Annotated in this window: 53 protein-coding genes, 1 pseudogene and 1 riboswitch (1 of these 55 running past the window's edge); of the genes and pseudogenes, 27 read left to right on the plus strand and 27 right to left on the minus strand. The window is 71.0% G+C overall.

The features are described from left to right. Positions 1–132, plus strand: partial view of a hypothetical protein gene (locus tag MCBMB27_RS17505; protein WP_075380942.1) — the 3' portion only. 75 nt of this gene lie to the left of the window's left edge; 132 of the gene's 207 nt are visible here — the last part of the coding sequence; its start codon lies beyond the left edge, outside the window; its stop codon occupies positions 130–132. A gap of 90 nt (positions 133–222) precedes the next feature. On the opposite strand, the gene MCBMB27_RS17510 is transcribed toward MCBMB27_RS17505, so the two are convergent. From MCBMB27_RS17510 to MCBMB27_RS17520, 3 genes are all read right to left on the minus strand, one after another. Beyond that, positions 223–918, minus strand: coding sequence for a VIT1/CCC1 transporter family protein (locus MCBMB27_RS17510; protein ID WP_043759436.1), 696 nt, complete (start codon positions 916–918; stop codon positions 223–225). 311 nt (positions 919–1,229) lie between these two features. After that, a complete protein-coding gene (locus MCBMB27_RS17515) occupies positions 1,230–1,481 on the minus strand; it encodes a hypothetical protein (RefSeq protein ID WP_043353668.1) in 252 nt (83 codons plus the stop codon). A 257-nt stretch (positions 1,482–1,738) separates the two neighbouring features. Then, on the minus strand, positions 1,739–1,999 hold the full coding sequence (locus tag MCBMB27_RS17520) for a hypothetical protein (RefSeq protein WP_043353670.1): 261 nt from the start codon (positions 1,997–1,999) through the stop codon (positions 1,739–1,741). Between the two features lie 293 nt (positions 2,000–2,292). Here MCBMB27_RS17520 and MCBMB27_RS17525 point away from each other — a divergent pair, with 293 nt between their 5' ends. Continuing rightward, entirely contained in the window at positions 2,293–2,544 is a 252-nt protein-coding gene (locus MCBMB27_RS17525; RefSeq protein WP_043353672.1) for a hypothetical protein, read from the plus strand. A 103-nt stretch (positions 2,545–2,647) separates the two neighbouring features. Then, complete coding sequence (locus MCBMB27_RS17530; RefSeq protein ID WP_107059924.1) at positions 2,648–3,223, plus strand: phospholipase A2 family protein; 576 nt, start codon at positions 2,648–2,650, stop codon at positions 3,221–3,223. A gap of 104 nt (positions 3,224–3,327) precedes the next feature. Here MCBMB27_RS17530 and MCBMB27_RS17535 read toward each other — a convergent pair whose 3' ends face one another. Beyond that, positions 3,328–3,783, minus strand: coding sequence for a DsrE family protein (locus MCBMB27_RS17535; RefSeq protein ID WP_043353674.1), 456 nt, complete (start codon positions 3,781–3,783; stop codon positions 3,328–3,330). Positions 3,784–3,911: 128 nt separating this feature from the next. Here MCBMB27_RS17535 and MCBMB27_RS17540 point away from each other — a divergent pair, with 128 nt between their 5' ends. Then, a complete protein-coding gene (locus MCBMB27_RS17540) occupies positions 3,912–4,730 on the plus strand; it encodes a hypothetical protein (protein ID WP_075380943.1) in 819 nt (272 codons plus the stop codon). A gap of 160 nt (positions 4,731–4,890) precedes the next feature. On the opposite strand, the gene MCBMB27_RS17545 is transcribed toward MCBMB27_RS17540, so the two are convergent. The 7 genes from MCBMB27_RS17545 to MCBMB27_RS17575 form a co-directional block, all read right to left on the minus strand. Next, positions 4,891–8,064 carry an efflux RND transporter permease subunit gene (locus MCBMB27_RS17545; protein WP_053609600.1) on the minus strand — a complete coding sequence of 1,058 codons (3,174 nt, stop codon included), beginning with the start codon at positions 8,062–8,064 and terminating at the stop codon, positions 4,891–4,893. Between the two features lie 147 nt (positions 8,065–8,211). Next, positions 8,212–9,390, minus strand: a complete 1,179-nt coding sequence (locus MCBMB27_RS17550; protein WP_075380944.1) for an efflux RND transporter periplasmic adaptor subunit — start codon at positions 9,388–9,390, stop codon at positions 8,212–8,214. 57 nt (positions 9,391–9,447) lie between these two features. After that, positions 9,448–9,765: a hypothetical protein gene (locus MCBMB27_RS17555; RefSeq protein WP_236952735.1), complete on the minus strand. Its 318-nt coding sequence runs from the start codon at positions 9,763–9,765 to the stop codon at positions 9,448–9,450. A 535-nt stretch (positions 9,766–10,300) separates the two neighbouring features. Beyond that, positions 10,301–11,470: an MFS transporter gene (locus tag MCBMB27_RS17560; protein ID WP_075380945.1), complete on the minus strand. Its 1,170-nt coding sequence runs from the start codon at positions 11,468–11,470 to the stop codon at positions 10,301–10,303. A 7-nt stretch (positions 11,471–11,477) separates the two neighbouring features. Continuing rightward, complete coding sequence (locus tag MCBMB27_RS17565; protein ID WP_075380946.1) at positions 11,478–12,773, minus strand: arsenic transporter; 1,296 nt, start codon at positions 12,771–12,773, stop codon at positions 11,478–11,480. Positions 12,774–12,807: 34 nt separating this feature from the next. After that, positions 12,808–13,245: an arsenate reductase (glutaredoxin) gene (gene arsC, locus MCBMB27_RS17570; RefSeq protein ID WP_043353683.1), complete on the minus strand. Its 438-nt coding sequence runs from the start codon at positions 13,243–13,245 to the stop codon at positions 12,808–12,810. Continuing rightward, positions 13,238–13,597, minus strand: coding sequence for an ArsR/SmtB family transcription factor (locus MCBMB27_RS17575; RefSeq protein ID WP_043353685.1), 360 nt, complete (start codon positions 13,595–13,597; stop codon positions 13,238–13,240). Before MCBMB27_RS17575 ends, arsC begins: the two co-directional genes overlap by 8 nt. Before the next feature lie 50 nt (positions 13,598–13,647). On the opposite strand from MCBMB27_RS17575, the gene arsH reads away from it, so the two are divergent. Both arsH and MCBMB27_RS17585 read left to right on the plus strand, forming a co-directional pair. After that, entirely contained in the window at positions 13,648–14,394 is a 747-nt protein-coding gene (gene arsH, locus MCBMB27_RS17580) for an arsenical resistance protein ArsH (RefSeq protein ID WP_075380947.1), read from the plus strand. A gap of 241 nt (positions 14,395–14,635) precedes the next feature. Continuing rightward, positions 14,636–14,708: riboswitch (Fluoride riboswitch) on the plus strand. A gap of 41 nt (positions 14,709–14,749) precedes the next feature. Next, a complete protein-coding gene (locus tag MCBMB27_RS17585) occupies positions 14,750–16,159 on the plus strand; it encodes a voltage-gated chloride channel family protein (protein WP_075380948.1) in 1,410 nt (469 codons plus the stop codon). A 336-nt stretch (positions 16,160–16,495) separates the two neighbouring features. Here MCBMB27_RS17585 and MCBMB27_RS17590 read toward each other — a convergent pair whose 3' ends face one another. From MCBMB27_RS17590 to MCBMB27_RS17605, 4 genes are all read right to left on the minus strand, one after another. Continuing rightward, positions 16,496–18,187 (minus strand): methyl-accepting chemotaxis protein, encoded by a 1,692-nt coding sequence (locus MCBMB27_RS17590; protein WP_075380949.1) that lies wholly within the window; start codon positions 18,185–18,187, stop codon positions 16,496–16,498. A gap of 139 nt (positions 18,188–18,326) precedes the next feature. After that, positions 18,327–19,304, minus strand: coding sequence for a sigma-70 family RNA polymerase sigma factor (locus MCBMB27_RS17595; protein WP_075380950.1), 978 nt, complete (start codon positions 19,302–19,304; stop codon positions 18,327–18,329). A gap of 61 nt (positions 19,305–19,365) precedes the next feature. After that, positions 19,366–19,782 (minus strand): cupin domain-containing protein, encoded by a 417-nt coding sequence (locus MCBMB27_RS17600; protein ID WP_043384020.1) that lies wholly within the window; start codon positions 19,780–19,782, stop codon positions 19,366–19,368. Positions 19,783–19,813: 31 nt separating this feature from the next. Then, positions 19,814–20,563 (minus strand): SDR family oxidoreductase, encoded by a 750-nt coding sequence (locus MCBMB27_RS17605; protein WP_043759449.1) that lies wholly within the window; start codon positions 20,561–20,563, stop codon positions 19,814–19,816. A gap of 639 nt (positions 20,564–21,202) precedes the next feature. On the opposite strand from MCBMB27_RS17605, the gene MCBMB27_RS17610 reads away from it, so the two are divergent. The 4 genes and pseudogenes from MCBMB27_RS17610 to MCBMB27_RS17625 all read left to right on the plus strand — a co-directional run bounded on the left by MCBMB27_RS17610 (position 21,203) and on the right by MCBMB27_RS17625 (position 23,575). After that, positions 21,203–21,532 carry a CsbD family protein gene (locus tag MCBMB27_RS17610; RefSeq protein ID WP_075382010.1) on the plus strand — a complete coding sequence of 110 codons (330 nt, stop codon included), beginning with the start codon at positions 21,203–21,205 and terminating at the stop codon, positions 21,530–21,532. Between the two features lie 377 nt (positions 21,533–21,909). Further along, positions 21,910–22,383: pseudogene (locus tag MCBMB27_RS17615) on the plus strand (VOC family protein). A 28-nt stretch (positions 22,384–22,411) separates the two neighbouring features. Continuing rightward, positions 22,412–23,236: a 2-keto-4-pentenoate hydratase gene (locus MCBMB27_RS17620; RefSeq protein WP_075380951.1), complete on the plus strand. Its 825-nt coding sequence runs from the start codon at positions 22,412–22,414 to the stop codon at positions 23,234–23,236. A gap of 102 nt (positions 23,237–23,338) precedes the next feature. Further along, positions 23,339–23,575, plus strand: a complete 237-nt coding sequence (locus MCBMB27_RS17625) for a hypothetical protein (RefSeq protein WP_043353327.1) — start codon at positions 23,339–23,341, stop codon at positions 23,573–23,575. A gap of 16 nt (positions 23,576–23,591) precedes the next feature. Here the strand turns inward: MCBMB27_RS17625 and MCBMB27_RS17630 are convergent, their stop codons facing one another. Both MCBMB27_RS17630 and MCBMB27_RS17635 read right to left on the minus strand, forming a co-directional pair. Beyond that, positions 23,592–24,299, minus strand: coding sequence for a response regulator (locus MCBMB27_RS17630; RefSeq protein WP_043353334.1), 708 nt, complete (start codon positions 24,297–24,299; stop codon positions 23,592–23,594). After that, complete coding sequence (locus MCBMB27_RS17635) at positions 24,296–24,850, minus strand: MarR family winged helix-turn-helix transcriptional regulator (protein ID WP_043353328.1); 555 nt, start codon at positions 24,848–24,850, stop codon at positions 24,296–24,298. The genes MCBMB27_RS17630 and MCBMB27_RS17635 overlap by 4 nt, the downstream gene beginning before the upstream one ends. A gap of 179 nt (positions 24,851–25,029) precedes the next feature. Here MCBMB27_RS17635 and MCBMB27_RS17640 point away from each other — a divergent pair, with 179 nt between their 5' ends. Then, the gene (locus MCBMB27_RS17640; RefSeq protein WP_043353330.1) at positions 25,030–26,397 is read left to right on the plus strand and encodes an 8-oxoguanine deaminase; all 1,368 of its coding nucleotides are present in this window, start codon (positions 25,030–25,032) and stop codon (positions 26,395–26,397) included. 33 nt (positions 26,398–26,430) lie between these two features. Here MCBMB27_RS17640 and MCBMB27_RS17645 read toward each other — a convergent pair whose 3' ends face one another. The 4 genes from MCBMB27_RS17645 to MCBMB27_RS17660 form a co-directional block, all read right to left on the minus strand. Further along, on the minus strand, positions 26,431–28,104 hold the full coding sequence (locus tag MCBMB27_RS17645) for a formate--tetrahydrofolate ligase (RefSeq protein ID WP_075380952.1): 1,674 nt from the start codon (positions 28,102–28,104) through the stop codon (positions 26,431–26,433). A gap of 258 nt (positions 28,105–28,362) precedes the next feature. Then, complete coding sequence (locus MCBMB27_RS17650) at positions 28,363–29,322, minus strand: OmpA family protein (protein ID WP_075382011.1); 960 nt, start codon at positions 29,320–29,322, stop codon at positions 28,363–28,365. Positions 29,323–29,670: 348 nt separating this feature from the next. Next, entirely contained in the window at positions 29,671–31,539 is a 1,869-nt protein-coding gene (locus MCBMB27_RS17655) for a tetratricopeptide repeat protein (RefSeq protein ID WP_075380953.1), read from the minus strand. 154 nt (positions 31,540–31,693) lie between these two features. After that, complete coding sequence (locus MCBMB27_RS17660; RefSeq protein WP_043353371.1) at positions 31,694–33,367, minus strand: electron transfer flavoprotein-ubiquinone oxidoreductase; 1,674 nt, start codon at positions 33,365–33,367, stop codon at positions 31,694–31,696. A gap of 312 nt (positions 33,368–33,679) precedes the next feature. On the opposite strand from MCBMB27_RS17660, the gene MCBMB27_RS17665 reads away from it, so the two are divergent. Next, positions 33,680–34,570 (plus strand): uracil-DNA glycosylase, encoded by an 891-nt coding sequence (locus tag MCBMB27_RS17665; protein ID WP_075380954.1) that lies wholly within the window; start codon positions 33,680–33,682, stop codon positions 34,568–34,570. 143 nt (positions 34,571–34,713) lie between these two features. Beyond that, complete coding sequence (gene ypfJ / locus MCBMB27_RS17670; protein ID WP_043384038.1) at positions 34,714–35,625, plus strand: KPN_02809 family neutral zinc metallopeptidase; 912 nt, start codon at positions 34,714–34,716, stop codon at positions 35,623–35,625. A gap of 87 nt (positions 35,626–35,712) precedes the next feature. Here the strand turns inward: ypfJ and MCBMB27_RS17675 are convergent, their stop codons facing one another. Further along, complete coding sequence (locus MCBMB27_RS17675; protein ID WP_043384142.1) at positions 35,713–35,973, minus strand: hypothetical protein; 261 nt, start codon at positions 35,971–35,973, stop codon at positions 35,713–35,715. A 237-nt stretch (positions 35,974–36,210) separates the two neighbouring features. Between MCBMB27_RS17675 and MCBMB27_RS17680 the strand changes: the two genes are divergently transcribed. Further along, positions 36,211–37,833, plus strand: a complete 1,623-nt coding sequence (locus tag MCBMB27_RS17680; protein ID WP_075380955.1) for an ABC-F family ATP-binding cassette domain-containing protein — start codon at positions 36,211–36,213, stop codon at positions 37,831–37,833. A gap of 104 nt (positions 37,834–37,937) precedes the next feature. Beyond that, a complete protein-coding gene (locus MCBMB27_RS17685; protein WP_043356918.1) occupies positions 37,938–38,417 on the plus strand; it encodes a hypothetical protein in 480 nt (159 codons plus the stop codon). 101 nt (positions 38,418–38,518) lie between these two features. Here MCBMB27_RS17685 and mnmE read toward each other — a convergent pair whose 3' ends face one another. Next, positions 38,519–39,844 (minus strand): tRNA uridine-5-carboxymethylaminomethyl(34) synthesis GTPase MnmE, encoded by a 1,326-nt coding sequence (gene mnmE, locus MCBMB27_RS17690; RefSeq protein WP_075380956.1) that lies wholly within the window; start codon positions 39,842–39,844, stop codon positions 38,519–38,521. Between the two features lie 123 nt (positions 39,845–39,967). Between mnmE and bla the strand changes: the two genes are divergently transcribed. The 5 genes from bla (at position 39,968) to MCBMB27_RS17715 (ending at position 44,246) form a co-directional block, all read left to right on the plus strand. Next, entirely contained in the window at positions 39,968–40,846 is an 879-nt protein-coding gene (bla, locus tag MCBMB27_RS17695; RefSeq protein ID WP_053609610.1) for a class A beta-lactamase, read from the plus strand. 11 nt (positions 40,847–40,857) lie between these two features. Further along, the gene (locus tag MCBMB27_RS17700) at positions 40,858–41,343 is read left to right on the plus strand and encodes a YbaK/EbsC family protein (RefSeq protein WP_043356908.1); all 486 of its coding nucleotides are present in this window, start codon (positions 40,858–40,860) and stop codon (positions 41,341–41,343) included. A 67-nt stretch (positions 41,344–41,410) separates the two neighbouring features. After that, positions 41,411–41,767, plus strand: coding sequence for a hypothetical protein (locus tag MCBMB27_RS17705; protein WP_043356906.1), 357 nt, complete (start codon positions 41,411–41,413; stop codon positions 41,765–41,767). A gap of 140 nt (positions 41,768–41,907) precedes the next feature. After that, complete coding sequence (gene panC / locus MCBMB27_RS17710; protein WP_043356904.1) at positions 41,908–42,756, plus strand: pantoate--beta-alanine ligase; 849 nt, start codon at positions 41,908–41,910, stop codon at positions 42,754–42,756. Positions 42,757–42,995: 239 nt separating this feature from the next. Beyond that, positions 42,996–44,246: an OprO/OprP family phosphate-selective porin gene (locus MCBMB27_RS17715; protein ID WP_167380419.1), complete on the plus strand. Its 1,251-nt coding sequence runs from the start codon at positions 42,996–42,998 to the stop codon at positions 44,244–44,246. Positions 44,247–44,287: 41 nt separating this feature from the next. Here MCBMB27_RS17715 and MCBMB27_RS17720 read toward each other — a convergent pair whose 3' ends face one another. Further along, complete coding sequence (locus tag MCBMB27_RS17720) at positions 44,288–45,760, minus strand: EAL domain-containing protein (protein WP_075380957.1); 1,473 nt, start codon at positions 45,758–45,760, stop codon at positions 44,288–44,290. A gap of 285 nt (positions 45,761–46,045) precedes the next feature. On the opposite strand from MCBMB27_RS17720, the gene MCBMB27_RS17725 reads away from it, so the two are divergent. Next, positions 46,046–46,918, plus strand: a complete 873-nt coding sequence (locus tag MCBMB27_RS17725; protein WP_051976115.1) for a MipA/OmpV family protein — start codon at positions 46,046–46,048, stop codon at positions 46,916–46,918. 85 nt (positions 46,919–47,003) lie between these two features. Continuing rightward, entirely contained in the window at positions 47,004–47,225 is a 222-nt protein-coding gene (locus MCBMB27_RS17730) for a heavy-metal-associated domain-containing protein (RefSeq protein WP_043353346.1), read from the plus strand. Positions 47,226–47,435: 210 nt separating this feature from the next. Here the strand turns inward: MCBMB27_RS17730 and MCBMB27_RS30260 are convergent, their stop codons facing one another. Beyond that, positions 47,436–47,585 (minus strand): hypothetical protein, encoded by a 150-nt coding sequence (locus MCBMB27_RS30260; RefSeq protein ID WP_164706362.1) that lies wholly within the window; start codon positions 47,583–47,585, stop codon positions 47,436–47,438. A gap of 416 nt (positions 47,586–48,001) precedes the next feature. Between MCBMB27_RS30260 and mnmG the strand changes: the two genes are divergently transcribed. The 5 genes from mnmG to MCBMB27_RS17755 all read left to right on the plus strand — a co-directional run bounded on the left by mnmG (position 48,002) and on the right by MCBMB27_RS17755 (position 53,222). Further along, positions 48,002–49,909: a tRNA uridine-5-carboxymethylaminomethyl(34) synthesis enzyme MnmG gene (mnmG, locus tag MCBMB27_RS17735; protein ID WP_075380958.1), complete on the plus strand. Its 1,908-nt coding sequence runs from the start codon at positions 48,002–48,004 to the stop codon at positions 49,907–49,909. After that, positions 49,906–50,541 (plus strand): 16S rRNA (guanine(527)-N(7))-methyltransferase RsmG, encoded by a 636-nt coding sequence (gene rsmG, locus MCBMB27_RS17740; RefSeq protein WP_075380959.1) that lies wholly within the window; start codon positions 49,906–49,908, stop codon positions 50,539–50,541. Before mnmG ends, rsmG begins: the two co-directional genes overlap by 4 nt. Further along, positions 50,538–51,395, plus strand: coding sequence for a ParA family protein (locus MCBMB27_RS17745; protein ID WP_043354859.1), 858 nt, complete (start codon positions 50,538–50,540; stop codon positions 51,393–51,395). Before rsmG ends, MCBMB27_RS17745 begins: the two co-directional genes overlap by 4 nt. A 61-nt stretch (positions 51,396–51,456) precedes the next feature. After that, a complete protein-coding gene (locus MCBMB27_RS17750) occupies positions 51,457–52,350 on the plus strand; it encodes a ParB/RepB/Spo0J family partition protein (RefSeq protein ID WP_053609629.1) in 894 nt (297 codons plus the stop codon). Between the two features lie 137 nt (positions 52,351–52,487). Then, positions 52,488–53,222, plus strand: a complete 735-nt coding sequence (locus MCBMB27_RS17755; RefSeq protein ID WP_075380960.1) for a class I SAM-dependent methyltransferase — start codon at positions 52,488–52,490, stop codon at positions 53,220–53,222. 7 nt (positions 53,223–53,229) lie between these two features. On the opposite strand, the gene holA is transcribed toward MCBMB27_RS17755, so the two are convergent. Together holA and MCBMB27_RS17765 are read right to left on the minus strand one after the other, a co-directional pair. Next, positions 53,230–54,273 carry a DNA polymerase III subunit delta gene (gene holA / locus MCBMB27_RS17760; protein ID WP_075380961.1) on the minus strand — a complete coding sequence of 348 codons (1,044 nt, stop codon included), beginning with the start codon at positions 54,271–54,273 and terminating at the stop codon, positions 53,230–53,232. A 6-nt stretch (positions 54,274–54,279) separates the two neighbouring features. Further along, positions 54,280–54,825, minus strand: coding sequence for an LPS assembly lipoprotein LptE (locus tag MCBMB27_RS17765; protein WP_043346867.1), 546 nt, complete (start codon positions 54,823–54,825; stop codon positions 54,280–54,282). Positions 54,826–54,978: the final 153 nt, after the last annotated feature.

Raw genomic sequence — 54,978 nt, forward strand, 5'->3', positions numbered from 1 at the left:
GATAACGGTCGTTGGTGGACGACGGACACGCCGGGCCGCCCGGCAGTCGCCGATCTGGACCAGCAGGCGAAACTCCTGGTGAGCGTCATCGATGAGATTGACCGTGTTGTCGGGCAGATCGGCTCGCGCTGAGCCCGACGCTGCGTAACGCGCGCAACAGCAATGCCGCCCAGCGCTCCGTGATCCTTGGCTTGCGCCTCCGCCGTGTCTCCGGCCGAGCGGTCACACAACCTTGCCGACGAGATGCCCGATCCCCGCGGTGACCGCCATCGCCAGGGCCCCCCAGAACGCAACCCGCGCGGTCGCCCGCGGGATCGCTGCGCCGCCCACCTTCGCGCCCAACGCCCCGAGCACAGCGAGGAACGTCAGCGAAGCTGCGGACACCGAGACGACGAGATAGTCGGCCGGAGAGACCGCGGCCACGAGAAGGGGCATGGCCGCGCCTGCGGAGAACGTCGCCGCCGAGGTCAGCGCAGCCTGGATCGGGCGCGCCGTGGTGAACGTGGAGATGCCGAGTTCGTCCCTGGCATGGGCGCCGAGGGCGTCCCGCGCCATCAGCTGCTCCGCGACCTTCAGCGCGAGATCGTGGTCGAGGCCGCGCGAGACGTAGATCCCCGCAAGCTCCTCCCGCTCGGCCGCCGGGTCCTGTTCGAGCTCGCGCCGCTCGCGCGCGAGGTCGGCCCGCTCCGTATCGGATTGGGAGCTCACCGAGACGTACTCACCGGCCGCCATCGACATCGCGCCGGCGACGAGGCCCGCCGTACCGGCGACCAGGATATCGCTGGCGGCGGCGGCGGAGGCCGCCACGCCGACGATCAGACTAGCCGTGGATACGAGCCCATCGTTGGCGCCCAGCACCGCGGCACGCAACCAGCCGATGCGCTCGATCAGGTGGCTTTCCGCATGGCGCGCGCGCATCGGCGTCAGCCTTTCTCGGCGGGTGTGGATCTGCCGCTGCCGGGAAGTATGCGACGCAGGGCGCGCTCGTGCCAGAGGTGGCGATGCGCCGAGGCGGCTGTGGCGCGGGGAGGCCCGCTCGGGCCGGGCGTTTCCGCCGGGCCTGAGCCAGATGGAACGGCCGACCCCGCCGGCGCGAGGAGATCGGCAGGACCCGGGTCACACCCGGCGGGTCATCCCTCCAAAGCCCCCCTCCAAAGCCCCGACGGTTTCGGCTGCGCGCCTGTCCCGGCAGCGCCGGGCGTGCCCGCTCGGGCTGAGCGGCCGACGGCTCAGCCGCGCTTCGCCTGCTTGAAGCTCTGTATGGCCTCCCGACAGCCGGTGGAGAGCTTCGCCATGTTCTTCTCGAAGCAGGCCTGCGTTCCGGGACCATCCTCCGGAGTCAGGTCTCCGCAGAAGGTCGTGAAGTCGCCCATGCATTGCTGCTGGAACGCCGCCTTCTCGTCGGCGGACATCGGCGCGGCCCAGACGGAGGTTGCCGCGGTGGACAGAAACAGAACGGTCGTGACCAAACGTATCGGCATGGCGATGCCCCTTCGGCTCGATGAATCCGGTCGGTAAGTCGAATGGGTCGAAAGCGGTTGCACGCCGGCGGGCCCGTCGGCGTTGGCCAGGACAGCCGGCGCCGGACGGTGCCCCGGCGGGCGTTCCGGACGGGGCCCTCAGCGGATCTGTGGCCCGGCGCGGTGCAAGGGCGACGATGACCGCGCTGGAGATTCCGACCGCCCGCGGAACTGCGCCCCGACCGGCCGACAGGGCCGGAAGGGGCGCAGCAGGTGCGTCAGCGGTGGGTTCCGGTCGAACCGGTGCCGGACGTACCGGTAGCCGTGCCGCCGGTCCGCGTGGTCGAACCGGTCGATTCCATCCCGCCGGACTTCATCTCGTGTCCGGGAGCATAGCCGGATGCGCCGGGGCTCCCCGCCCGGCTTCCGCGGTCCTGCATCTCGTGGCCAGGCGCCTTGGACGAAGCCCCCTGCTCGGCGGCCATGGCGCTGCCGCCGAGAGCGAGAGTGGCGAGAATGATGATCGGGAAGCTTCGCATTGAGCGTCTCCTATGTTGGAGCCCCTAAACGGCAGGGTGGCCGCGACCGTTCCAGAAAAATTCGATGTCTCGAAAGTATCGCCCGATGTTCGAAGACCGGAGATATCGCCGACCTTAATACTGAAGAAATTCTTTGAGGTTGTTCCTGCCGATCTGTCGCACGTCTGGCCGGCTCAAACGGCGCATCTCAGTCGTCGCATGGGCCCATGGTGCTGCGCGGCGCGTGGAACGGATTTGCCCCGAGCGCCGTATCTGAGCCGCACCGGGACCAATCCCGCTGCGAGGGAGGCTCCATGTTTCGCACGCCAACGTTGTTCCTGCTCGGCGCACTGACCTTGGCGGGAGGCGTTCTCGGGACCTCGTCCGCCGCCCTGGCCGATCCGCCCTGGGCCCGTGGGGAACGCGGCTTCCGCCCCGGCGGCCCGCCTGCATGGGCGCCCGCGCACGGGTATCGCCGCCATCGCGACATGGGCGGCTACGGCCGCAGGGATGCGCGCGTCTTCGAGGAGCGTCGCTACCGCGGGTACCGCGACGACCGCTACTAGATCCGTCGCGGGCATATCCTCGCCTCGCCGGCCCGGGCAGACCGCACCCCGCTTGGGCCGAGACACCTTGCGCGCGCCTGCGCCGTAGCCATCGGGACCGGTCATGACCCTCGTCCGTGCGATTGTCCTCGCGGTTGTCGTCCTGACCTCTCAGGGTGCGCTCGCACAGGCGCCTGTGGCGCCTCCATCCGCCGAAGACGGGGAGCCTCGCCCCGGGCCGCCCCCGCCCCTTCCGGATGTCTCCGATCCGAACGGGCGGGCCGGCGGGGCGCTGAACGAGCCCGACGAACGGTCCGATATCCCGAAGACGCTCCGCTCGTCCGGATCCAAGGCCGGCGGCCCGGCCAACGACCTGAACCCGGGCGGCCGCGCCGAGGCGCCGGCCCCGCCCAAGGGCGAGCTTGGCCAAGTCATTGCCGGCAAGGAACTGTTTCACGGCAACTATTGCGGGAAGGGGCAGCGCGGCGAGGGGTTGCCGCCGACCGACGACCTGGACGCCGCATGCATGCGCCACGATGCCTGCTATGACACGGCCGGGTACAGTTCATGCGCCTGCGACGCGACGCTGAAACGGGAGGCCTCCATCGTCTCGGACAGCCCGAAGGTGACGCTGGAAGTCCGGCGCAGGGCCCTCAGCGTGATCGAGGCGACGGCCGCGATGGACTGCCGCGCCCCCTGATCCCGGTCGGTGGACCGGCTCCTCGGCCGGGACTTCGGAAGTCGCGCCCGTCCCGCACCGCCGCGGGACCGGCGGCGGCGCAGGCCGCGCGCCGGCAGATCACCCTACGGCCGCACATAGCTCCACCCCTGCTCCTGCCGCTCCATGATCTGCACGACGCCGGAGGGAACGATCGTCGCCTGCGGCAGCAGCGGGATCGGATGCCCCTCGGCCTTCTCCATGGCGGTCTTGGTGTTGTTGCAGGCCGAGAACTGGATCTTCGACGGGAAGCCGGACTCGGCGAAATGCGCGATCCGGTCGGCCACGGTGGATTTGTCGGCCCGATACATGGCGAGGCCCGGCCCGAAGGCGACGATGTCGATCTCCACCGCCTCGTTCTTGGCGCGGTAATGATCGACCACGTTGGTGGCGTTGTTGAGCGTCAGGTTCATCGTGGCCGGGTCGGCTGTGTCCACCTGGAACACGACGCGGTGCCCCCTGCCCGTCTCGGCGGCGGAGACCGGGGCGGCGGCGAGCCCGGCCAGCAGGAACAGGATCGGGCGTCGGGGGAGCTGTCGCATGGCTGATCTCCGGTCGGGGCCGGCGCCTGCCGGAGCCCGTGACTTTGGCCCAGGCCCGGCGCCCGTGATAGCGAAGCCGCGGCTCCGAAGTCGATCCGGATCGGCGGTGCGATGCCGGGGAAGCGGCCGTGGCAGCGATATGGGTAACAGCCCTGGTCCGGGCGCTGGCCTCGGGAACCGTCGTCGTGCTGGCCTCCGTGCTGGCGGAACTCCTCGGACCGGTCTGGGGCGCCCTCATCGTCAGCCTGCCGGTCTCGGCCGGGCCGGCCTACCTGTTCATGGCCTTGGAACACGATACCGACTTCGTCGCCGGGGCGGCCCTCAACGGCTTCGCCGCCAATGCGGCGACGGGCCTGTTCCTGACCGTCTACGCCCTGCGGGCCAGCGGCCGGGATCTGGGCTCGACCCTCGGTCCGGCGACGCTGGCATGGCTGGCGGTGGCCATCCCCGTATCCGCCGCGTCCTGGACGCCGCTGACGGCCCTCGGGCTCAACGCGCTCGTCTATGGCGCGGGGACCCTCGCGACCCGGCAGGCGGTGCGAACCTCCCTCGTCCGGAGCGCGGTCGTCGCGCGGCCGCGACCGGTGGATCTCCTGGCCCGAGCGACGGCCGTGGCCCTGTTCGTGGCGGTTGTCCTGGCTGTCAGTTCGGCCCTGGGACCGGCGCGGACCGGGGTGGTCGCCGCCTTTCCGGTCACCCTGACGAGCACCTTCGTGATCCTGCATCGCCGGATCGGCGGGTGCTCGATGGCACGCTTGGCCAGCATTGCGATCCGGGGCGTCTTCGGCTTCGGCCTGGCGCTGCTCACGCTTCACCTGACGGTCCAGGCCCTCGGTGCCGCCGCCGCCCTGTGTGCCGCCCTCCTCGTCTCTTTGATCTACTCGGCCGGGCTTCTCATCCTGCAGCGCCGGCCCAGTCCGAAGGAGCCCGGCATCGTCACGCGGTGAAGCGGCGGGGCGTCTGATCCCCGGTGTCGCGGTACGCTCGACCGCCCTGTTGCGGGGGACGCGCCAGGAGCCGAAATCCTCGCGGCGGCGTCAGGCTGGACCCGCCACGCCGCCCCCCGGGACCCGACGCAATCCGGGATGCGCGCCCTCCGTCACGGTGTCAGACCCTCTCGGGCGCCGAGGATGCGGTCCCGGTCGGCACAGGCTGCCGCCCCTGCGCGCGCCGCTCCTCGACGCGCTGCAGGATGACGTAGAAGCACGGCACGAACAGCACCGCCAGGCAGGTCGAGGCCAGCATCCCGCTGAACACCGTGATGCCGATCGACTTGCGCGCGGCAGCGCCGGCCCCGGAGGCGGTGACGAGGGGCAGGACGCCGAGGATGAAGGCGAACGAGGTCATCAGGATCGGGCGGAAGCGCAGCCGCGACGCCTCCACGGCCGCGGCCGCGATGTCGAGACCGGCCTGCCGCTTCTCGCGGGCGACCTCGACGATCAGGATGGCGTTCTTGCTCGCCAGCGCGATCAGCAGGATCAGGCCGATCTGCGTGTAGAGGTTGTTGGCGACGCCGAGCAGCAGCAGCGCCCCGACCGTGCCCAGGAGCGCCAGCGGCACCCCGAGCAGGACCGCCAGCGGCAGGATCCAGCTCTCGTACTGGCCGGCCAGGACCAGGTAGACGAGGAGGATGGCGAGCCCGAACACGAGGTAGATCTGCGCGCCGACGGCCTTCTCCTGGTACGACATCGCCGTCCAGTCATAGCCCGTGCCCGGCGGCAGCACCTTGGCGGCGATCTGCTGCATCAAGTCCAGCGCCTGCCCGGAGCTGAAGCCCGGCGCCGCTCCGCCCACGATCGTGGCCGTCGGGTAGAGGTTGTAGAGGCTGATCAGGGACGGGCCCTGCACGGTCTTGATCTCCACGATGGTGCCGAGCGGCACCATCGCCCCGTTGCCGGCGCGCACCTTCAGGTTCTCGACGTCCTCGGGGCGGAGCCGGTAATCGGGCGCGGCCTGCACGTAGACCTGGAAGGTCCGGCCGAACTTGTTGAACTGCGTGACGTAGGACGACCCCACGTAGCTCGAGAGCGTCGAGAAGACCTGCCCGACCGTGACGCCGAGCGCCTCGGCCTTGATCCGGTCCACCGCGATCGCGATCTGCGGCACGCCGGCCCGGAACGAGGTGTTGAGCTTCCGCAAGCCCGATTGCGCGTTCCCGTCGGCGACGATCGTCCGGGCGAGGCTCTCCAGCAGGGGGTAATCGAAGTCGCCGTTGCGCAGCTCCACCTGCATGGTGAAGCCGCTGGCATTGCCGATGCCCTGGATCGGCGGCGGGATGAGCACGAAGGTCGCGGCGTCCTCGACGCCCTCCAGCATCGTGTTGAAGCGGTCGTAGAGGCTGCGCAGATCCTGGCCCTTCTCCCGGGCCCGGGCGTCCCAGTCCTTGAGGACGACGTAGGCGACACCGGCATTGGGCAGGGTGGCGTTGGAATCGAGGACCGAGATGCCGCTGATGGTGAGCACGTTGTCGACGCCGGCCGTCGCCTTCGCCTGCGCGCTGATGCGCTGCATCACCGCGTCGGTGCGCTCCTTCGAGGCCCCGTCGGGCAGCTGGGCCCCGATCAGCACGTAGCCCTGATCCTCCGTGGGCAGGAAGGCGGTGGGCAGGCGGGTCAATCCCCATCCCGCCAGGCCGATCAGCAGGAGCGCGAGGACGGCCATGAGGCCGCTGCGCCGGACCATGTGGGCGATCAGCCGGGCGTACCAGCCCTCGACGACCCCGTAGACGCGGTTGAAGCCGCGGTAGAACAGGTTCCGCTTCTCCGGCGGCACCGGCTTGCGCAACCACAGGGCGCATTGAGTCGGCTTCAGCGTGGCGGCGTTGATCGCGCTGATCAGCGCGGTGGCGGCGATCACCAGGGCGAACTGCTTGTAGAGCTGCCCGGTCAGGCCGGGGAGGAACGCGGCCGGCACGAAGACCGACATGAGCACCAGGGTGATGCCGATGATCGGGCCGAACAGCTCCTCCATCGCCTTCTCGGCCGCCGCCCGGGGCGAGAGGCCCTCGTCGATATGGTGGGCCACGCCCTCAACGATCACGATGGCGTCGTCCACCACGATGCCGATCGCCAGCACGATGGCGAACAGCGTCGAGAGGTTCACGCTGAAGCCCATCGCCGCCATGGCGGCGAAGGCGCCGATGATGGTCACCGGCACCGTCGTCGCCGGCACCAGCATGGCCCGCCAGTCCTGGACGAAGACCAGGATGACGATCAGGACCAGCACGGCGGCCTCGAACAGCGTCCTGTAGACCTCGTGGATCGAGGCCTGGACGAACGCGGTCGTGTCGAACGGGATGGCGTAGACGAGGCCCGGCGGGAAGGTCTTGGCGAGTTCGGCCATCCGGGTGCCGACGGCGTTCGCCACCGTGAGCGCGTTCGCCTCCGGCAGCTGGTAGATGCCGATGCCGGCGGCGGCCTGACCGTTCAGGGTGAAGGACTGGCTGTAGGTCTGCGCGCCGAGTTCGACCCGGCCGACGTCGCGCAGGCGGGTGATGCGGCCGCCGTCCTGCGCGTCCGCCTTGATGATGATGTTCTCGAAGTCCGGGGCGTCGTTGAGCCGCCCGTTGATGTTGAGGGTGTACTGGAAATCCTGTCCGGTCGGCACCGGCGGCATCCCCAGGGCCCCGGCGGTGACCTCCTGGCTCTGCTGCTGCACGGTGTTGATGATGGCGTCGGGGGTGAGGCCCCGGGCCTGGAGCAGATCGGGGTCCAGCCAGATCCGCATCGCGTACTGGCCGGCGCCGAACACCGTGACGTTGCCGACGCCGGGGAGCCGGGCCAGCTCGTTCTGCACGTTGATCACGCCGTAATTCGACAGGAACAGGCTGTCGAACTTCCCGTCGGTGGCCGACAGCGTCACGAATTGCAGGATTGCGGTGGATTTCTTCTGGGTCGTGACGCCCTGGACCTGGACCGCCTGCGGCAGCGAGGACATCGCGATCGCGACGCGGTTCTGCACCAGAACCTGCGCCTGATCGCCGTCCGTCCCGATCGCGAAGGTGACCGTGAGGGTGTAGGTGCCGTCGCTAGCGCTGGTCGACTGCATGTAGAGCATGCCCTCGACGCCGTTGACCTGCTGCTCGATCGGCAGCGCCACCGTGTCGATCACCGTGCGGGCGCTCGCACCCGGATAGCGCGTGGTGACCTGGACCGTCGGCGGCACGACGTTGGGGTATTGCGACACGGGCAGGTTGAGGAGCGACACCGCGCCGACCAGCACCATGATCAGGGCCAGCACGTTGGCCAGGACCGGCCGCTCGATGAAGAAGCGCGAGATCATGCCGTTGGCCCTCGGTGCCGGCGTCTCAGGGGCGGTCCGCCGCATCGGCGGGCCGCGGATGGGCGGATGCCGGCCTCCGGTGACCGGGCGGATCGGTGCCCTGGACCATCGGTCTCGCGGGCTCGGCCAGGCGCACCGGCCGGTGTCTCACCGCTGAAGCGGCGCCGGGCCTGGGGAGGCCTCGGCCACCGCCGACTTCTGGGGTGCGACCTTGGCCCCGGGGATGGCTCGCTGGATGCCGTCCGTGACGACCCAGTCGCCGGGGGCGAGCCCCGCCTCGATCACCCGGTACCGCCCGTCCCGCGCCCCGAGCGTCACCACCCGCTGCGCGACCGTGTTGTCGGCCCCGACCGTGAGCACGTAGCTGCCCTGCTGGTTCGTCCCGATGGCGTCGTCGCGGACCAGCAGCGCCTTGTCGTCGCGGCCGACCGGGATCCGGACCCGCACGAACAGGCCCGGGAGGAGCGCGTGATCGCCGTTCTCGATGAGCGCCCGGGCCAGCAGGGTGCCGGTGGACGGATCGACCTGCGGCGCGAGGTAGTCGAGCCGGCCGGTATGCGGATAGCCGGTCTCGGTCTGCAGGCCGATCTCCACCGGTATCTTGGCCAGATCGCCCAGCGGCTGCTGCGTCGCGCGCAGGTGCTGCTTGACCAGCAGCACCTGCTGCTCGCTGACGTTGAAGTAGACGTAGAGCGGATCGATGCGGACGAGCTGCGCCAGCTTGGTCGGCCCGCTGATGCCGACGAGCGCCCCGACATCCGCCAGGTGGTTGGTGACCACGCCGTCGAAGGGCGCGGAGACCTGCGTGTAGCCGAGGTTGATGGTGGCGATGTCGAGGTTGGCCTGCGCCTCCATGACGGCGGCGCTGGCTTGGTCCTGCTTGGTCTTCGCGTCCTCGACCCGGGCCTGCGAGGCGAATTCCTGCCGCCCCAGCGTGGATTGGCGCTGATATTCGGACTGGGCGTTTGCCAGGGCGGCCTGCTGCGCCGCCAGGGCGCCCTGCGCCTGCTTGAGCTGCGCCTCGTAGGTGTTGCGCTGGATGGCGAAGAGCGGCGCGCCCGCCTTCACCACGGCGCCGTCCTTATAGGTGATCGCCTCCAGAAAGCCCTGGACCCGCGCCTCGAGATCGACGGCCGCGAACGCCTTGGTGTTGCCGGTGAGTTCGAAGTAGCGCGTCACCGTGCGCACGACCGGCTGCGAGACCGAGACGCCGGGCGGCGGTGGCGGGACGTACTGGTTCGAATCGCGGCAACCGGCGGCGCATCCGGCGATGGCCGCGAGGGCGAGAAGACGGACGGATCCGGGAAGCTGCAGCACGATCGGCACGGCCGGCCCTCAACCTGAGATCGTTACGGATGGTCTTTGGCCTCGGTCCTGCCGCGGCTACTGACCATCCTCGGCCTTGGCTTCCCGGGCGAGGGTCAGGCATTCGAGCAGATCGACATAGCTGGGCAGGCCGTCGAGTTGCGCTTCCGCCGCGCAGCGTGTCCGGTCACCGGCCGGGTAGCTGGACCACTTTTTTTCGACCTCGGCCCGCGCCGACCCCTCATCCTCGAGGCAGAGCTTCTGCCGGCCGGCATCGAGGGTCATCTGCTGCGTCGCCGCCCGGCAGCTGCCGTGAACGTCGAAGACCGGCATCGTGTCCGAGACCGGCGTCGCCAACGCCAGCTCCATCAGCAGGGCGGGAACGGCAAACATCATGATCGACACACCCGCGCAGCGCGCCAACCGGACAACCCGGTCGATCCTGACTTTGGCGGCCCAACACAGATGCCCCGCCCTGCGACAATACAGGTTCGATGCGCAAACGGGCCCGATTCGGTCGCCTGTGCTCTATCGATAGCACATTTCGCAGCTGAGCCATGGCCTCAAAAATTGTTATCAACCAAGGCGGACTACCGAATCCCGCGATCCCCCGGCAGATCGGGCCCACGATGTATTTACGTCTTATTTAAACGTCCCAACCGATACGGGACAGCAACAGACCCAATGATACACCTGCATCACGGTATTTCGGCGCCCCCAGGATCGACGGCCCGCGATGATTCACCTGTGAAAGACGGGCGCCGCCGAGGCGAGGGGATCGGCCGGTCTTGGACCCGGCGGAGTGGGACGATGGACCGAGCCCCGGACAGCCGAACATGCAGGGTTCGTCGCGGTCGCGCGATCCCCCCTCCCGTCGGCGGCGGGACGGGGCCGGTGTCGCGATCCCCTGCCTGTCGGCTTGGCCGGCGTCTCACCGCTCCGCGCGGTGGAGATGCCACAGCGCGCCGACCAGCCCGAGATTGGCGAGGCTCAGGGCGAGCAAGAGCCACAACAGGGCCTCCGGGCTGGCCTGGGTCAGCACGAACGCGCCGGCCGGCGGGGCGAGCGCCTGCGCGACCAGCCCCGGCCGCGCCAGGCGGCCGACCACCAGCGGGTAGCGCACCGGACCGAACAGGGCCAAGGGCACCGTGCCCCGCGCGATCGAATAGATCCCGTTGCCGCCGCCGTAGAGCACCAGCCAGATCCCGACGCCCGGCAGCCCCAGGGCCAGCAGCACCAAACCCAGCGCCACCAGGCCCAGGGCGGCGGTGAGAGTCCACAGCGGGTGATGCCGCCCTTCGAACGACATCTCCACGATGCGGGCGCCGACCTGCGCCGGGCCGATCAGCGCCGCGTAGGACACGGCGGACGCCAGCGCCACGCCCCGCGCCTGCAGCAGCGTCAGCAGATGCACCGACACCAGCGCCATGATCGCGCCGCCGAGGACCAGCACCCCGGCGAACAGCCGGAACGCCCGCCGCTCGGAGGCGGACAGAGGGCCGGTGCGCGCCGCGCGGTGCTCCGCCGCCGCCGCCGGCGGGTTCGGGATCAGCAGGAGCACCAGCGGCAGCGTGACCCCGAGATGCAGGCCGGCATAGGCGAGGCAGGCGCCCCGCCAGCCGACCTGCGCGACCAGGAACGCCGAGAGCGGCCAGCACACGGTGCTGGCGAACCCGCCCCACAGGGTCAGGGTGGTGATCGCCGGCCGTGCCGCCGCCCCGTAGAGGCGCCCGAGGGTGGCGAAGGCCGGGTCGTACAGGCCGCAGCCCATGCCGAGCCCCAGCAGAAGCCAGCCGGCCAGGTAGACCGGCAGGACCGGCGCGGCGGCCAGCGTGATCAGGCCGGCCGCCAGCAGCAGCGCCGCCAGCGCCAGAACCGGACGGCCGCCGTGGCGGTGGATCGCCGCCCCGACATGCGGCGCGGCGAACGCGGCAACGAGGAGCCCGAGGGACAGACCGCCGACCACCCAGGCCAGCGGCCAGCCGGTGCTCTCCGCCACCGGGCCGGCGAGCACGGCGGGCAGGTAGAACGAGGACCCCCAGGCGAGGATCTCGATCACGCCGAGGGCGGAGATCACCGGCCAGCGCCGCCCCCCGGACACGCGCGGCCTACCGGGTGCCGAGCAGCGGCAGCCAGGCCGCCAGCGCCAGCAGCGTGGCCAGCAGCACGGGCGGGGTGATGACCAGGCCGACCTTCATGTACTGGCCCCAGGTGATCCTCTGGCCCTTGCTGTCCAGGACATGCAGCCAGAGCAGGGTGGCGAGGCTGCCGATCGGCGTGAACTTCGGCCCGAGGTCGCAGCCGATCACGTTGGCGTAGACCATCAGCTCGCGGGTCAGCGGTGACAGGTCCGGCGCCCGCTCGATCGCGAGCGCCCCGATCAGCACGCTCGGCATGTTGTTCATCAGCGACGACAGGATCGCGGCGGCAAAGCCGGTGCCGATGGTGGCGGCCCACGGGCCGTGGCCGGCGAGCCAGACCAGGCCCTTCGCCAGCGCGTCGGTCAGGCCGGCGTTCCGGAGGCCGTAGACCACGAGGTACATGCCGAGGCTGAACAGCACGATCTGCCAGGGGGCGCCGGTCAGCACCTTGCGGATCGGGATGATCCCGCCCCGGTTGGCGAGCAGCAGGAGCACCGCCGCGCCGGCGCAGGTGACGGCCGACACCGGTACCCCGAACGGCGCGGTGACGAAGTAGGCGGCGAGCAGCACGCCGAGCAGCGGGAACGCCGCCCGGAACACCAGCGGATCGCGGATCGCGTCGGCCGGGCGTTCGAGGGCATCGACCGGGTAGGCTTCCGGCACGTCGCGCCGGAAATAGGCCCACAGCACCAGCAGCGTCGCCGCCAGGGACACCAGGTTCACCGGCACCATCACGGCGGCGTACCGGCCGAAGGTCACGGCGAAGAAGTTGGCGGAGACGATGTTGACCAGGTTGGAGATCACCAGCGGCAGGGAGGTGCTGTCCGCCACGAACCCGCAGGCGACGATGAACGCCAGGGCCGCCGCCGGCTTGAAATCGAGCCGGAGCAGGATCGCCAGCACGATCGGCGTCAGCAGCAGCGCCGCGCCGTCGTTGGCGAACACCGCCGCGATGGCCGCGCCGAGGAGCACGACCAGCGGGAACAGCCGCCGGCCCCGGCCGCCGCCCCAGCGGGCGATGTGCAGGGCCGCCCAATGGAAGAACCCGGCCTCATCGAGCAGCAGGGAGAGGATGATGAGCGCCACGAAGGTGAACGTGGCGTCCCAGACGACATGCCAGACCACCGGAATGTCGCCCGGATGGATCACGCCCGCGGCGAGAGCGACCCCCGCGCCGGCCAGTGCGCTCCATCCGATCCCGAGGCCCCTGGGCTGCCAGATGACGAACACGAGGGTGGCAAGGAAAATGTCGAGCGCGAGCATCCGGGCGTTTTCGTCTTATGGATCGGTGTGAGGCTCAGGCCGTGGCGACGCGGCGGCCGTGCTCGTCCACGACCCGCTCACCGTCTTCCTTGACGAACTCGCCCTGCTGCACCGGCAGAAGATCGAGCACGGCTTCCGACGGTCGGCACAGGCGCACGCCCTTGGGCGTGACCACCAGCGGGCGGTTGAGGAGGATCGGGTGCGCCGCGATGGCGTCCAGGAGCTGCGCATCCGTCAGCGCGGGATCGCCGAGGTTCAGCTCCGCGAACGGCGTGCCGCTCTCCCGCAGCACCGCACGCACCGACAGACCGGCGCGGGCCAGGAGCTGCACCAGCAGCGCCCGCGCGGGCGGGGTTTTGAGGTATTCGATCACGTGCGGCTCGATGCCGGCGTTGCGGATCATCGCGAGGGTGTTGCGGGACGTGCCGCATTCGGGGTTGTGGTAGATCACGACGTCGAACGGCTCAGGCATGGGCGGTCTCTCCAAGGGCAGGGCAGCAGGGTGCCAGGGCGGCCATCGCCGGGGTGCAGACCTCCGGGCGGCCCTGGCAGCAATCTTTCATCAGGAAGGCGATCAGGCCGGACAGCGCCGGGTAGGCGGCGCTGTAGATGATCGAGCGGCCCGCGCGCCGGGAGGCGACCAGGCCCGCGTGGCTCAGTTCCTTGAGATGATGGGACACGGTGGCGGCGGAGACGCCCACCGCCTCGGCCAGCACGCCGGAGGCCAGCCCGTCCGGGCCGGCGGTCACGAGCACCCGCACCAGGCGCAGACGGTGCTCCTGGGCGAGGGCCGCGAATGCGGCGAGGGCTTGCGGCTCGTCCATATTCGTTACAATCTTCAAATCACTCTTTGAACGTACAAGAAAGCTGAACCTTGGACAAGCCGCGCCAGCCTTTCACCGATGGCCTGCCGAACTTGAGCGCCGCGCATTTCGTGGTGCCGACCCGCGCGCGCCTGGAGGCGGTCAAGCCGCTCACCCACGCCCCCCGGTTCCTGATCCTCTACGGCTCCCTGCGGGAGCGCTCGTTCAGCCGCTTCCTCGCCTACGAGGCCGCCCGGCTCCTGGAAGCCATGGGCGGCGAGGTGCGGATCTACGACGCGCACGGCCTGCCCCTGCCCGACGACACGACCGCCGATCATCCGAAGGTGCAGGAGTTGCGCGACCTCTCGATCTGGTCCGAGGGCCAAGTGTGGGTGTCGCCGGAGCGGCACGGCACGCTGACCGGCGTGATGAAAAGCCAGATCGACTGGCTGCCGCTCTCCGAAGGCAGCGTGCGGCCGACCCAGGGGCGCACGCTGGCCGTGATGCAGGTGTCCGGCGGCTCGCAGAGCTTCAACGCCGTGAACAGCCTGCGGCTTCTCGGCCGCTGGATGCGGATGATCACGATCCCGAACCAGTCGTCGGTCCCGATGGCCTACAAGGAGTTCGACGAGGCCGGCCGGATGAAGCCGGGGCCGCTCTACGAGCGCGTCGTGGACGTGTGCGAGGAGCTGATGAAGTTCACGCTGCTGACCCGGGAGCGGGCCGACGACCTCGTCGACCGCTACAGCGAGCGGAAGGAGCGCGCGCCGGAGCGGCTGAGCGCCGTGGCCGCCGACATCGGCTTTGTGAAGCGCTGAGACACCCCGCCGCCGATGCGACCGTCCACACGGGCGCCGTCGTGATCGCGGCGGCGACCGGCCGCCCGCCGTGGGGCAGGTCAGTGCGGGACCAGGGTCCCAGCGCCCCGAGGGCCGACCGGATCCGCTGTCTCCGCGTCCACCCTCGGGGGAGCGACGGGTTCGCCCCCCCGCACGCCGCAGGCCTGCACGAAGGGCCTTGACGAAGGGCCTTGACGCGGTTCGGAGGGGTCCCGTATCTTTTGAGGACGGCAATGGTGTCTGCCGGGCCATCAAGGCCGAACCGCCGTCAGGCTGATGACTCCTACTTCTTGCGATCCCGCAAAGTCTTGCGGCGTCGCATCAAGGGGATGTCATGCGCGCAACCTTCCGAAATCTGTTCACACGCTTCAACGTAGCGGCCTTTGTCCGCACGCGGCACGATCATGCCGTCTCGGTCGCGCGCTGGATCCTGGTTCTGCTGCCCATGGCCGCCGCCGTGGGCTCCCTGTGCGCAGCCTTCCTCTGTAGCCTCGATGCGGCCACCCGGGCGCGCTTCGCCTATCCCGGGCTGCTGTTTCTCCTGCCGCTCGGCGGCTTGGCTATCGGGCTGCTCTACCATCGCTTCGGCCAGTCCGTGGAGGGCGGCAACAACCTCATCGTCGAGCAGATCCATGTGCCCGGGGGCGGCGTGCCCCTGCGCATGGCGCCGCTGATCTTCCTCGGCACGGTGGTCACGCATCTGTTCGGCGGATCGGCGGGCCGCGAAGGCACGGCCGTCCAACTGGGCGGCAGCCTCGCAAGCGCCTTCGGCAAGGCGGTCCGCCTGGATGCGCCGAGCTTCCGGATCATGCTGATGGCCGGGATCGCCGCGGGGTTCGGCGCCGTCTTCGGTACGCCACTGGCCGGCGCGGTCTTCGCGCTCGAGGTCCTCGCTGTCGGACGCGTCGAATATGCGGCCCTCGTGCCCTGCCTCGTCGCGGCCGTGGTCGGCGACTGGACCTGTCAGCTGTGGGGCATCGAACACGGGGCCTACCGTATCGACGACCACGCCGGAGCCGTCGGCACGCACATGGTCGAGCCGCTGCTCCTGGCCAAGGTCGCGGTGGCAGGCGTGGCCTTCGGACTGGCCGGCCTGGTGTTCGCCGAGGCGAACCACATGCTCGGCGGATGGTGCAAGCGGGTCATCGCCTTCGCGCCCCTCCGCCCCGTGGCGGGCGGCCTCGCGGTGATCGCCCTGGTCTACCTCTGTGGCACGCGGGATTACCTGGGACTGGGCGTCTGGTCGGCGGATCCGCACGGGCTGACCATCGCCCGCTTCTTCGGTCCGGAGGTGCATCCCTGGAGCTGGGCGCTCAAGATGCTGTTCACGGTCGTCACCCTGAGCGCCGGGTTCAAGGGCGGCGAGGTCACGCCGCTGTTCTTCATCGGCGCGGCCCTCGGCAACGCGCTGGCCGGGGTGCTGGGGGCGCCGGTGGATCTCCTGGCCGGCCTCGGGTTCGTCGCCGTGTTTGCCGGAGCGGCCAACACGCCGCTGGCCTGCACGCTGATGGGTATCGAGCTGTTCGGCGCCACGCACGGCGTCTACATCGCGACCGCCTGCTTCCTGGCCTACCTGTGCTCCGGGCACAGCGGCATCTACCTGTCCCAGCGCATCGCCGTCCCGAAGGTTTCCGTGGGCACCCTGCCGCCGGACGCCACCCTGCGCCATGCGCGCACGCACCGCGCGGCCCGGCTGACCGCGCCGGCCCCCGTGTCGGCCCCCGTGTCGGCCCCCGACAGATAGGTGCGCCCCAGGGCTTCGACGCGTCCGGTCGTCCCGGCCGGGATCGGGACGGTGCGCGCATCTCCATGGCGCGCGCCGACGACGCGCGCCGACAGGGCTGGACCACGCCAAGCCCGTTCCCTGGGGGGCTCCAGGCCCCTCTGCCGGGAACGGGTCGTGCAGGCGAAGGCCGACGGCCTGCTCAAGGCCGTCGGCCGAGGACGCCCCGGTCTCAATGGGCGCCACCCGGCCCCCGCAATCCGCGCCCTGCCCCTGCACCGCCGTCGGGCCGGCCCGCAAGCGGCGGAGCCGGCCCGCGCCGGGAGGGCGGACCGGGAGGATCCGGCCAGGGACCCGTCAGGCGGCGCGGACGGTTGCGAGGAAGCGGGCGACCTCGGCACCGAGATGCTCGGACTGGCGCGAGAGTTCGGAGGCGGAGGCGAGCACCTGGCTGGCCGCGGCGCCGGTCTCCTCGGAGGCCTGCGCGACGCCCGCGATGGTGCCGGTCACCGCGGTGGTGCCGGTCGAGGCCTGCGCCACGTTGCGCACGATCTCCTGCGTCGCCGCCCCCTGCTGCTCCACCGCCGCGGCGATCGAGGTCGCCACGCCGTCGATCTCCCGGATCCGCCCGGTGATCCCGCCGATCGCCGTCACGGCCTGCCCGGTCACCTCCTGCACCGCGCCGATCTGCCGGGCGATCTCCTCGGTCGCCTTGGCGGTCTGCTCGGCCAGCGCCTTCACCTCGGCAGCCACCACCGCAAAGCCCCGCCCCGCGGCGCCGGCCCGCGCCGCCTCGATCGTGGCGTTGAGCGCCAGCAGGTTGGTCTGCCCGGCGATCCCGGAGATCATCCCGACCATGTCGCCGATCCGGGCGGCGGTCTGGCTGAGCGCCTGGACCAGGGCGGCGGTCTGGTCGGCCTCGCCCACCGCCGATTGCGCGAGCCGGGCCGAGCCGGTGACCTGCCGGCCGATCTCCTGCACCGACGAGCCCAGCTCCTCCGCGGCGGCCGCCACGGTCTGGACGTTGGCGGCGGCCTCTTCCGCGGCGGCCGCCACGGTGGTGGATTGCGAGGCCGTCTCCTGGGCGGTGGCAGTCATCTGCCGGGCGGTGGCCTGCAGCTCCGTGGCCGAGGACGAGACCATGCCGACGACGCCGCCGACCGCCCGCTCGAACCCGTCGGCGAGTTCGATCATGGTGCGCCGGCGCGCCTGGGCCGCGGCCGCGTCGGCCAGCCGCTTGACCTCGGCCTCCTCGGCGGCCTTGCGGGCGACCAGGGCCTTGATCCCCTCCACCGCCCGGCCGACCGCGCCGATCTCGTCGCCCCGGCCAGCCTCCCGGATCTCCGCCTCGATCTCCCCTTGCGCCATGCGTCGCAGGACGACGACCAATCTGCCGAGCGGGCGCGTGATGCCGACGATCGTCACGAGGGCGGCCGCAGCGAGCCCGACCAGCAAGCCGAGCGCGCTGAACGACACCAGGGAGATGCGGGTGGCGTTGGTCTGCTCGGTCAGTTCGGCCGAGCCCTTCTCCATCGCGCCATCGATGTCGTTCCCGAGCTTCGAACTGCCCTGCACCAGGGCGACGAAGGTCGGGTCGATCGTACGATGGACCAGCGCGAGGGCCTCGGCGTTCCGGCCCGCCAGGCAGAGCTGGCGAACCTCGGAGACCTGCTGGACGAACTGATGGATACGGGCCGCCTGCTCGTCGATGCGGGCGCCAAAATCCGGCGCGAGTCGGCGCAGGTCGGCCAGAGCCTTTGTCAGGGTGGGGATGGCGTCGTCGAATCCAGTGTTGGCCACCTTCATCTGAGCTTCGTCTGTCTCAGCGAGGATGCGATACACCCAGTAATTCATCTCGAAGACGCTGCGATTCAGGCGACGCGCCGTTGCAACCGCCTTCGCATCGCGATCGATGAAAGAACTATAGGCCTTATCGATCTGGCCGATCCGCGCCTGCGCAAACCAAATACAGCCACCGATCACTCCACCGATAAGCACGATGACCGCTGACAGCTTTGTCAATATTTTAGCGTTGGAGAGCAAGGACATGGTTCCACCTGTGTGCATCAGGCGAAACGTCAACGAACACGATTAAATTTCGGTTCAAATTTCCGTGATGCGGAGAGAGCCAGCGCGATCCCGGGGGCCTCGGGGCCGGGCCGATGCGCACCCGCTCTCGGCGATGCGGTCAAGGAACCGCCCCTCCCGGGCGCCGCTCCCCGGATCCGCGCGGTTGCGGCTCCGCATGCGGCCCGGTGCCGGCTGCACCCGCCACAGGGGGCAGGACCTGACGGAGCACATGGCGGAGCTTGTCGGGGTTGCGGGTGATGTAGAGGGCGGTGATCCGACCGTTCTCGATGGCGAGCGCAGTCGTCTGGAGGAGATCGCCGCGTTCCCGGCTGATGTATCCCGGCAATCCGTCGATCCAGACCGGCGCGACCATCGCGGCCCGCTCGGGCCCCCATTTGCGCCGGACGCCCGCGAAGAGACGGAGCAGGCGCTCCGACCCGACGATGGGGTTGGGAAAGGCCAGGACCTTGCCGCCGCCGTCCGAGCAGAGCACCACGTCCTCCGCGAGCAGCGTGCGCAGGGTCGCGATGTCCCCGCTGGCGGAGGCCGCGAAGAAGGCGTGGGCGATCCGTTCGCCCTCCTCCCGCGCCACGGGAAAGCGCGGCCGTGCGGACTGCACGTTCCGGCGGGCGCGCACCGCGAGTTGACGCACGGCGGCCGCCTCCCGATCAAGCGTGTCCGCCACCTCGCCGAGCGGGATGCCGAACACGTCGTGGAGCAGGAAGGCTGCGCGCTCGAGGGGCGAGAGGCGTTCCAGCGCCATCATCAGCGTCAGCGTGAGATCGTCCTCGTCCACGCCGTCCTCCCCCGTCTCGACCAGGGGCTCCGGCAGCCAGGCGCCGACATAGGTCTCCCGGCGGGCGCGGGCCGACTTCATCTGGTCGAGGCAGAGCCGGGTCACGATGCGGGCCAGAAACGGATACGGGGCCGCGACCGCGCCCCGATCCGCCGCGATCCAGCGCAGCCACGTGTCCTGCACCATGTCCTCGGCCTCGCTGCGGGAGCCGAGCATGCGGTAGGCGATGCGCAGGAGGCGCGGACGATGGGCCTCGAAGGTGGCGGTCGCCGCGTCGGTCTGCGTGTCGGTCGGCGGCATGGGATCTGTCTGCGGAGCGATGGCGAGACCCAGGGATCCTCGCACGCGGCCGGAGGGGGTGTCACCGCCGGTCCGGCACGGTCAGGTCGCGGTCGTCCGTGTCGACGACGAACACCGCGAGAAGGCGGGACGGCTCCGTGGCGCTGGCATTGGCGCTCACGGCATGGTGGTCGCCCGGCTGCTCCACGAAGCTCTCGCCGACCCGGAAGATCTGCTCAGGCCCGTCGTTGATGCGGCTGCGGATCGCGCCCTCGATCACCGTCGCGGTGATGAAGGCGGAGCGCGCATGCCTGTGGGCGGGGGAGGACCCGCCCGGCCCGTACGCGACGAGGACGCCGCGCAGACTCTTGCCGGGGATGCCCGGCAGGGGGTGGTCGAAGATCGTCGTGACGCGGGCCTCGCCGGCCCGCAGCTCCGCCGCCCCGACCGGGAGCGCGAAGCCGGCCAGGCAAGCGGAGAGGATGAGTGCTTTGACCATGGGGGTTCGTCCAGCGTGGTGAGGGAGGCCGTCAGACGGTCGCGAGCCAGGTCGCGAAGCGCGTGGATCCGAGGCGCGCCGCGGCAGCGTCCTCGGGAACGAGCGAGCCCTTCTCCAGCGCGGCGCCGAAATACCGTGCGCCGCGGTCGGCCGACACCGCCCGGCGGTCGCCGGCGGCGGCGGCGCATCGGGCGACGAAGTCGCGGAAGGGCAGCCTGTCCGGTCCGGCGATCTCGATCGTCCGGCTGCGGGGCTCGTGGACGGCGACCTCCGCCAGCGCGGCCGCGACGTCGGCGGCGGCGATGGGCTGGAAATCGGCGTCGGGGACGACGATGCGATCGCCCACGACCGACGCCGCGGTGATCGTGGCGACGAACTCGAAGAACTGGGTTGCACGAACGATCGTGTAGGGCAGGCCGGACGCCACGATCAGCCGCTCCTGCGCGACCTTCGCCCGGAAGTATCCGTTCCCGTCCAGGCGATCCGTGCCGACGATCGAGAGGGCGACATGGTGCGTCACGCCGGCCCGACGCGCGGCGGCCAGGAGGTTGCGGCTCGACCGCTCGAAGAAATCGAGCACCGCCGCATCCTCGAAGGACGGTGCGTTCGCGACGTCGACCACGACCTCGGCGCCGACGAGAACCTCGGCGAGCCCCTCACCCGTCAGGGCGTCGACGCCCGTCCGCGGGGAGGCGGCGACGGCTTCGTGTCCCCTGCGGCCGAGTTCGGCGGTCAGCTGCCTGCCGATCAACCCGCTCCCGCCGATCACAACCACCTTCATGACGCGCGTCTCCTGCGTGAACCGGGCGGCGCGGCGGGGTGCCGCTGAGGCGCTCGTTCGACGTCAAGACGAGGGGACGACGCGGGATGTGACATGCCGTCGGAGAAAAAGGCGATGCCGCCGCGTGGGACGCCGTCCATGGCCACGACCGGACGCCAGCCCCCCTCCGGGCTGAGCGTCACGGGGTCGATCCGGGCCTCCCCCATCAAGCCGACCCGGAGGGCGTTCCAGCGGACAGTCCTGGCCAGACCCGGCCAGTCCCGTGACGGTCTCGCCGACCGTGTCGGCGCCGGCACCGATGCGTCCGCGGGCGACCGGACGGCCTCCGACGCCCTTCGCCGTCGCGGCGACGTCCGCGCCTCCGACCAAACCGCCGATCCGCACAGGGTCCCGATTGAAGACGTCCGCGCCGGCGTCGCGTGCGGCTCAACCGATATCGCCTTCCGCGCGACCCCGACGGGACAGCGCGCCATCCCGGAATGGCCAGGGTCCGTGGCGGAAGCCTGGACCCACTGGACTGGACCGCTCGCCTGGAACGCTTGGAGGAGGCCGCCGTTGCACCCGTCGCGAGAGGGTGGGCGTCTGGCTTGCGAGACCGCAGCCGATGCCAGTCCGAGACAGGATGTGAAGGGCAGCGCGATGATCGACACGGACAGGATCACGGGGGCCGCGCGCGCGTTCGGCGGCACGGTTCAGGGCTCGGTTGGCGACCTCGCCGGTTCGAACCGCCATGCGGTCGAGGGCCGGCTCCGCGAAGCGCAGGGCACCGCCGAGAACCTCTACGGTCAGGCCAAGGACGCGGTCCGGCACGCGGCCGACGAGATCTCGGACCACGCCGCGGAGGCCTATGACCGGAGCCGTGCCTACGCGTGGGAAGGTCACCAGACCTCCGTCGCCTGGCCCCACGCTTCCTTGCTCGTCGCCGGGCTCGCGGGCTTCGGTCTGGGCTTGCTCGTCAGCAAGCTCTGAGCCGCGACGCCCGCTCGCATCGACACCGTCGGCGGCGTGGCCCTAGCGGATCTCCCAGGCGGGGCCGCTCGCGGGCCCCGCGCGGCCGATGATCGGCCCGCGTCCCGGCCGGGCCTCCACGGCGCCGGGCAAAACGGTCCCCGCGCGGTCGATCGCGCGGCGACGCAAATCCGTGCGGCCAACCCGACCGGCCGGTCCCGCGTGTCGGTCTTTGCCGGGTCGACATCTCATGGTTGTATGGGGGCGTGCCGCGGCCCCTGTCGGCCGGCGGCGAGGCCCGCCCGTCGGCATGGCACGGGAACGGCAAGGGAGGCACCGCAATGGCCAGCGTGGTCGCCGAGGATCAGGACGCCCGGAACGCGCTCGGCGAGAGCGAAATTCCCAAGGCCACGATCTGCCTCTGGTACGACACGGAGGCCGAGGCGGCCGCCCGATTCTACGTCGCGACCTTTCCGGACAGCGCCATGGGCGCGGTTTACCGGGCACCGGCCGATTACCCGTCGGGCAAGGCGGGGGACGTGCTGACGGTGGCGTTCACGGTGGCCGGCATCCCGTGCATCGGCCTGAACGGCGGTCCCGCCTTCCGGCACAGCGAGGCCTTCTCGTTCTAGATCGCGACGGACAACCAGGCGGAGACGGACCGGCTCTGGACCGCCATCGTCGACAATGGCGGGCAGGAGAGCGCCTGCGGCTGGTGCAAGGATCGCTGGGGCATCGCGTGGCAGATCACGCCACGCGTGCTCACCGCCGCGCTGGCGGCCGGCGGCGCGGAGGCCCGGCGCGCGTTCACGGCCATGATGACCATGGGGAAGATCGACGTCGCCGCGATCCAGGCGGCCCGGCGCGGATGACGTCGCGTCGGCCTGGACCCTGTTGCCGATGACCGAGCCGATATCCGCCGCGGCCCACGCGCGCACCATCCTGGCCGCGCACGAGCATCGCCGCCCCATCGCACCGCTGACCGGCTGGGATCCGACCTTCGACCTGCCGGCGGCCTACCGGGTCGCCGAGGCGATCCGGAGCCTGCGTGCCGGGCGCGGCGAGCGGAATGTCGGCTACAAGATCGGCTTCACCAACACGACCCTGTGGGAGCGGTACGGCGTCCGGGCGCCGATCTGGGGGCATGTCTACGACACGACCCTGCGCGACCGGGCCGCCCTGGGCGGACCGGTGCCCCTCGCGGCCTTCGTCGAGCCCCGGATCGAGCCGGAGATCGTGTTCGGTCTGGCACGCGCGCCGGAACCCGGCATGGATGCCGAGGCGCTGATCGCCTGCCTCGACTGGGCCGCGAGCGGCTTCGAGATCGTGCAGTCGCTCTATCCGGGCTGGCGCTTCGCGGCGCCCGACACCGTGGCGGCCTTCGGGCTGCACGGGTTGCTGGTGGTGGGCGAGCGGCTGCCGGTTCCGGCGGCCGCGCGGCGCGGCTGGATCGGCGACCTCGCGGGCTTCACCGTCGACCTGCTGCGGGACGGCGCCGTCGCCGACCGGGGCGGCGGCCGCAGCGTCCTCGGGACGGGACCGCTCGCCGCCCTCGCGCACTTGGTCGATGCGCTGGCTAACGATCCGGTCGCCCCGCCGCTCGCAGCCGGCACGGTCGTCACAACCGGCACGCTGACGGACGCGCTTCCGGTCGCCTCCGGCCAGCACTGGAGCACGCGGCTCGACGGGCTGCGGCTTCCCGGCATCGACCTTGCCCTGATCTGAAAGACCCGGCACGGGTTATCGTGCCAGGATCGTGTCGTTTCCCGGGCCGGCTCCGGGACTCTGGCATTGGTGATGGTTAGCCGACATGCCAAATGCTGAGCCATGCCTGGACGCCTGCGGCGACGCCACACGACCTTCCTCGTCTCCGTCACCGTGCAGGGCTCTAGCCCGGCATCCGGCGCCACGGTCTACGCGGTGATGAAGCCCAGCGCCGCGGAGGCGCTGGAGGCCGTCCGCCCTCTGGTCGACCCGTCGGCCACCCTCGCCGTCGTGGGCAGCCTGTCCACCCGGATCGCCAAGGCCCTCAAGCTGAAGCGCGACGAGCCGCGGGTGGTCTGAGCCGCCCGGTTCCGGCTCAATCCACCGCGAGCCGGTAGCCGACGCCCCGCACGGTCTGCAGGAAGACCGGATTGGCGGGGTCGACCTCGGTCTTGCGGCGCAGGCGGTTGATCTGCACGTCGACGGTGCGCTCCGCCGCGGCCCCGCCCGGGCCGGCGAGCTGCTCGCGCTCGACATTGGCGCCGCCCGCCATCGCCAGGATCGTCAGGATCTCGCGCTCGCGCTCGGTGATGCGGATCAGCTCGTCGTCCCGGCGCAGCTCGCCCCGGTCGACCCGGAACGCGAACGGCCCGAAGGTCACCGCCTCGGCGGCCGCCGCGCGGGGCCGCGCGCTGCGCTTGATGATGTTGTTGAGCCGCAGCGTCAGCTCCCGCGGCTCGAAGGGCTTGGGCAGGTAATCGTCCGCGCCGATCTCCAGCCCCATCACCCGGTCGTTCGGGTTGGAGCGGGCGGTGAGCATCAGGATCGGCACACGCGACGTCTCGCGCACGCTGCGGGCGTAGTCGAAGCCGTTCTCGCCGGGCATCATCACGTCGAGGACCATGGCGTCGAACACGACGCTCTGGGCCCGGGCCCGCGCCTCCGCGGCGCTCGCCGCCGCGGTGACCCGGAAGCCCTGGTCGGTGAGGTAGCGGGCGAGCAATTCGCGCAGCCGGCGGTCGTCGTCGACCACGAGGACGTGGGGCGCCTCGTCGGGCAGGTCGGCCCGGGCGGCATTGCTCACGCGCACTCCTCCCCGGCGACGCGCCCGTCGCTCCCGCCCCCGCGCCGCGCCATCAGGCGCTGGACCGCCGGGCGGTCCTCCGGCTCGATCATCGCCATCAGGAAATCCTCCGGGGAGCCCCGGGCATCCGGCGCCGCGAGCGCCCGGGCGAGGCGGCGGGCCTGGACCCGCGTGAGGTCGGCCGCGAGACGGGCGCCGGCCTCGGTGCAGTAGAGGAGGCGCTGGCGCCGGTCGCTGGAACCGGGCTTCTGCGCGACGTAGCCCTGCCCGATCAGGTCCTTGAGCACCCGGTTGAGGCTCTGCTTGGTGATGCGCAGGATGTCGAGGAGTTCGGCGATGGTCAGGCCGGGATAGCGGTCGACGAAGTGCAGCACCCGGTGGTGGGCCCGGCCGAAGCCGTAGGCGGCCAGGATCCGGTCGGGATCGCCCACGAAATCCCGGTAGGCGAAGAACAGAAGCTCGATCAGGTCGTCGCTGCCGAGGGCGGCCGGCGCGGCGCCCGGGACGGGTTTCGCCGCGAAGATCGCCTCGCGCGGGGCTGTCCGTGTCACGGCGCGGCCGCTCCCAACGGGTGATAGGTCAGTCCCCATGACGTTTCTCAAGGCGGCCCGGGCCCGTCAACCCTGACCGGGCCGGCCGGGGCGCCGGCCGGCGGCGATCCTCAAGCGGGATTGCCGCCGGTCCGGCCCCTCCGCTACGCAGGATCCTCGATCGACGGGAGCGGACGGACATGGCCGAGGCAGCTGAACCGGGACCGGGACGCCTCTGGATCCGCGATCCGCGCGCCATCCTGGCCGAAGGCGCCGGGGGCGGGATCGTCGTGGCGGGCACCCGGATCGTCGAATGCGTGGCGGCGGGCGCGAAACCCGCCGCGCCCGTGGACGAGACCTTCGACGCCTCGCGCCACGTGGTCATCCCGGGGCTGATCAACACCCATCACCACGCCTTCCAGACGCTGACCCGCGCCCACCCGCTGGCGATCAACAAGCCGCTCTTTCCCTGGCTGAAGGCGCTCTACACGGTCTGGGGGCGGATCACCCCGGAGGCGTTCCGGCTCGCCACGCAGGTGGCCTTCACCGAGCTGCTGCTCTCGGGCTGCACCACGGCGGGCGACCATCACTACCTGTTCCCGAAGGGGCTGGAGGATTCGATGGACGTCCAGGTCGCGGAGGCCCGGGCCCTCGGGATCCGGGCCGCGATCACCCGCGGCTCCATGAGCCTGTCCGACCGGGAGGGCGGGCTGCCGCCCGAGAGCCTGACCCAGGACGACGACACGATTCTTTCGGATTGCGAGCGGGTGCTGAACCTGTTCCACGACCCCGCCCCCGGCGCGATGGTGCAGGTCGCGCTCGCCCCCTGCTCGCCCTTCGCGGTGACCCGGCGCCTGATGCGCGAGAGCGCGGCGCTCGCCGCCCGGCACGGGAGCCGGCTGCACACCCATCTCGGCGAGACGCTGGACGAGGACGCCTATTGCCAGCAGATGTTCGGTTGCCGGCCGGTGGAGTACCTCGAGGAGGTCGGCTGGCTGAACGACCGGGTCTGGCTCGCCCACGGCATCCACTTCACCGATGCCGAGGTCGCCCGGCTCGGCAAGGCCGGGGTCGGCGTCTGCCACTGCCCGACCTCGAACATGACCCTGGCCTCGGGCCGCTGCCGCACCTGCGAGCTGGAGGCGGCGGGCTCGCCGGTGGGCCTCGGTGTCGACGGCTCGGCCTCGAACGACAGCTCGAACCTGATGGAGGGCGTGCGCCACGCCCTGATGATCAACCGGCTCACCTACGGGGCGGAGGCCGTGACGCATCTCGACGCCCTGCGCTGGGCCACCGAGGGCTCGGCCGCCTGCCTCGGCCGCACCGATATCGGCCGGATCGAGCCGGGCCGGGAGGCGGACCTCGCCCTGTTCACCCTGGACGAGCTGCGCTTCTCCGGCGCCCACGACCCGCTGGCGGCTCTGGTCCTGTGCGGCGCCACCCGGGCCGACCGGGTGATGGTGGCGGGCCGCTGGCGGGTGATCGACGGCCAGCCGCTCGGGGTCGATACCGGGATGCTGCGCGAGGCGCATTCCCGGCTGGCGGTGGACCTGTTCGGAGCGGTGTAGAGGGCGAGCCCTGACCCGCCCCGCGCGTGATCCTCAGAACAGCCCGTCGATCTGCCCGTTGGCGTCCAGCCGGATCGTGTCGGCGGCGGGCACCCGGGGCAGGCCCGGCATGGTCATGATCTCCCCGCAGATCGCCACCACGAAGCCGGCGCCGGCCGAGAGCCGGACGTCGCGCACGCCCACGATGTGGCCCTCGGGGGCGCCCATCAGGGTCGGGTCGGTGGAGAACGAGTACTGGGTCTTGGCCATGCAGATCGGCAGGTGGCCGTAGCCGTCCTTCTCGAAGGTGGCGAGCTTGGCCTGAGCCTTCGTCTCGATCTGGATGTCGGCGGCCCCGTACAGCTTGGTGGCGATCGCCCGGATCTTGTCGGAGAGACGGCTCTCCGTCTCGTAGGCGTGGCGGATCGGCGCCGGCTCGGCCTCGGAGAGCTTCACCACCGCGCGGGCCAGCTCCTCGGCCCCGGCCCCGCCCTCCGCCCAGTGGCGGCAGGTGATCGCCTCGACGTCGAGCCGCTCGCGGCACAGTTCCTTGAGCTTGGCGTGCTCGGCATCGGTGTCGGCGTAGAAGTGGTTGACGCCGACCACCACCGGCAGGCCGAAGCCGCGCAGGTTGGTCACGTGCCGGGCGAGGTTGGCGAAGCCCTTCTCCAGGGCGTCGATGTTCTCGGCCCCGAGGTTCTTCTTGTCGACGCCGCCATGCATCTTGAGGGCGCGGATGGTCGCCACCACCACCACGGCCGAGGGGGTCAGCCCCGCCTGCCGGCACTTGATGTCGAGGAACTTCTCGGCGCCGAGATCGGCGCCGAACCCGGCCTCCGTCACCGTGTAGTCGGCGAGCCGCAGGCCGGCCCGTGTGGCGATCACCGAGTTGCAGCCATGGGCGATGTTGGCGAAGGGGCCGCCATGGATCAGCGCCGGGTTGCCCTCGAGCGTCTGCACGAGGTTGGGCTGCAGGGCGTCCTTGAGCAGCACCGTCATGGCGCCGGTGGCCTTCACGTCCTTGAGGGTGACGAGCTTGCGGTCGCGGGTCTCGGCGATGACGATCCGGCCGAGGCGCTCCTCCAGGTCGGCGAGGTCCTTGGCGAGGCAGAACACCGCCATCACCTCGGAGGCCACCGTGATGTCGAACCCGTCCTCCCGGGGGAAGCCGTTGGCGACGCCGCCGAGCGACTGGGTGATCTGGCGCAAAGCCCGGTCGTTCATGTCGACGACGCGGCGCCAGTGGATGCGGCGCACGTCGATGTTGAGCTCGTTCGCCCAGTAGACGTGGTTGTCGATCAGCGCGGCCGCGAGGCTGTGGGCCGACGTGATGGCGTGGAAGTCGCCGGTGAAGTGCAGGTTGATCTGCTCCATCGGCACGACCTGGGCCTTGCCGCCGCCGGCGGCGCCGCCCTTCATGCCGAAGCACGGCCCGAGCGACGGCTCGCGCAGGCAGATCATGGTCTTCTCGCCGATGCGGTTCAGGGCGTCGCCCAGGCCCACCGTGGTGGTGGTCTTGCCCTCGCCCGCGGGCGTCGGGGAGATCGCCGTGACCAGCACGAGCTTGCCGGGCTTCCGGCTCTCCAGCCCGGCGATGTAGCCGTGGTCGATCTTGGCGATGTGCTTGCCGTAATTGTGGAGCGCGTCATCCGGGATGCCGAGCTTCTCGGCGACCTGCGCGATCGGCTTCAGGGTCGCGGCGCGGGCGATCTCGATATCTGACGGCATGGGCCTTCCTCCCTGACTCGCGGGCGCGATGCCCGCCCGCCGGCTCTTGCCGTGCGAATCTCCTGCCGTGCGGGCTGCGGCTTGGCCGCCCGCGAACGGCTGCGCACTGTGCGTCAAAGCCCGGGAAAATGCGCGTCGATTTTTATGATATGGCGGACAAAATACTCTTGTCGCCCCCGACGTCCCCAGCTCCGACGCACGGAGCGGGTCCGGACCAGCGAGACGCCCGGTCGAGGCCTGCCATCGGCGCCTCGGCCGTCAGAACCTGACCAGCTCGACGCGCCGGTTCTTCGCCCGTCCCTCCGCGCCGTCGTTGGCGGCGACCGGGCTGGACGCCCCGAAGCCCCTGGCCTTCAGCCGATCCCTCGCGATGCCGGCGGCGACGAGCTTCGCCATGACCGCCTTGGCACGGCCGTCGGACAAGGCCTGGTTGTGCGCGGCGGCTCCGGTCTCGTCGGTATGGCCGTTGATCGCGAGCCGCAGGCCGGGATTCGTCCGCAGCAGGCCCGCCACCGCGTCGATCTGCGGGGCGGAGGCCGGCAGGATCTCGGTCCTGTCGGTGGCGAAGTTGACCTGGATCACCGCCTTTCCCGTCGTGTCGAGGTCCTGCTTCAGCTGCTCGGCGGGCAGGAGGGCGGCGGTCTGGAGAAACGGCTTGGTCTCCAGGATGGTCCAGGCCGCGTTGTTGCTGCCGGGCACGAAATGGACCCAGATCTGCCGGTCCGGCCGGCGGATCACCCAGGTCTGCACCGGCTCGTTGTAGACATTGCCCAGGCCCTCATACATCCCGATCCGGATGTCCTCGGGCAGCGTCTCCGTGAGGGTGGCGGGGATCCTGCTGTCGGCGATCTTCCGGCCGCCGGCCTGTGTCAGCACGGCCTCGATATTCTTCTTCAGCTCATAGGATGCGTAGGTCTTGCCGTCCTTGGTGCCGATGAGGGACAGGAAGACCTTGCCCTCGACCTCGTGGAGCGCCGTGCCGGTCCAGAACAGGAAATGCCCGAAAGCGCGGGTCTCGGGCGGGTTCAGCGGCTGGTAGCCGTCGGGGAGCGCGAAGTAGGGAAAGCCGCCGAGCGGCGCGTTCGAGACGGGGACGGCCTCCAGGATGGACGCAGCCGGCCCGGACACCGTGTCCTGCGCGCTCGCAGGATCGGCCGGGATTCCGGATGCCGCACAGGCGAGGGCCAGCAGGATCCAGACCGGCTTCAGCGCTTTCACGATCCACTCCGACAGGTTGCGGAGGCGCGAGCCTAGCGGGCCCGGATCGGCAGGCAATTAGGCCTCTTGAGCTACGGTCCCCAAGAGAATCCCGTTCGTCTTTGCGCTTTGCAGGACGGCGCGACGGGATGTCGGGTGCAGAATACCGGCGATCTTACGCAGGCACCGGGAGCCTGAACGGGCGCAGGCTCATGCCCGGAGGCCGAAGATCTTGCCCTTGCGGCCCGAAGCCGCCTTGCGGATCTTCGGGACGGCGCGCCCGAGCGTCGGCTGCGGGCGGCGCCGGCCGCCGCACCGCCGTGACGAACGAGGTGCGGACCGCCGGCGCGCCGGATCGGGAGAGGGGCGCTAGCCCCCCGACTTCTTGGCCTTGTCGGCGGCGCCCGGCGCCTCGTGCGGCTGGGGGGCGCCCTTCGGCAATTCCGGGTTCTCGGCGTTGTGCGGGGCGGCGACCGGGGCCGGCACCGTCTCGGCGGTGGCGGTCGGCTTCTCGATGTCGGGCAGACCGTCCTTCAGCTTCGCGTTGATCTGCGTGAGGTCGTCCGGCTCGGGGTTCAGATCCTTGGCGTGCTGCCACTGGAACTTGCCCTCGAGGCGCCGGCCCGAACGCCAGTAGGCGTCGCCCAGGTGGTCGTTGATGGTCGGATCGCCGGGCTTCAGCTCGACCGCCTTCTCCAGCTCGCGCACCGCATCGTCCCAACGGCCGAGGCGGTAATAGGCCCAGCCGAGGCTGTCGACGATCATCCCGTCCCGGGGGCTCGCATCGGCGGCCTGCTGCAGCAGCTTGAACGCCTCGTCGATGTTGACGTTCTGATCGACCCAGGAATAGCCGAGATAGTTCATCACCTGCGCCTTGGCGGCCGGCTGGTTGGCCGGCACCAGGGACAGGGCCTTCTTCAGGTCGGCCTCGGCCTTCGGCCACTGCTTGGCGCGCTCGTAGGCGGTGCCGCGGAAATAGTAGGTCGTCCAGTAATTGGCCTGCGGCCGGTCGCCGATCAGGCGGATGGCCCGGGTGTAGGTGGCGGCCGCCTCCTCGTATTTCTTGCGGGCGCGCTGCACGTTGCCCAGCGCCGTGATGACGTCGATGTCGTCCGGGTGGGCCTTCATCGCCGCGTCGAGATGGGCCAGGGCCTCGTCGCCCTTGCCCATCTGCTCCAGGTTCAGGCCGATCTGGATGTCGGCGTTGAGCTTGAGCGGGGAGGCGGCCGGGATCTGCGCGTAGGCCTCGTTGGCCCGCTCGGGCTGCTTCATCCGGTCCAGCGTGTCGGCCAGCGTCAGCCGGGCGAGGGCGTGGTCGGGGGCGAGGTAGAGCGCCAGCCGCAGGTAGATCACGGCGGGCAGTTCGTCGCCCTGCGTCGAGCCCGCGGAGCCTAGCCCGTACAGCACCTCGGCTGCGCCCTCCTGGGCGGTGCCGATCAGCCGCGTGAGCGGCTTGCCCTCCTTGAGCTTGTCGAGGGCGTCGCGCACCAGCGGGTGGCGGGGCGAGAGCTGGTCGAAGTCGGAATAGGCCTGGATCGCCAGATCGGTGCGGCCGAGGCTCGCCTCCATCCGGGCATAGGCGTCGACGATGCGCAGGGTGTTGCGGTCGGCCTCGTAGGCGGCCTTGAGGCGCCGCTCGGCCTCGGCGTTGTCGCCGGTCACCGAGGCGATCAGGCCGGCATGGTAGTCGCGGAAGGTGTTGTAGTAGCGCTCGCCCCGGAGCTTGTTGACCGTCTCCAGCGCCTTCTTGCCGTCACCCGCGCCGGCATACGACCAGGCGGTGAGCAGCGTCGCGGTCAGGTCGGTGGCCGCCCCGCGGCCGCTGCGCGAGAAGTTCTGGCGGGCGGCGGCCCATTGGCCCGCCTTGATCTGGCGCACCCCCAGCGAGAGGTTGGCGAGCCCGTTGGTGGGATCGCGGGCGATGAGCTTCTCGGCGGTGCGGAACGCGTCCGGCAGGGCGCCGTCGGCGAGCAGCGAGATGAAGGCGCGCTCGACCAGCTCGGCGTTGCGCGGATCGGCCTTGACCGCCTCGCGGTAGAAGGTCGCCGCCGCCGCCGTGTCCCGGGACGCGCCCGCGATGTAGGCGGAGAGGAAGTTGCCCTCCAGCGAATCCGCGGGCTCGTAGTCGAGCACCGGGGTCGATTCCCTCGGCTGCGCGGCCAGCACGGTCTGCGGCAGCCCGGCGGCGAGCAGAAGGGCGAGCGCCGAGACGCTCCGGCGGGCGCGTGTGATCATCATGAACCGATCGCGGCTCCTGGGCGCCGGCCCGTCAGGGGCCGGGCGCGAGAATGGCGGGGCATCCCCGAAAAAACGCTGGGGACACTGAACCCATCCCGCCAGCCCCGCAAGGCGAAAGGATGACGCCGCGCCATCCCGGCCCGGTCCGGGCGCCTCACATGTTCGGGTAGTTCGGCCCGCCGGGCCCCTCCGGGGTCACCCAGTCGATGTTCTGGTTCGGATCCTTGATGTCGCAGGTCTTGCAGTGGACGCAGTTCTGCGCGTTGATCTGGTAGCGCACCCCGTCGCTCGCGGCGGAATCCGCCACCCACTCGTAGACGCCCGCCGGGCAGTAGCGGCCGGACGGCCCGCCATAGACGTCGTGCTCGGAGCGCTTCTGCAGCTCCAGGTCGCGGACCTTGAGGTGCGGCGGCTGGTCCTCCTCGTGGTTGGTGTTCGACAGGTAGACCGAGGAGAGCCGGTCGAAGGTCAGCTTGCCGTCGGGCTTCGGGTAGACGATCGGCGTCACCTCGGAGAGCGGCTTGAGGCAGGCGTGGTCGGGCTTGCCGTGCTTGAGCGTGCCGAACGGCGAGGCGCCGAAGATGCTCGTCGCCCACATGTCGATCCCGCCGAGGCCGACGCCCACCAGCGTGCCGTACTTGGACCAGAGCGGCTTGACGTTGCGCACCGCCTTCAGGTCCTGCCCGATCGGGCTGTCGCGCCAGCCGGCCTCGTAGGCGGTGAGCTCGTCGCCGGCGCGGCCCGCCTTCAGGGCGTCCGCGATGGCGTCGGCCGCCTGCATCCCGGAGAGCACCGCGTTGTGCGAGCCCTTGATCCGCGGCACGTTGACGAAGCCCGCCGAGCAGCCGACCAGGCAGCCGCCGGGGAAGACCAGCTTCGGCACCGATTGCCAGCCGCCCTCCATGATGGCGCGCGCGCCGTAGCCGATGCGCTTGGCGCCCTCGAAGGTCTCGGCGATCAGCGGATGGGTCTTGAAGCGCTGGAACTCCTCGAACGGCGACAGGGTCGGGTTCTCGTAGTTCAGGTGCGTGACGAAGCCGACCGAGAGCAGGTTGTCGTCGAAATGGTAGAGCCAGGAGCCGCCGCCGGCCTTGTTGGGCAGCGGCCAGCCCATGGTGTGGCGCACGAGCCCAGGCTCGAACTTGCCCGGCGCGAGCTGCCAGAGCTCCTTCACGCCGAGCCCGTATTTGAAGTGGTCGCTGTGCCGGTTGAGCGAGAAGCGCTGGATCAGGCCCTTGGTCAGGTTGCCCCGGGCGCCCTCGCCGAACACCGTGTACTTGGCGCGCAGCTCCATGCCGCGGGTGTAGTCCTCGCGCGGCGCGCCGGACTTGCCGATCCCGAGATCGCCCGTGGCGATGCCCGCCACCGCGCCCTTGTCGTCGAACAGCACCTCGGAGGCCGGGAAGCCCGGATAGATCTCGACGCCGAGCGCCTCGGCCTGCGCGCCCAGGTACTTGCAGACGTTGGAGAGCGAGCCGACGAAATTGCCGTGGTTCGACATGAGCTTGGGGAAGAACAGGTTCGGCAGGGTGATGCCGCTGTTCTTGGTGAGCATCATGAACTCGTCGCGCTGAACTTCCGTCTTGAGCGGCCGCTCCGGGTCCTGGCGCCATTCGGGCAGGAGCCGGTCGAGGCCGATCGGGTCGATCACCGCGCCGGAGAGGATATGGGCGCCGACCTCGGAGCCCTTCTCGACGACGACGACGCTGATCTCCTCGCCGATCTCGGCGGCGCGCTGCTTCAGGCGGATCGCGGTGGCGAGGCCGGCCGGGCCGGCGCCCACCACGACCACGTCGAAATCCATGCTCTCGCGTTCGGGCAGCGCCATCCTCGCCTCTCCTTTTCTTCTTCCAGTCTTCTTCCAGCCCCCGATCCGCGGTGGGCCGGCATCCCTGCTGCCGTCTCAAGCGATTCCAAGCTGGAAAGGCAAGTTGCCGAAGATCCGGCTTAAGGCAAAGTTCCCTTTGCCGCACGGGGCGGTACATGTGACGGGTGCCGGACGATCCCACCCCGTCCGCAACCCGGCATGCCGGTCAGACGGCAGGTGGGGCGGGGCCCGCGGGATCGCGCTGTTCCGTCACGCAAGACCTTGCCCGGCCGGCGGGTTTCGAGAGTTGTCCACAGGCCGCGGCGTTCCCACATGCTCCTCTCCATGCCGAGCCCCAACGACGCGCAAGCCGATCTGATCGCCTATCTCGACTTCCACGTGGAGGCCGGTGCCGACGCGGTTCTGGACGAGCGGCCGCACGACCGGTTCAACGAGGCGGATGCGCCGGCGCCGACCCTGCGGGCACCGCGCCGGGCCCCCGACCCGCCCGTCGGCCAGACCGTCGGCCCGACCGCCGGCAGCCTCGTGCCGCCCCCCGGTTCGCCGCCGCCCGCCGCGCCGTCGCGGACCTTCGGCCGCGCCGCCAGCGCCCAGCCCGACGAAGCCGCGAGCGACGCCCGCGCCCGGGCACGGCAGGCGAAGACCCTGGACGAGCTGGAGCGGATCCTCGCCGATTTCGACGTCTGCCCGCTGCGCTTCACCGCCAAGAACCTCGTCTTCGCCGACGGCAATCCCGAGGCGCGGGTGATGTTTCTCGGCGAGGCGCCCGGCGCCGACGAGGATCGGATCGGCAAGCCGTTCATGGGCCGCTCGGGCCAGCTCCTCGACAAGATGATGAAGGCGATCGGGCTCGACCGGACCAGCGCCTACGTCGCCAACATCGTGCCCTGGCGCCCGCCGGGCAACCGCAACCCGACGCCCCAGGAGGTGGCGGTGTGCCGGCCCTTCGTGGAGCGCCAGATCGAGCTGGTCGACCCGGACCTCATCGTCTGCCTCGGCGCGCCCGCGACCCAGACGCTGACCGGCACGAAGGATGGCATCCTGCGGACCCGCGGCCGACTGTTCCCCTACAAGCTGCCCAACCGCGAGGTGAAGCTGCTCGCCACCCTCCACCCGGCCTTCCTGCTGCGCCAGCCGGTGCAGAAGCGTCTCGCATGGCGGGATTTCCGATCCCTGCGCGCCCTTCTCGACGGGAAAGCTTGACCGCGTGGGCGGAACCGGGTCTCCCCTCCCGCCATTAGAGCTTCGTTCCCGCCGCTGGTCCACCGTCGGCCGGACATAGCGACGCATAGCAAACCGTGGGCTGCCCGAGGCGGCCGGCGCAGCATTGATGGCGGGACCCAACCATGCGCTGGGAAGATCTACGCAGCTCCGACAACGTCGAGGATCGCCGGGGCGAGGGCGGTGGTGGCGGCGGCATGGGCTTTCCCGGCGGCGGCGCCGGCGGGCTCGGCATCGGCACCATCGTGGTGCTTCTGATCATCAGCTATTTCACCGGCATCAACCCGGCGATCCTGATCGGCGGCGCCGAGCGGATCGGCGGCGGGCGCGGCCAGCAGGAGCAGCAGGTCGATCCGCAGACCCAGGCCAAGCGGCGGCAGGCGCCGACGGACGAGAGCGGCCGGTTCGCCTCGAAGATCCTCGGCAACACCGAGGACGTCTGGAGCCAGATCCTGCCGCAGCAGACCGGCAAGCAGTACACGCCGACGACCCTGGTGCTGTATACCGGCGGCACCCGCTCGGGCTGCGGCTCGGCCCAGGCGGCGATGGGCCCGTTCTACTGCCCCCTCGACAAGAAGGTCTATCTCGACACGGGCTTCTTCAAGGAGATGGCCTCGAAGTTCGGCGTGAAGGGCGATTTCGCCTACGCCTACGTCATCGCCCACGAGGTCGGCCACCACGTCCAGGACGTGCTCGGCATCCTCGGCAAGGTCCAGGCGCGCCAGCAGCAGGCGTCCAGCAAGACCGAGGCGAACGCCCTCTCGGTGCGGATCGAGCTGATGGCCGACTGCCTCGCCGGCGTCTGGGCCAAGAACTCCAACGACAAGTACGCCGAGCTGGAGCAGGGCGACATCGACGAGGCCCTGAACGCCGCCGCCCAGATCGGCGACGACGCCCTGCAGCAGCGCTCGAAGGGCTACGTGGTGCCGGATTCCTTCACCCACGGCTCCTCGGCCCAGCGCCAGCGGTGGTTCAAGGCCGGCTACAAGAGCGGCCAGACCAAGGCCTGCGACACGTTCCGGACGGCGAACAACTGAGGTGTGCGGCGGGGCGGAGAGCCTCGTCCGGACCTGACATACGTCCTCCCTCCCCTCTTCGCGGGGGAGGGAGACGCGCACTCCGCCTCACCCCCGGCTCAGGCGCCGGGCATTGGCCTGGACCTTCCGCCGGTAGCTGCGGATCACCTTGCCGTTCGAGGCCCCCGCGGCAAGCATCAGAGCCGCCTCGCCGGCGGCCAGCATCTTCTCGGTCACCATGAGCTGCGCCTCGACCTGCGCGGCCGGCCCCCCGAGAGCGAACATCGCCATCCGCTGGGCGATCACGCCCTGAGCCTCCAGGCCGAGCATGGCCATGTCGAGGCTCGTCGTCCACCAACCGCAAAACATCATCGTCCTCAAAGGCGTCCGCCACGGCCAAGCCCGGCACCATACGCCGGAGCGGCGGCTAGAGCGGCAGGGAAACGACTTAGCTCGCAGAATCGGGCAGAAAAGGCGTCCGGCGACCGGATGACGGTCACGGTTGCGCGCCATGCAGGGCCCCGCGGCCGCGCCCGTCTTTGCGCCGTCTCGATCGATGCCGTAAGCGCCCCGGAGCCCCATTCCCGGACACCGCGCCCGCACTTCATGATTCGCCTGGACAAGATCACCAAGCAGAACGGGCGGCAGCTCGTCTTCATCGAGGCCTCGGCCGCCCTGCAGCGGGGCGAGAAGGTCGGGCTGGTCGGCCCGAACGGGGCCGGCAAGACCACCCTGTTCCGGATGATCATCGGCCAGGAGCAGCCCGACGAGGGGCAGGTCGCCGCCGACCGCGGCATCACGATCGGCTATTTCAGCCAGGATGTCGGCGAGATGTCCGGCCGCAGCGTCGTCACCGAGGTGATGGACGGCGCCGGCCCGGTGAGCGCGGTGGCGGCCGAGCTCGCCGAGCTCGGCGCGGCCCTCGCCGACCCGGACCGGGCCGACGAGATGGACGCCCTGATCGAGCGCTACGGCGAGGTCCAGGCCCGGTTCGAGGAGCTCGACGGCTACGCCCTGGAGGGCCGCGCGCGGGAGGTGCTCGACGGCCTCAGCTTCAGCCAGGAGATGATGGACGGGGATGTCGGCGCCCTCTCGGGCGGCTGGAAGATGCGCGTGGCGCTGGCCCGCATCCTGCTGATGCGCCCGGACGTGATGCTCCTCGACGAGCCGTCCAACCACCTCGACATCGAGAGCCTGATCTGGCTCGAATCGTTCCTCAAGGCCTATGACGGCGCCCTGCTGATGACCTCGCACGACCGCGAGTTCATGAACCGCATCGTCACCAAAGTCATCGAGATCGACGGCGGCGCACTCACCACCTTCTCGGGCGACTTCGCCTTCTACGAAGGCCAGCGGAAGCTGAACGAGGCGCAGCAGCAGGCGCAGTTCGAGCGCCAGCAGGCCATGCTGGCCAAGGAGATCGCCTTCATCGAGCGGTTCAAGGCCCGGGCCTCCCACGCCGCCCAGGTGCAGAGCCGGGTGAAGAAGCTCGACAAGATCGAGCGCGTGGAGCCGCCCCGGCGGCGGCAATCGGTGGCCTTCGAGTTCCAGCCGGCGCCGCGCTCGGGCGACGACGTCGTGATGCTCAAAGGCGTCCACAAGCGCTACGGCAGCCGCACGATCTACGAGGGCCTCGACTTCTCGGTGCGCCGCCGCGAGCGCTGGTGCGTGATGGGCATCAACGGCGCCGGCAAGTCGACGCTCCTGAAGCTCGTGACCGGCACCACCGCGCCGGATGACGGCTCGGTCACGGTGGGCGGCAGCGTCAAGCTCGGCTACTTCGCCCAGCACGCCATGGACCTGCTCGACGGCGACCGCACCGTGTTCCAGACCCTGGAGGAGGCCTTCCCGCAGGCCGGACAGGGCTCGCTGCGGGCGCTGGCCGGCTGCTTCGGCTTCTCGGGGGACGATGTCGAGAAGCGCTGCCGGGTTCTCTCGGGGGGCGAGAAGGCCCGGCTGGTCATGGCGCTGATGCTCTACGATCCGCCGAACTTCCTGGTGCTCGACGAGCCGACCAACCACCTGGACATGGGCACCAAGGAGATGCTGATCGAGGCGCTGGCCAACTACGAGGGGACGATGCTGTTCGTCTCCCACGACCGGCACTTCCTGGCCGCACTCTCGAACCGGGTGCTGGAGGTGACCCCGGAGGGCATCCACCAGTATGGCGGCGGCTACACCGAATACGTGGCCCGCACCGGCCAGGAGGCGCCGGGCCTGCGGAGCTGACGGGCGCGGACGGACCCCGTCCCGGTGCGGTGCGACCGGCGCGCCGCTATCCCCCCGGGAGGCCCCACGCTAGGCTGCGCCGAAACGGCCCCGGGTGAGATGCCGTGCGACGCCTGCTGAAGTTCCTCCACACGATGGGATCCGCCGGGCTGCTGGGGGCGATGGCGTCCCTGGTGGTCATGCTGAGCCTCGCGCCCGCGCCATCCGCCCTGGCGGGATACGCGGCGATGCGGGGCGCGATGGGGGCCGTGGCCACCTGGATCTTCCTGCCCGCCCTGGCGGTGACGCTGATGTCCGGCCTGCTGGCGATGGCCCTGAACCGCGCCTTTCTGAACGCCGGCTGGGCATGGCTCAAGCTCGCCACCGGGGTCCTGATGTTCGAGGGCGGCCTGGTCTACGTGCAGGGACCGATGAAGCAGGAGGCGGAGCAGAGCGCCCGGGCGCTGGCCGGCCTCGTCGATCCCGCCGTGCTGGCCGTGTCGCTCCCCGGCGAACGCGGAACCCTCTGGGTGCTGCTGGCGGTCGCGACCGCGAATGTCGCGCTCGGGATCTGGCGGCCCCGGATCCTGCGGATCCCCCAGTAGGCGCGCCGCATCCGCCGATCATCCCGGTCCCGGCGCGGCACGACCGGCGACGAAACCGGGAAAGCCGCGCCGAATGCCGCTTTGAGTTGCCGGCTATAGAACTACTTTCCGATGCAGAAGCCGCTGAACAACCGATCGAGCACATCCTCGACGCCGACATGACCCGCGACCTCGCCCAGCGCCCGGACGGCGAGACGCAGATCCTCCGCGGCGAGCTCCGGCAATCCGCCCGTGCCTTCGAGCAGGCGGTCGAGATGGCCCACGCAGGCTTCGAGCGCCGCCCTGTGCCGGGCCCTGGTGATCAGCGCATCGCCGGTGCCGAGACCGGATTCAGCCGCAGCCTGGATGGCATCCAGCAACCGCGCCATTCCGGCGCCCGTACGGGCCGAAACGGCCGGACCGTCCGACTCCCGTTCCGTTTCTGAGCCGGCAAACAGATCGGCCTTCGTGCGGACCGTCAGGATCGGCGTGCGGGTCGGCCCGAGCTCCGGAACCGCCCCGTCGGGGGGCACCAGGGCGATCACCAGATCGGCGCTGTCGATCCGCGCCCGCGTCCGCACGATCCCCTCCGCCTCGATCGGCTCCGCGGTCTCCCGGAGCCCGGCCGTGTCGACCAGCAGGACGGGCAGGCCGCCGAGATCGAGCCGCACCTCGATGGCGTCGCGGGTCGTTCCCGGACGGTCCGAGACGATCGCCACGTCCCGTCGGCTGAGGGCATTGAGCAGGGTCGACTTGCCGCTGTTGGGTGCCCCGGCCAGCACCACCGTGAAGCCCTCGCGGAGGCGCTCGCCCCTCTGCCCGTCGCGCAGGGTCCCGGCGATCGCGTCGCGAAGCCGCGCGGCGCGGCCGAACAAGGCGGCGTCGAGCCCGGCATCGTCCACGTCGCCCTCGTCGGCGAAATCCAGCGCCGCCTCCGCGGCGGCGAGGCAATCGACCGCTTCCGCCCGCCACGCGGCCACTTGCCGGCTGAGGGCGCCGTCGAGCTGACGGAGGGCCTGCCGGCGCTGGCCCTCGGTCTCGGCATCGATCAGATCGGCGACGGCTTCGGCCGCGGCGAGATCCATCCGGCCGTTGAGGACCGCCCGACGGGTGAAGGCGCCGGGCTCGGCCGCGCGGCACCCGGGAAACCGGGCAAGCGTGGCGAGAACGCCCATTCGCACCGCCGCACCGCCATGGAGGTGCAGCTCGGCCATGTCCTCGCCGCTATACGTGTCCGGCCCCGGAAACCAGGCCACCAGAGCCCGATCGAGTTCGGTGCCGTCGGCCGGATCGCGCAGGCTTCGCAGGGACAGCCGGCGGGGTGGCGGCAGGCTCCCGCAAAGGGCGACGAGCACGTCGCGCGCGGCCGGGCCGCTGATGCGGATCACCGCGACGGCTGCGCGGCCGAAGCCGCTGGCCGGTGCGAAGAGGGTCTCGGCTTGGGTCATGATCCGGCAGAGTCGTGCGGAGGGGCAGAGTTTCACGTGAAACAGGTGCGGGTGCCCTATACCATTCCGGCGTCGCGGTGCCGCGCCGGGTTGCGGCGTCGCGCCCTCGAACCCGGATGCGCCATGCTCGTCACGACCCGCCGCACCGTCAGCCTCGGCCTGCTCGCCGCGCCCTTCGCCCTGCCCCTGCGGGCCGCCGAGGCTGAGCCGGACTGGGGCGCCCTCGAGCGTCGGCTCGACGGTCGCCTCGGCATTGCGGCCGCCACGGCGGACCGCGTCCTCGCCGCCTATCGCGCGGACGCGCGCTTTCCGATGTGCAGCACCTTCAAGGTGCTGGCGGCGGCGGCGGTGCTGGCGCGGGTCGATACAGGCCGCGAGACCCTCGACCGGATCGTCGCCTACGGTTCCGGCGACCTCCTGAGCTACGCGCCGGTGACCCGGAAGGCCCTGGAGGCCGGTGCCGGGACAGGACAGATGACCGTCTCGGATCTCTGCGCGGCCGCGATCGTGTGGAGCGACAACAGCGCCGCCAATCTGCTCCTGGCGAGCCTCGGCGGCCCCGAGGCGCTGACCGCATGGCTGCGCGACACCGGTGACCCCGTCACCCGCCTCGACCGGACGGAGCCCACCCTCAACACGGCGCTCCCCGGTGACCCGCGCGACACGACTACGCCGGACGCCATGCGGGCGAGCCTGGGCCGGATCCTCCTGGGCACCGTCCTGTCGCCGGCGTCGCGCGGCCGGCTGGAAGCCTGGATGATCGCCTGCGAGACCGGGCGCAAGCGCCTGCGGGCTGGGCTGCCGCCCGACTGGATCGTGGGCGACAAGACAGGCAGCGGCGACAACGGCTCGATCAACGACATCGCGATCCTGCGGCCGCCGGGGCGTGCACCGGTTGTCGTGGCGGTCTACGTCACCGGCTCGACGGCGTCCCCGGAGACCTACGCGGCGGCCTACGCGGAAATCGGCCGGCTCATCGCCGCGCGAGCACAGGCAGCCTGACCGGACGACCCATGAAGACCCCCGCCAAGACCACCCGCGCGACGCTCGCCCTGGACAAGGCCGGGATCCGCCACAGCCTCCACGTCTATGCGTACGATCCGGACGCCCCGCGCATCGGCCTGCAGGCCGCGGAGGCGCTCGGGGTCGCGCCCGGACGTATCCTGAAGACCCTGATGGCGGCCGTGGACGGACGGACGATCTGCCTGCTCGTGGCCTCCGACAAGGAGGTGTCGATGAAGCGGGTCGCCGCCGCCTTCTCGGGCAAGGCGGCGGCCATGCTCAAGCCCGCCGATGCCGAGCGGCTGACCGGCTACCATGTCGGCGGCATCAGTCCCCTGGGGCAGAAGCGGCCTGTCCCGACGGCGATCGATGCCGGATCGCTGACCGACCCGGCGGCCGAGATCCACGTGAACGGGGGCGGTCGGGGCTTGCAGATCCGCCTGACCGAAGGCGATCTCGTCGGCGCCCTGAAGGCCCTCGTCGTGCCGCTCACGTGAGCGCGCGGTAATCATCCGTTTACCCTGCCGCCCCACGGTGACGCCTTCCGGCGGAGACGGGTACGGCATGCGGAAGACGGGACGAAGGGCGATGACGGCGCTCGGATTCGTCCTGCTGCTCGCGGGATCGGCCCGCGGGGCGGATCTCGACATCCGTGGAACCGCCGAGACGGGTGTGGGGGCCAGCCCGCGCTTCTTCCCGCGCAACGACGGGCTCGATCGCCGCCCGGTCTACGCCGTCCGGTCCCGTCCCGTGCCGGTGGGCTGCACGCCCCGCCGGGTGCCGGTGCCCACCAACGCGCCGGACGATCCGAGCTATGTCGGCTCCGAGTACGGCCTGGGGCATCCGAGCTATTACGGCTTCACGCCGCCGCCCGGCGTGGACGATCCCTTCGGCCGCTCCCTCCTGCCCTACTGCCCCTGACGCCGAAACACGCGCCATTCCGGAGACCGCGTCGCCGCGGCAGATCCAGGCCCGTGTTCACGCAGGCTGATCGGAGTGCCGGATTCCACCGCTCCGCATCATGCTCTAGACCGGCCCTGCCCTCCCCCGGAGCCCGTCCCGTGCCCGAGCCGACCCTTCAGCCCTTCCGTGATCTCGCAGCTCTGCGCCGATGCGTCGCCGCGTGGCGCGCGGCGGGTGAGCGCGTCGTCCTGATCCCGACCATGGGGGCCCTGCACGAAGGGCATCTCGCCCTCGTGGCCGAGGCGCGGCGGATCGGCCGCCGGACGGTGGCGAGCATCTTCGTCAATCCGACCCAGTTCGGCCCCAACGAGGATTTCTCCCGCTATCCCCGCGACCTGGAGACCGATCTGGCCCTGCTCGCGCAGGCCGGCGCGGATGCCGCCTGGACGCCCGGCGTGGAGACCATGTACCCGCCGGGCTTCGCCACCCGGATCGAGGTCGCAGGCCTGACCGAGGGCCTGTGCGGCCCGTTCCGGCCCGGCCATTTCGCCGGCGTCGCCACGGTGGTGACCAAGCTCCTCAACCAAGTCCGCCCGGACGTCGCCCTGTTCGGCGAGAAGGATTTCCAGCAGCTTCGGGTGATCCAGCAGGCCGTGGCGGATCTCGACCTCGCGGTGGAGATCCACGGCGTGCCGACCGTGCGGGAGCCCGACGGCCTCGCGCTGTCGTCGCGCAACCGCTACCTCTCGGCCGAGGAGCGTGCCGTCGCCCCGAAGCTTCAGGCGGTCCTGGGTGAGATCGCGGCGGCCTCCCGCAACGGCACCCCCGTGGCCGGGCGGATCGCCGCCGGGCGGGCGGCGCTGGAGGCGGCGGGGTTCCGGGTCCAGTATCTCGCGGTCTGCGACGCCCGGACCCTGGCGCCAGTGGAACGGGTCGACGGCCCGGCCCGCGTGCTCGCCGCCGCCTTTCTGGGCCGGACCCGGCTGATCGACAACCGCGCCGTGTAGGCTGGCCGGACCCGGGCCGGCGACGCGGGGATCGGGGGAATGCACCCCACAGCCGTGCCGCCGGGTGTTGCCCCCGGCCCCTCGACCGCCCCCTCGACCGGGCGCGCGCCGTCGTGGCCGTCTGGCCACGGCCCTCGGACTTTTCGGATTTTGCGCCATCGGCTCATTGGCTCCGGCCGGCCGACCTGTTCTCTGCTGGGACCGTGAATGGACCGCGCACCGCTCCGGCCGTCCTGGCCATGTCCCTCGCCCTGGCGGTGCCCGCGGGCGCCGGGGAGGACGCGTTCGAGGGGATGGCCGGCCCGTACGGCGAGCGTCTGCGCGTCGATGCCAAGGGGCTGACCCTCACCTTCCCCGCGCCCGATGTGAAGCTCCAGATCGGCGGCCGGCTGCATATCGACGGCGGTGCGGCGGGTTTCAGCCGGCCGGACCTGCCCGAGGCCTTCCCCGACACCGTCGCCGTGCGCCGGGCCTGGATCGAGCCGACGCTCACCATCGGCCGCGACTGGGTGATCGCCTTCCAGTACGATTTCGCCGACCCGATGCTGCCGATCAACGACGCGCTGGTGGCCTGGAAGGGACTGCCGGACACGATCCTGACGCTCGGCAACATGAAGGAGCCCTTCAGCCTGGAATGGCTGCAGAGCAACAACGACACCCTGTTCGTCGAGCGCTCGGTGGCCAATGCCCTCGTGCCGGAGCGTCGCTTCGGCGTCGCGGCCGGGCATCACGGGCAGGCCTGGACCGCGGTGGCCGGCCTGTTCGGCAACGCCGCCAGCAACGGCATCGACGGGGATGGTGTCGCGGTGGCGGCCCGCGCCACCGTCGCGCCGATCATGACCGCCGACGAGACCCTGCATCTCGGTCTCGCCGGGATCGTCCGCAACCGATCGCGGTCCGACGGAGCCTTCGGCTTCTCGAGCCCCGCGGGAGCCTTCCTGTTCGAGCGCCCCCTGGTGGACACCGGCGATCTCCCCGATGCCGCCAGCGTGTCCCGGCTCGGTGCCGAATTCGCCTATCGCCGCGGTCCGGTCCTGATCCAGGCGGAATACATCTACGCGGCGCTGCAGCCGTTCCGCGGCCCCGGACAATCCGGCTCCGCGCTCGACTTCCAGGGCGGCTATGTCGAGGCGGCGCTCGTGCTCAACGGCGAAGGCCGTGCCTACGCGCTGACGCCGCAGAGCGGCACCACCTACGCGACCTTCAGGGGCGTGGCGGTTCCGGAGGCGCAGCGTGTGTCCCGCGGCGGGATCGGCGTGTTCGAACTGGCCGCGCGCTACAGTGCCATCGACCTGAACGCCCGCGGCTTTCGCGGGGGCATGGAGCAGGACGTGACCCTCGGCCTGAGCTGGTATCCGGAGCCGAATCTGCGGCTGATCGGGAACGTCATTCACGGGCGCGTGCAGCCGGGGGAGGCCCAATCCGCGACCCTGGGCACGGCCTCGTTCTCGGTCGACACGGTGATCGCACGCCTGCAGATCTACTGGTGACGGCGCGTGCCGGGAAAGCCAGCGGCCTCAGCTGACGCCCGTCACACCGCCCGGCGCAGGACCGATCGGAACGGGCGCCGTTCGGGCGTCGGTTCCGGGGGCGGCACGGGCTGCTCGACGGGCGGGGCGGCCAGAACCTCCGACCGGACCGGCCGCGGAGCCGCGAAGGCCGTGCCCTGGGCGAACGGCACGTCGAGGTCGATCAGGTCCGGGACGTCGGCCTCGTCGGCGACGCCGGTGGCAATCAGGCGGATGCCGGCCCGGGTCAGGGCCGGTGCGATGTCCTCCACGGCGATGTCGGACAGGCTGCCCCGGTCGGAGCGCGGGCGCAGCAGCATCTCGGCCGGGACCTTGACCTGACCGATGCCGCGGTCCGCGAATTCGGCCGCATCGAAGCGCAGGTCGTCCGGACGGTCGAGGCTGAAGCCGATCCGACCCCGGAGCGGCGCGAGCAGGCCCCGCTGGCCTGCATCGAGACGGCGCCAGCTCGCCTGCGGCAGGGCGATGGTCAGACCTGCCAGGGCCGGATCGTCGGTGGCGGTGCGGGCGAGCTCGCGCAGGAGCCCGGGCTCGAACAGCGACAGCGGCGACAGGCTGTAGGTCAGCAGCGTCTCGCTGCCGCGCCGGGCGAGGTGACGCGCCACGATGGTGGCCCGCTGCAGCATGCGGCGGTCGAGTTCGGTGGTCCGTCCGAAGCGCTCCAGCACGGGCAGGAAGACCTCGGGCTCGGCCGGCGGAACGCCGGGGCCGCCGATCCGGAGCCGGGCCAGCGCCTCGTAGGCCACGACCTTGCGTTGAGGCAGGGTGACAACCGGCTGCAGATGGATCTCCAGACCGTCCCCTTCGAAGGCGCCGATGAGACCGGCCTCGTCGACGGGGGGAGCCGCGGGCCGGGGCGGGATCGGCCGCGGGGGGATCGGCCGTGCCGGGACGGATGGGGCCGGGTTCGGGGCCGGTTGCGGGTCCGGCGGAACCGCCTGCGGCCGGAGCGCCCCGTCCTCGCGCGGGGGGGCGGCCGACACCTGCGGACGCGGCAGGGCCGGGGCCGGGGCGGCGTCCGGAAGGGCCGCGCCGGGCACCGCCTCGGGCTGCGGCCGGAGCGCCTCCGCCGGCCGGGCCTTGAGGGCCGCGATCTCGGCATCCTGCGCGCTCAGCACGGTGGTGAGGTCGCGTACGATGCCGCTGAGCAACCCGAATTCGACCGTCAATTCCTCGATCTGCGCCCGCAACGCCGCCTCGGCGGCTTCGGGGCGCGGCTGAGCCGCGGCGCCGGCCCCCGCCGTCTCGACCTTGAGCAGGCGCCGGGACAGCAGATCGACCTCGCCGGACAGCTTCTCGCAGCGCGCCTTCAGGGTGGCGATACGGGTCAGGGCGAGACCGCCGGCCAGGGCGGCGGCGACGCCGAGCGTCATGGCACTCCAGAGCGGCAGGAACACCGCGAGTGGCCCGAACACGACGAGCCCGAGAAGGCCGACCGTCAACAGCCCCGCATACCGGCCGAGGACCGGGACCATCGTCTAACCACCTGCCGGGAACGCGCGCCGGTCGCCGGGGGACATCCCGAGCGAACCCCACCGGGCGCGAACCGAATCACTGGATCATTGGCCGGGCGCACCGGGCCCGGCAAGGCTCCGGGAGGAGGATGATGCGCCATCACCTGTTAATTCCGGGCGGTGTGACGCCGGCGCCCGCTGGAACGTTGCGGAATCATCACGGCGGATCCGATTGCGAGGCGCTCCGGGGAGGGTTGCGCGGCTTGCGAATGCGGAGGGGATGAAAAAGGGTCATAAAGCGTGGCCATGACGTTCGTCCCCCCGCGTACTTCCCGATTTCGCGCCGTTCTCGGCGCCGGCGCGCTCCTCGCGGCCTTCGGCGCGACGGCGCCGCAGGCCGCGGATCTCGGCGCAGATCTTCCGCGCACCACGCCGACCTTCGCGATGATCGATCCCAATACGTGGATCGTCACGCTGAGCGGCTCGATCCAGGCCGTGCCGCGCTATCCCGGCGCCAGCGACTACACGGCCGTCGGCTATCCCTCGATCGATATCCGCCGGGTGGGCGAGCCGCGCCGCTTCTCGACGCCGGATGACGGGTTCAGCCTGTCGCTGTTCGACACCGAGTCGTTCCGGATCGGCCCGACCGCGCGCTTCGTGCCGGGGCGCTATTACGGCGACGACCGGCGGCACCTGTACGGCTTCCGCGACGCCCGCTTCGCGGTGGAGCCGGGCGTGTTCGCGGAGTTCTACCCGGTCTCGTTCATCCGGACCCGCGTCGAGGTGCGCCAGGGCCTCTACGGTCACCACGGCACGGTCGGCTCGGTGGCGGCCGACTACCTGATCCCCGCGGAGAAGTTCCTGTTCTCCATCGGGCCGCGCCTGAACATCGGCGATGCCAGCTACGCCCGGAAGTATTTCGGCGTCTCCCCGATCGAGGCGGCGCTGAACGGGCGCGTCACCCCCTACGACCCGCGCAGCTTCTACTCGGCGGGCGTGCTCGGCGGCGTGACCTACACGCAGAGCGAGACCTGGGCCTACACGGCCTATGCCGGCTATACCCGCATCCTGGGCGCCTCCGGCAACAGCCCGCTCGTGCGTCGACCCTTCGGCAATCCCAATCAGTACCAGTTCGGCCTGCGGATCGATTACGCCTTCCGGATGCCTGCGCTGTTCTGAGCCGCACGCACGGCTTGCACCGGTCGCACCCGGGCCCGACATCCCGGCGATACGACGGAAGGCGATACGGCTGATGGAGGCCCGGATGGACGAGACGCGCACCGACCTGCTGATGCGGGTGGAGGGGATGACCTGCGACGGCTGCGCCGCCGCGGTGACCCGCACGGTGAAGCGGATCGATCCCGCGGCCGACGTGCAGGTCGACCGGGACGCCGGGCGGGTGGCGATCCGCACCGGCGCGCAGGCGCTCACCCTCGCCGAGGCCCTGACCAAGGCCGGCTACACCGCGACGGCCATGACGGGCTGACGCCGAGTCGGGTCCCGGAACGCCGGATCCGGGGTGTCGGGCTGCGGCGGCAGATGTCGCGGCGCTCCATCGTCCTGGCCAAGCCGTCTTCCTGGCCAAGCCGTCTTCCTGGCCAAGCCGTCTTCCTGGCCAAGCCGTCATCCTGGCCAAGCAGGCATCCTGACCGAGCAGGTATCGGGACGATGATGGCCGGCCTCCGAGGAACCCCGCTCAGGAGCGGCTCAGGAACATCCCCGTCAGCAGCAGGGCGAAGCCCGCGAGGCCGAACAGCCCTTCCTTGCGCTGGGTGCGGTCGAGGAAATGGGCGGCGGCGCCGGCCGCGCAGCAGGCGGCCCCCAGACCGATCGTCAGGGACGACATGTCGAATCTCCTCATCCCGCGTCGCCCCGCGACGCGGCGAAACAGCCCCTCTCGTGAGCCTGCCGGACGGCGCTGTCCGTTCAGGATGAAGTCACGGCGCAAGACTTGCACGGTCCGGGGTGACTGGCAAGCGACGATAGCCAAGTCCTCACGCATCCTTCACGAGCAATGCTTGAGGTGACGATAGATCTCGGCGCTTCGATCGCACCGAATATCGTATCCATTTCCGGCTTCGACCGGTGACCTGGACGGAGGCCGCGTCTGGCGAAGGACGACGGGGACGCGTTGACCGCCGCGCCCGCCCCCGCTTAGACCTCCCGGAAGAACCGCCGCCCCCGGGCTCCAGTCCGGAGGACAGCGGGTGTGCGTCACCCGCATCCGCGGCGGGATGTCTGCGAAAGGCTGCTCGTCACCCCATGCTCACCACCTCCTCCGCCCGGTTCGACGTCGCGGTCGTCGGCGGCGGCCATGCCGGCGTCGAGGCCGCGGCCGCGGCGGCGCGCTGCGGCGCGCGCACGGCGCTGGTCACCCACGATCCGGCGACGATCGGGGCGATGTCGTGCAACCCGGCCATCGGCGGTCTCGGCAAGGGCCATCTCGTCCGCGAGGTCGACGCCCTGGACGGGCTGATGGGCCGCGTCGCCGACGCGGCGGGCATCCAGTTCCGCCTGCTCAACCGCCGCAAGGGGCCGGCGGTGCGCGGCCCCCGGACCCAGGCCGACCGCAAGCTCTACGCCGCCGCCATGCAGGCCGCCGTCGCCGAGACCGCGGGGCTCACGGTGATCGCGGGCGCCTGCGAGGATCTGACCTTCGACGCGGATGGCCACCTCTGCGGCCTCGGTCTGGCGGATGGGCGCACCCTCGCCTGCGGCGCAGTGGTGCTGACCACCGGCACCTTCCTGCGCGGGCTGATCCATATCGGCGAGCGGCAGATCCCGGCGGGCCGGGTCGGTGAGGCGCCGGCGATCGGGCTGGCACAGACCCTCGACCGCCTCGGCCTTCGCCTCGGACGCCTGAAGACCGGCACGCCCCCGCGCCTCGACGGACGGACCATCGATTGGTCGGGCCTGGAGATGCAGGAGGCCGACGCCGAGCCGGTGCCGTTCTCGACGCTCACCGAGCGGATCACGACGCCACAGATCCGCTGCGGCATCACCCGGACGAGCCAGGCCGTCCATGACTTGATCCGCGCCAACCTGCACCGCTCGCCGATGTATTCCGGCGGGATCGCCAGCCGGGGCCCGCGCTACTGTCCGTCGATCGAGGACAAGGTCGTGCGCTTCGGCGACCGGGAAGGGCACCAGATCTTCCTGGAGCCCGAAGGCCTCGACGATCCGACGATCTACCCGAACGGCATCTCCACGGCGCTGCCGGAGGAGGTCCAGCACGATCTCGTCCGCCTGATCCCCGGGCTGGAGCGGGCCGCGATCCTCCGGCCGGGCTACGCCATCGAGTACGATTACGTCGATCCCCGGGAACTCGATGTCGGCCTGCAGGTGAAGCGCCTGCCGGGCCTGTTCCTGGCCGGCCAGATCAACGGCACCACGGGCTACGAGGAGGCAGCCGGCCAGGGGCTGGTAGCCGGCCTCAACGCCGCCCGGCACGCGGGCGGCCGCGGCATCGTGGGCTTCGACCGGGCCGAGTCGTATCTCGGCGTGATGATCGACGACCTCGTGACCCAGGGGGTCAGCGAGCCCTACCGGATGTTCACCTCGCGCTCGGAGTATCGGCTGTCCCTGCGGGTCGACAATGCCGACGCCCGGCTGACGCCGCGGGGGATCGCGCTGGGCTGCGTCGGCGGAGACCGGGCGGCCCATTATGCGGCCGGACAGGCGGCCCTGGACGAAGCCCGCGCCCGCCTCGAAGCCGTGAGCCTGACGCCGAGCCAGGCCGCGTCCCATGGGATCAGCCTGAACCGCGATGGCATCCGCCGCACGGGCTTCCAGCTGCTGGCCTATCCGGAGATCGCGTGGTCCGATCTGGCGGCGGTGTGGCCGGACCTCGCGGATGTCGCCCCGCGGATCGCCGACCGGATGAAGACAGACGCTACCTACGCGGTCTATCTCGATCGTCAGAACGCGGACATCGCGGCCTTCCGCCGGGACGAGGCGGTGCGCCTGCCGCCGGCCCTGGATTACGCGACGATCAGCGGGCTCTCCAACGAAATGCGGGTGAAGCTCGAGACCGTGCGCCCCGGGACCCTCGGACAGGCGGCGCGGATCGAGGGCGTGACGCCAGCGGCCCTGACCCTGCTGGCCGCGCATGCGCGGCGCGGCGCCCGATCGGTCCCGGTCGCGGCCCCCGTGGACCCGCTTTCGGCATGAGCGATCCGGATCGCGCCCGCGTCCTCGCGGCTTCCGGTGTTTCACGTGAAACAGCCGAGCGGCTCGACCTCTACGTGGCCCAGCTGCGGCGCTGGCAGCCCATCAAGAACCTCGTCGGCCCGGCGACGCTGACGGAGGTCTGGAGCCGCCATATCGACGATGCGCTCCAGCTGCTCGACCTGGCACCGGAGGCGCGCACGTGGCTCGATCTCGGCTCCGGCGCGGGCATCCCCGGCCTGATCCTGGCCATCGCCGGCCAGGAGCGCGGCATCCGGGTGGACCTCGTGGAGAGCAACGCGCGCAAATGCGCCTTCCTCACCGAGACCGCACGGCTCACCGGAGCCCCGGCCCGGGTGCGCAACGCCCGGATCGAGGCGGTGATCGGGGACTATGTCGGCACCGACGTGGTCTGCGCCCGCGCCCTCGCGCCGATGACGCAGCTCCTCGCCTGGACCGAGCCTCTGTTGAAAACGGGCACCACCGGACTGTTTCCGAAGGGCCGGGACGTACAAGCCGAATTGACCCAGGCCGGCGCGCAGTGGACAGTCGTTAACGACCTCGTGCCGAGCCGGACCGATTCCGAAGCCCGGATCGTGCGCGTCACTGCCCTCGCCGCCCCGAGCCACCGATGAGCGAAGCGATCCTCGGCGATTCCGCCGACCGGTCCATGGATTCATCCATGCGACGCCCTCTGCGCGTTCTGGCGCTCGCCAACCAGAAGGGCGGCGTCGGCAAGACCACGACGGCGATCAACCTCGGCACCGCCCTGGCGGCGATCGGCGAGGATGTGCTGGTGATCGATCTCGATCCGCAGGGCAACGCCTCCACGGGTCTCGGGATCGACCGCGCCAAGCGCAGGGTCTCGACCTACGAGGTCATGGCCGGCGAAGCCTCCCTGGCGCAGGCCGTGGTCCCCACGGCGGTGCCGCGGCTGTCCCTGGCGCCCTCGACCATGGACCTCCTCGGCCTGGAGCTGGAACTGGCCACCCTGCCCGACCGGGCGCACCGGCTGCGCAGCGTCCTGAAGAGCCTGACCCAGGCGCCGAGCCTCAGCCGGATCAGCTACGTGCTGATCGACTGCCCGCCCTCGCTCAACCTGCTGACCATCAATGCCCTGGCGGCGGCCGACGCGGTGCTGGTGCCGCTGCAATGCGAGTTCTTCGCCCTGGAAGGCCTCAGCCAGCTGCTGCGCACCGTCGAGCAGGTCCGCGGCGCCCTGAACCCGAAGCTGACGATCCAGGGCATCGTGCTGACGATGTTCGACCCGCGCAACAACCTCTCCGCCCAGGTGGTGGCGGATGTGCGCGGGTTCATGGGCGACAAGGTCTACGAGACCGTGATCCCGCGCAACGTCCGGATCTCCGAGGCGCCCTCGCACGGCAAGCCGGCGCTGCTGTACGACCTGAAATGCGCCGGCAGCCAAGCCTACCTGCGCCTCGCCTCGGAGGTGATCCAGCGCGAGGGCCGGGTTCCGGCCGCGGCCTGATTGATTTGAGCCCCCTCCGGTTCGAAGAGGGGGAGTGTGGAGCGTGACACGGGTGGCGATCATGGCGGAGGAGGGGGCGAAGCCTCGACTGGGGCGCGGGCTCGCGGCGCTGATCGGCGATTTCAACGAGGCGGGCCGTGGGTCGGCCAAGGCCGAGGAGCAGCGCAAGGTTCCGATCGAGTTCCTGCGTGCCAACCCGCGCAACCCGCGCCGGAGCTTCGCCGAGACGGAGCTGTCGGAGCTCGCGGTCTCGATCGGCCAGCGGGGCATCATCCAGCCGATCGTGGTGCGGCCGATCGGCGACGTGCCCGGCACCTTCGAGATCGTGGCCGGCGAGCGGCGCTGGCGGGCGGCCCAGCGCGCCGGCCTCGACGAGGTGCCGGTGGTGGTGGTCGAGATCGACGACCGGGGCTCCCTGGAATTCGCCATCCTGGAGAACGTCCAGCGCACCGACCTCAACGCGATCGAGGAGGCGTCCGGCTACGAGCGCCTGATGAAGGATTTCTCGTACACGCAGAAGGAGCTGGCCGAGATCCTCGGCAAGAGCCGCAGCCATCTGGCCAACACGCTCCGGTTGCTCAACCTGCCGCTCTCCGTGCAGGAGCGGGTCTCCGCCGGCGAGCTGACCGCCGGTCATGCCCGCGCCCTGCTGGCCGTGCGCGATCCCGAGGCGACGGCGCGCCGCGTCGTGGCCGAGGGTCTGTCGGTCCGGGACGTGGAGGCCATCGCCTCCGCGGAGGCCGCGCCGGCCGAGGCACCCCGCCCCGGGCGCCCGCGCCTCTCGGCCGAGCGCCCCGCGCCGGTGCGCGATCTGGAGTTGCGGATCCACCGGGCGCTCGGCGTCCCGGTTTCCTACAAGCCGAAGGACGCCGATTCGGGCGAGATCCGCATCCGCTACGAGACGAAGGACGAGCTTCAGGCCCTGCTCAACCGGTTCAAGGTCTCGGACGCCTGATCGGGCCCCCCTGCCCTGCCGGTGGCGCTCGCGGGTCCGAGCGCGTGCCGTATCGGTGGCCGGAGCGCGTGTGCCGCCCGGCCCAGAGTTGGGACATGCGGGCCGGTCCGCAGTCCGGATGACCGGGGAGCCGGACCTTGGCGGACGGTACCAGCGCGGCGGCTCGGAAATTCGGCGCCGACCGGGCCGGCGAATACGCGCAGCAGAGCCGGATCGCCCTGGCTGGCTACGAGGCCTGCCATGAGCTCGCCGCCTGCATGCTTGCCGCCGTCCTGGGCAGCGGCACGCCTGCGCGGCTGCTGATCGTCGGGGCGGGCGGGGGTGGCCCGGAGATCGTCACTGCGGCGGCCCTCGAGCCCGGCTGGCGCTTCACCGCCGTCGACCCGTCTAGCGCCATGATGGATCTCACGATCGCGCGGCTGGAGCAGGACGGTCTCCACGACCGGACCGAGATCGTCCTCGGAACGGTGGATGCCCTCCCCCAGGACGCGGTCTACGACGCCGCGACTCTGATCGGCGTGCTGCACCATCTGCCGGGCAACGCGGAGAAACGGGCGATCCTGCGGGCCATTGCCGGGCGCCTGAAGCCGGGCGCGCCTCTGGTGCTCGCCGGCAACCATTACGCGTATGCAAGTCAGCCCCTGCTGCTTGCGGCCTGGGGCGAACGCTGGCGCCAGCACGGCGCCAGCGCCGACGCGATCGAGGCCCGACGCGGGAAGATCCTGCAGGGGGCCGATCCGCCCCATTCCGAGGCGGCCGTCGCGGCCCTGCTGGATGCCGCCGGCTTCGCGCCTCCGACCCGCTTCTTTTCCAGCCTGTTCTGGGGCGCGTGGCTCGCGCTGCGCCGTGCCGGAAGCGCCGACGGCGCCTGAGCCCGGACTAGCGCCGCCGCCGCGCCCCCGCCTCCGCGACCCGCAGGAGGGCCGCCGAGGCCAGGGCGTGGGCCAGGTCGGGCTCCGCCCGCCGGCAGGCCAGGACCGCCGCCTGCAGGGCCGCGACGGCCTGCCGGAGGGTGCCGGGCGGCCAGGCGCCGAGCTGGCCCTCGATGCTGGCCTTGCGCTTGAAATGCAGGCCGCGCCACGTCGCGACCATCATGGCGGGCGTCTTGCCGGGATTGTCGAGCCGGGTGGTGAGCAGCGTCAGGGCGTGCCGCAGCGCCGAGCCCAGCACCACGCCGGGGTCGAGGCCCTCGTGCCGGAAGCGGCGGTAATCGCGCTCCACCGCGTCGCGGCGGCCGTCGAAGGCGGCATCGATCAGGGTGTTGAGCACGCTCGCCGCGACGTCGCTGGTGATCGCCTCCACATGGTCGAGGGTCACGGTCTTGTCCCCTCCCCCCTCGCCCCCGGCGTAGAGGGCGAGCTTCTCGATCTCCATCAGGCTCGCCCGGCGGTCGCCGCCGAGGCTGCGGGCCAGAACCTCCCGGGCGGCCCGGTCGATGCGCAGGCCACGCTCCTGAAGGGTGCGCTCGATCAGGTCCGAGAGGGTCCGCTCGTCGTCGGCGTAGCAGGGGATCGCCAGCGCCTTCGGAGAGCGCTCGCACAGGGTGCGGAGCGGGTTGTTCTTGGCGAGATCCCCGGCCTCGACGACGATGCGGGCGTCGGCAACCGTCGCGCCGAGCACCGCCTCGACGGCGGGGGCGTAATTGCGGGTGCCCGGGCGGACCCAGATCGACCGGCGGCCACCGAACAGGCCCATCGTCCCGGCCTCGTCGCACAGCCGGCCCGGATCGGCCGCCAGGGCGTCGCCGTCGATCCGAACCAGCGCGAAGGGATCGGCCGGGTCGTCGACGAAATCCTCGGCGAGCTTCCGGGCCCGCTCGGTGACCAGCCCGGTATCCGGCCCGTAGACGAGGATGACGGGGATGCGCGGATCGGGTCCGCGCCGGATCAGCCCCTCGATCTCACCCGCCTTGACCGCCGTCACGTCGGATTACGGCTTCGTCGAGAGCACGGCGGCGAGGCGGCTCTTGATCTGATCGGACAGCACGCTCGCCAGCCGGATCTCGGCGTCCCGCGCCGCCCGTTGGCTGGCGAAGCGCTGGACCGAGCGATCGTAGGTCGCGGTCGAGGTGGCCACGCCCTCGGTATAGACCTTGGCGCCGCTCATATCCTCGAGGCTGTACTTGATGTTGGCCACCAGGGTGCCGGCCTCGGCGCGGCCGGTGGTGGAGGAGACGATCGGGGTCTGCACGATCTCGGAGCCCGACAGCTTCAGCCGGTAGCGCTTGGTCGCCGGATGACCGGACCCGTCGAGATCGAAGACCAGTTCGCTGCGCAGGTAATGGCCGAGGCGCTCCTGCCCCTGGGCCATCGCCACGTCGTCGACCTGGACCGAGGCGAGCAGCGCCTGGACGGACTCGCCCGATGCGGTCGGCCCGTAGAGCGGCCGAAAGCAGGCCGAGAGGCTCAGCGCCAGGCCGGTCGCGCAGGCGAGGCGGACGATCCGCCCCGCGATGGAAACTCCCGAACCCACCATCCGCCGTCGTTCCGCCCCCGCTTGTCGGATCGTTCTAGCGCGGACACGGCATGCCGCGCCACGACGCTAGGGGGCAAACGTTACGATTCCTCTGCGGCAAGAGCGTGATCGTCCGGTTTCCGAATGTCATGCCGCGGCGGGAGAGAAATCCGA

Source organism: Methylobacterium phyllosphaerae, from assembly GCF_001936175.1.
GTDB classification, from domain to species: Bacteria; Pseudomonadota; Alphaproteobacteria; order Rhizobiales; family Beijerinckiaceae; genus Methylobacterium; species Methylobacterium fujisawaense.

What these genes read in the sequence shown, in the direction of transcription:
- MCBMB27_RS17660 (WP_043353371.1), bottom strand. Translation starts at nt 33,367, where the DNA reads ATGGCGCTGCCCGAACGCGAGAGCATGGATTTCGACGTGGTCGTGGTG.
- ypfJ (WP_043384038.1), top strand. Translation starts at nt 34,714, where the DNA reads ATGCGCTGGGAAGATCTACGCAGCTCCGACAACGTCGAGGATCGCCGG.
- MCBMB27_RS30260 (WP_164706362.1), bottom strand. Translation starts at nt 47,585, where the DNA reads ATGTCGTCCCTGACGATCGGTCTGGGGGCCGCCTGCTGCGCGGCCGGC.
- MCBMB27_RS17535 (WP_043353674.1), bottom strand. Translation starts at nt 3,783, where the DNA reads ATGCGACAGCTCCCCCGACGCCCGATCCTGTTCCTGCTGGCCGGGCTC.
- MCBMB27_RS17600 (WP_043384020.1), bottom strand. Translation starts at nt 19,782, where the DNA reads ATGGTCAAAGCACTCATCCTCTCCGCTTGCCTGGCCGGCTTCGCGCTC.
- MCBMB27_RS17610 (WP_075382010.1), top strand. Translation starts at nt 21,203, where the DNA reads ATGATCGACACGGACAGGATCACGGGGGCCGCGCGCGCGTTCGGCGGC.
- MCBMB27_RS17665 (WP_075380954.1), top strand. Translation starts at nt 33,680, where the DNA reads ATGCTCCTCTCCATGCCGAGCCCCAACGACGCGCAAGCCGATCTGATC.
- bla (WP_053609610.1), top strand. Translation starts at nt 39,968, where the DNA reads ATGCTCGTCACGACCCGCCGCACCGTCAGCCTCGGCCTGCTCGCCGCG.
- MCBMB27_RS17625 (WP_043353327.1), top strand. Translation starts at nt 23,339, where the DNA reads ATGCCTGGACGCCTGCGGCGACGCCACACGACCTTCCTCGTCTCCGTC.
- rsmG (WP_075380959.1), top strand. Translation starts at nt 49,906, where the DNA reads ATGAGCGATCCGGATCGCGCCCGCGTCCTCGCGGCTTCCGGTGTTTCA.
- MCBMB27_RS17555 (WP_236952735.1), bottom strand. Translation starts at nt 9,765, where the DNA reads ATGATGTTTGCCGTTCCCGCCCTGCTGATGGAGCTGGCGTTGGCGACG.
- MCBMB27_RS17715 (WP_167380419.1), top strand. Translation starts at nt 42,996, where the DNA reads ATGTCCCTCGCCCTGGCGGTGCCCGCGGGCGCCGGGGAGGACGCGTTC.
- mnmE (WP_075380956.1), bottom strand. Translation starts at nt 39,844, where the DNA reads ATGACCCAAGCCGAGACCCTCTTCGCACCGGCCAGCGGCTTCGGCCGC.
- MCBMB27_RS17520 (WP_043353670.1), bottom strand. Translation starts at nt 1,999, where the DNA reads ATGCGAAGCTTCCCGATCATCATTCTCGCCACTCTCGCTCTCGGCGGC.
- MCBMB27_RS17640 (WP_043353330.1), top strand. Translation starts at nt 25,030, where the DNA reads ATGGCCGAGGCAGCTGAACCGGGACCGGGACGCCTCTGGATCCGCGAT.
- MCBMB27_RS17765 (WP_043346867.1), bottom strand. Translation starts at nt 54,825, where the DNA reads ATGGTGGGTTCGGGAGTTTCCATCGCGGGGCGGATCGTCCGCCTCGCC.
- MCBMB27_RS17655 (WP_075380953.1), bottom strand. Translation starts at nt 31,539, where the DNA reads ATGATGATCACACGCGCCCGCCGGAGCGTCTCGGCGCTCGCCCTTCTG.
- MCBMB27_RS17575 (WP_043353685.1), bottom strand. Translation starts at nt 13,597, where the DNA reads ATGGACGAGCCGCAAGCCCTCGCCGCATTCGCGGCCCTCGCCCAGGAG.
- mnmG (WP_075380958.1), top strand. Translation starts at nt 48,002, where the DNA reads ATGCTCACCACCTCCTCCGCCCGGTTCGACGTCGCGGTCGTCGGCGGC.
- MCBMB27_RS17680 (WP_075380955.1), top strand. Translation starts at nt 36,211, where the DNA reads ATGATTCGCCTGGACAAGATCACCAAGCAGAACGGGCGGCAGCTCGTC.
- MCBMB27_RS17720 (WP_075380957.1), bottom strand. Translation starts at nt 45,760, where the DNA reads ATGGTCCCGGTCCTCGGCCGGTATGCGGGGCTGTTGACGGTCGGCCTT.
- MCBMB27_RS17530 (WP_107059924.1), top strand. Translation starts at nt 2,648, where the DNA reads ATGACCCTCGTCCGTGCGATTGTCCTCGCGGTTGTCGTCCTGACCTCT.
- MCBMB27_RS17545 (WP_053609600.1), bottom strand. Translation starts at nt 8,064, where the DNA reads ATGATCTCGCGCTTCTTCATCGAGCGGCCGGTCCTGGCCAACGTGCTG.
- MCBMB27_RS17605 (WP_043759449.1), bottom strand. Translation starts at nt 20,563, where the DNA reads ATGAAGGTGGTTGTGATCGGCGGGAGCGGGTTGATCGGCAGGCAGCTG.
- MCBMB27_RS17525 (WP_043353672.1), top strand. Translation starts at nt 2,293, where the DNA reads ATGTTTCGCACGCCAACGTTGTTCCTGCTCGGCGCACTGACCTTGGCG.
- MCBMB27_RS17730 (WP_043353346.1), top strand. Translation starts at nt 47,004, where the DNA reads ATGGACGAGACGCGCACCGACCTGCTGATGCGGGTGGAGGGGATGACC.
- MCBMB27_RS17515 (WP_043353668.1), bottom strand. Translation starts at nt 1,481, where the DNA reads ATGCCGATACGTTTGGTCACGACCGTTCTGTTTCTGTCCACCGCGGCA.
- MCBMB27_RS17595 (WP_075380950.1), bottom strand. Translation starts at nt 19,304, where the DNA reads ATGCCGCCGACCGACACGCAGACCGACGCGGCGACCGCCACCTTCGAG.
- MCBMB27_RS17675 (WP_043384142.1), bottom strand. Translation starts at nt 35,973, where the DNA reads ATGTTTTGCGGTTGGTGGACGACGAGCCTCGACATGGCCATGCTCGGC.
- MCBMB27_RS17750 (WP_053609629.1), top strand. Translation starts at nt 51,457, where the DNA reads ATGGCGGAGGAGGGGGCGAAGCCTCGACTGGGGCGCGGGCTCGCGGCG.
- MCBMB27_RS17725 (WP_051976115.1), top strand. Translation starts at nt 46,046, where the DNA reads ATGACGTTCGTCCCCCCGCGTACTTCCCGATTTCGCGCCGTTCTCGGC.
- arsC (WP_043353683.1), bottom strand. Translation starts at nt 13,245, where the DNA reads ATGCCTGAGCCGTTCGACGTCGTGATCTACCACAACCCCGAATGCGGC.
- MCBMB27_RS17585 (WP_075380948.1), top strand. Translation starts at nt 14,750, where the DNA reads ATGCGCGCAACCTTCCGAAATCTGTTCACACGCTTCAACGTAGCGGCC.
- MCBMB27_RS17705 (WP_043356906.1), top strand. Translation starts at nt 41,411, where the DNA reads ATGCGGAAGACGGGACGAAGGGCGATGACGGCGCTCGGATTCGTCCTG.
- MCBMB27_RS17645 (WP_075380952.1), bottom strand. Translation starts at nt 28,104, where the DNA reads ATGCCGTCAGATATCGAGATCGCCCGCGCCGCGACCCTGAAGCCGATC.
- MCBMB27_RS17590 (WP_075380949.1), bottom strand. Translation starts at nt 18,187, where the DNA reads ATGTCCTTGCTCTCCAACGCTAAAATATTGACAAAGCTGTCAGCGGTC.
- MCBMB27_RS17510 (WP_043759436.1), bottom strand. Translation starts at nt 918, where the DNA reads ATGCGCGCGCGCCATGCGGAAAGCCACCTGATCGAGCGCATCGGCTGG.
- MCBMB27_RS17745 (WP_043354859.1), top strand. Translation starts at nt 50,538, where the DNA reads ATGAGCGAAGCGATCCTCGGCGATTCCGCCGACCGGTCCATGGATTCA.
- MCBMB27_RS17700 (WP_043356908.1), top strand. Translation starts at nt 40,858, where the DNA reads ATGAAGACCCCCGCCAAGACCACCCGCGCGACGCTCGCCCTGGACAAG.
- MCBMB27_RS17565 (WP_075380946.1), bottom strand. Translation starts at nt 12,773, where the DNA reads ATGCTCGCGCTCGACATTTTCCTTGCCACCCTCGTGTTCGTCATCTGG.
- MCBMB27_RS17620 (WP_075380951.1), top strand. Translation starts at nt 22,412, where the DNA reads ATGACCGAGCCGATATCCGCCGCGGCCCACGCGCGCACCATCCTGGCC.